The 57,671-nt window shown below is 38.9% G+C and carries 50 protein-coding genes and 1 pseudogene (1 of these 51 running past the window's edge); 39 read left to right on the plus strand and 12 right to left on the minus strand.

The window, feature by feature from the left end; all coding sequences use genetic code 11:
• The 14 genes from dnaA to IGK53_RS00070 all read left to right on the plus strand — a co-directional run bounded on the left by dnaA (nucleotide 1) and on the right by IGK53_RS00070 (nucleotide 17,740).
• Entirely contained in the window at nucleotides 1–1,335 is a 1,335-nt protein-coding gene (gene dnaA, locus IGK53_RS00005) for a chromosomal replication initiator protein DnaA (protein ID WP_002293122.1), read from the plus strand.
• Nucleotides 1,336–1,532: 197 nt separating this feature from the next.
• Nucleotides 1,533–2,663, plus strand: a complete 1,131-nt coding sequence (gene dnaN / locus IGK53_RS00010; RefSeq protein WP_430604835.1) for a DNA polymerase III subunit beta — start codon at nucleotides 1,533–1,535, stop codon at nucleotides 2,661–2,663.
• A gap of 227 nt (nucleotides 2,664–2,890) precedes the next feature.
• A complete protein-coding gene (gene yaaA / locus IGK53_RS00015) occupies nucleotides 2,891–3,133 on the plus strand; it encodes a S4 domain-containing protein YaaA (RefSeq protein WP_002293125.1) in 243 nt (80 codons plus the stop codon).
• Complete coding sequence (recF, locus tag IGK53_RS00020; RefSeq protein ID WP_002293126.1) at nucleotides 3,120–4,244, plus strand: DNA replication/repair protein RecF; 1,125 nt, start codon at nucleotides 3,120–3,122, stop codon at nucleotides 4,242–4,244. Before yaaA ends, recF begins: the two co-directional genes overlap by 14 nt.
• The gene (gyrB, locus tag IGK53_RS00025; RefSeq protein WP_002288364.1) at nucleotides 4,241–6,187 is read left to right on the plus strand and encodes a DNA topoisomerase (ATP-hydrolyzing) subunit B; all 1,947 of its coding nucleotides are present in this window, start codon (nucleotides 4,241–4,243) and stop codon (nucleotides 6,185–6,187) included. Before recF ends, gyrB begins: the two co-directional genes overlap by 4 nt.
• A gap of 19 nt (nucleotides 6,188–6,206) precedes the next feature.
• Nucleotides 6,207–8,678 (plus strand): DNA gyrase subunit A, encoded by a 2,472-nt coding sequence (gene gyrA / locus IGK53_RS00030; protein ID WP_002293127.1) that lies wholly within the window; start codon nucleotides 6,207–6,209, stop codon nucleotides 8,676–8,678.
• 235 nt (nucleotides 8,679–8,913) lie between these two features.
• Nucleotides 8,914–9,213, plus strand: a complete 300-nt coding sequence (gene rpsF / locus IGK53_RS00035; protein ID WP_002293129.1) for a 30S ribosomal protein S6 — start codon at nucleotides 8,914–8,916, stop codon at nucleotides 9,211–9,213.
• A 50-nt stretch (nucleotides 9,214–9,263) separates the two neighbouring features.
• The gene (gene ssb / locus IGK53_RS00040; protein WP_002288368.1) at nucleotides 9,264–9,776 is read left to right on the plus strand and encodes a single-stranded DNA-binding protein; all 513 of its coding nucleotides are present in this window, start codon (nucleotides 9,264–9,266) and stop codon (nucleotides 9,774–9,776) included.
• Nucleotides 9,777–9,801: 25 nt separating this feature from the next.
• Nucleotides 9,802–10,038, plus strand: coding sequence for a 30S ribosomal protein S18 (rpsR, locus tag IGK53_RS00045; protein WP_002288370.1), 237 nt, complete (start codon nucleotides 9,802–9,804; stop codon nucleotides 10,036–10,038).
• Nucleotides 10,039–10,180: 142 nt separating this feature from the next.
• Nucleotides 10,181–12,154, plus strand: a complete 1,974-nt coding sequence (locus tag IGK53_RS00050) for a DHH family phosphoesterase (RefSeq protein WP_002319563.1) — start codon at nucleotides 10,181–10,183, stop codon at nucleotides 12,152–12,154.
• A gap of 5 nt (nucleotides 12,155–12,159) precedes the next feature.
• Nucleotides 12,160–12,612, plus strand: a complete 453-nt coding sequence (gene rplI, locus IGK53_RS00055; protein WP_002293132.1) for a 50S ribosomal protein L9 — start codon at nucleotides 12,160–12,162, stop codon at nucleotides 12,610–12,612.
• 274 nt (nucleotides 12,613–12,886) lie between these two features.
• Nucleotides 12,887–14,254, plus strand: a complete 1,368-nt coding sequence (gene dnaB / locus IGK53_RS00060; protein WP_002288373.1) for a replicative DNA helicase — start codon at nucleotides 12,887–12,889, stop codon at nucleotides 14,252–14,254.
• A 668-nt stretch (nucleotides 14,255–14,922) separates the two neighbouring features.
• The gene (locus tag IGK53_RS00065) at nucleotides 14,923–16,215 is read left to right on the plus strand and encodes an adenylosuccinate synthase (protein WP_002288375.1); all 1,293 of its coding nucleotides are present in this window, start codon (nucleotides 14,923–14,925) and stop codon (nucleotides 16,213–16,215) included.
• A 661-nt stretch (nucleotides 16,216–16,876) separates the two neighbouring features.
• Nucleotides 16,877–17,740, plus strand: coding sequence for a DegV family protein (locus tag IGK53_RS00070; protein ID WP_002329773.1), 864 nt, complete (start codon nucleotides 16,877–16,879; stop codon nucleotides 17,738–17,740).
• Nucleotides 17,741–17,868: 128 nt separating this feature from the next.
• Here IGK53_RS00070 and IGK53_RS00075 read toward each other — a convergent pair whose 3' ends face one another.
• A complete protein-coding gene (locus IGK53_RS00075) occupies nucleotides 17,869–19,491 on the minus strand; it encodes an ABC-F family ATP-binding cassette domain-containing protein (RefSeq protein ID WP_002292637.1) in 1,623 nt (540 codons plus the stop codon).
• A gap of 249 nt (nucleotides 19,492–19,740) precedes the next feature.
• Here IGK53_RS00075 and IGK53_RS00080 point away from each other — a divergent pair, with 249 nt between their 5' ends.
• A complete protein-coding gene (locus IGK53_RS00080) occupies nucleotides 19,741–20,262 on the plus strand; it encodes an HdeD family acid-resistance protein (RefSeq protein WP_002329772.1) in 522 nt (173 codons plus the stop codon).
• Between the two features lie 430 nt (nucleotides 20,263–20,692).
• On the opposite strand, the gene spxB is transcribed toward IGK53_RS00080, so the two are convergent.
• Nucleotides 20,693–22,423: a pyruvate oxidase gene (spxB, locus tag IGK53_RS00085; RefSeq protein WP_430604840.1), complete on the minus strand. Its 1,731-nt coding sequence runs from the start codon at nucleotides 22,421–22,423 to the stop codon at nucleotides 20,693–20,695.
• Nucleotides 22,424–22,587: 164 nt separating this feature from the next.
• On the opposite strand from spxB, the gene IGK53_RS00090 reads away from it, so the two are divergent.
• On the plus strand, nucleotides 22,588–23,406 hold the full coding sequence (locus IGK53_RS00090; protein ID WP_002292643.1) for a ZIP family metal transporter: 819 nt from the start codon (nucleotides 22,588–22,590) through the stop codon (nucleotides 23,404–23,406).
• Between the two features lie 101 nt (nucleotides 23,407–23,507).
• Here IGK53_RS00090 and IGK53_RS00095 read toward each other — a convergent pair whose 3' ends face one another.
• Complete coding sequence (locus IGK53_RS00095) at nucleotides 23,508–23,705, minus strand: hypothetical protein (protein WP_002292644.1); 198 nt, start codon at nucleotides 23,703–23,705, stop codon at nucleotides 23,508–23,510.
• Between the two features lie 168 nt (nucleotides 23,706–23,873).
• Here IGK53_RS00095 and IGK53_RS00100 point away from each other — a divergent pair, with 168 nt between their 5' ends.
• Nucleotides 23,874–24,452 carry a TMEM175 family protein gene (locus IGK53_RS00100; protein ID WP_002292646.1) on the plus strand — a complete coding sequence of 193 codons (579 nt, stop codon included), beginning with the start codon at nucleotides 23,874–23,876 and terminating at the stop codon, nucleotides 24,450–24,452.
• Between the two features lie 94 nt (nucleotides 24,453–24,546).
• Nucleotides 24,547–24,684: a hypothetical protein gene (locus IGK53_RS00105; RefSeq protein ID WP_002329770.1), complete on the plus strand. Its 138-nt coding sequence runs from the start codon at nucleotides 24,547–24,549 to the stop codon at nucleotides 24,682–24,684.
• A 919-nt stretch (nucleotides 24,685–25,603) separates the two neighbouring features.
• Here the strand turns inward: IGK53_RS00105 and IGK53_RS00110 are convergent.
• Nucleotides 25,604–26,107: a VanZ family protein gene (locus tag IGK53_RS00110; RefSeq protein WP_430604842.1), complete on the minus strand. Its 504-nt coding sequence runs from the start codon at nucleotides 26,105–26,107 to the stop codon at nucleotides 25,604–25,606.
• A gap of 623 nt (nucleotides 26,108–26,730) precedes the next feature.
• Between IGK53_RS00110 and IGK53_RS00115 the strand changes: the two genes are divergently transcribed.
• From IGK53_RS00115 to IGK53_RS00145, 7 genes and pseudogenes are all read left to right on the plus strand, one after another.
• Nucleotides 26,731–28,716 carry a peptide ABC transporter substrate-binding protein gene (locus IGK53_RS00115; RefSeq protein ID WP_002315483.1) on the plus strand — a complete coding sequence of 662 codons (1,986 nt, stop codon included), beginning with the start codon at nucleotides 26,731–26,733 and terminating at the stop codon, nucleotides 28,714–28,716.
• A gap of 81 nt (nucleotides 28,717–28,797) precedes the next feature.
• Complete coding sequence (locus IGK53_RS00120; RefSeq protein WP_002329769.1) at nucleotides 28,798–30,279, plus strand: ABC transporter permease; 1,482 nt, start codon at nucleotides 28,798–28,800, stop codon at nucleotides 30,277–30,279.
• Between the two features lie 25 nt (nucleotides 30,280–30,304).
• A complete protein-coding gene (oppC, locus tag IGK53_RS00125) occupies nucleotides 30,305–31,216 on the plus strand; it encodes an oligopeptide ABC transporter permease OppC (protein ID WP_047928056.1) in 912 nt (303 codons plus the stop codon).
• 10 nt (nucleotides 31,217–31,226) lie between these two features.
• Nucleotides 31,227–32,315, plus strand: coding sequence for an ABC transporter ATP-binding protein (locus IGK53_RS00130; RefSeq protein WP_002292656.1), 1,089 nt, complete (start codon nucleotides 31,227–31,229; stop codon nucleotides 32,313–32,315).
• A complete protein-coding gene (locus tag IGK53_RS00135) occupies nucleotides 32,305–33,234 on the plus strand; it encodes an ATP-binding cassette domain-containing protein (RefSeq protein WP_002292658.1) in 930 nt (309 codons plus the stop codon). Before IGK53_RS00130 ends, IGK53_RS00135 begins: the two co-directional genes overlap by 11 nt.
• A 125-nt stretch (nucleotides 33,235–33,359) precedes the next feature.
• The gene (locus IGK53_RS00140) at nucleotides 33,360–33,791 is read left to right on the plus strand and encodes an HIT domain-containing protein (protein ID WP_002336611.1); all 432 of its coding nucleotides are present in this window, start codon (nucleotides 33,360–33,362) and stop codon (nucleotides 33,789–33,791) included.
• Between the two features lie 275 nt (nucleotides 33,792–34,066).
• Nucleotides 34,067–35,092: pseudogene (locus IGK53_RS00145) on the plus strand (FUSC family protein).
• A gap of 201 nt (nucleotides 35,093–35,293) precedes the next feature.
• On the opposite strand, the gene IGK53_RS00150 reads toward IGK53_RS00145, so the two are convergent.
• The gene (locus tag IGK53_RS00150; RefSeq protein ID WP_002329765.1) at nucleotides 35,294–35,671 is read right to left on the minus strand and encodes an NUDIX domain-containing protein; all 378 of its coding nucleotides are present in this window, start codon (nucleotides 35,669–35,671) and stop codon (nucleotides 35,294–35,296) included.
• Between the two features lie 98 nt (nucleotides 35,672–35,769).
• Entirely contained in the window at nucleotides 35,770–36,198 is a 429-nt protein-coding gene (locus IGK53_RS00155) for a hypothetical protein (protein WP_002329764.1), read from the minus strand.
• 344 nt (nucleotides 36,199–36,542) lie between these two features.
• Between IGK53_RS00155 and IGK53_RS00160 the strand changes: the two genes are divergently transcribed.
• The gene (locus IGK53_RS00160) at nucleotides 36,543–37,451 is read left to right on the plus strand and encodes an IS982-like element ISEfm1 family transposase (RefSeq protein WP_430604843.1); all 909 of its coding nucleotides are present in this window, start codon (nucleotides 36,543–36,545) and stop codon (nucleotides 37,449–37,451) included.
• A gap of 537 nt (nucleotides 37,452–37,988) precedes the next feature.
• Here IGK53_RS00160 and guaA read toward each other — a convergent pair.
• Nucleotides 37,989–39,554 (minus strand): glutamine-hydrolyzing GMP synthase, encoded by a 1,566-nt coding sequence (guaA, locus tag IGK53_RS00165; protein WP_002291100.1) that lies wholly within the window; start codon nucleotides 39,552–39,554, stop codon nucleotides 37,989–37,991.
• 58 nt (nucleotides 39,555–39,612) lie between these two features.
• Nucleotides 39,613–40,536 carry a type I pantothenate kinase gene (gene coaA / locus IGK53_RS00170; protein WP_002288627.1) on the minus strand — a complete coding sequence of 308 codons (924 nt, stop codon included), beginning with the start codon at nucleotides 40,534–40,536 and terminating at the stop codon, nucleotides 39,613–39,615.
• A gap of 195 nt (nucleotides 40,537–40,731) precedes the next feature.
• Here coaA and IGK53_RS00175 point away from each other — a divergent pair, with 195 nt between their 5' ends.
• The 12 genes from IGK53_RS00175 (at nucleotide 40,732) to deoD (ending at nucleotide 53,066) form a co-directional block, all read left to right on the plus strand.
• Nucleotides 40,732–41,337 (plus strand): class I SAM-dependent methyltransferase, encoded by a 606-nt coding sequence (locus IGK53_RS00175; protein WP_002309852.1) that lies wholly within the window; start codon nucleotides 40,732–40,734, stop codon nucleotides 41,335–41,337.
• Nucleotides 41,338–41,645: 308 nt separating this feature from the next.
• Nucleotides 41,646–42,662: a LacI family DNA-binding transcriptional regulator gene (locus tag IGK53_RS00180; protein ID WP_002291103.1), complete on the plus strand. Its 1,017-nt coding sequence runs from the start codon at nucleotides 41,646–41,648 to the stop codon at nucleotides 42,660–42,662.
• Between the two features lie 140 nt (nucleotides 42,663–42,802).
• The gene (locus tag IGK53_RS00185; RefSeq protein WP_430604845.1) at nucleotides 42,803–44,104 is read left to right on the plus strand and encodes a pyrimidine-nucleoside phosphorylase; all 1,302 of its coding nucleotides are present in this window, start codon (nucleotides 42,803–42,805) and stop codon (nucleotides 44,102–44,104) included.
• A 46-nt stretch (nucleotides 44,105–44,150) separates the two neighbouring features.
• Complete coding sequence (deoC, locus tag IGK53_RS00190) at nucleotides 44,151–44,813, plus strand: deoxyribose-phosphate aldolase (protein WP_002291107.1); 663 nt, start codon at nucleotides 44,151–44,153, stop codon at nucleotides 44,811–44,813.
• Nucleotides 44,814–44,831: 18 nt separating this feature from the next.
• A complete protein-coding gene (locus IGK53_RS00195; protein ID WP_002291109.1) occupies nucleotides 44,832–45,230 on the plus strand; it encodes a cytidine deaminase in 399 nt (132 codons plus the stop codon).
• Between the two features lie 65 nt (nucleotides 45,231–45,295).
• Complete coding sequence (locus IGK53_RS00200; RefSeq protein WP_002291111.1) at nucleotides 45,296–46,378, plus strand: BMP family lipoprotein; 1,083 nt, start codon at nucleotides 45,296–45,298, stop codon at nucleotides 46,376–46,378.
• 211 nt (nucleotides 46,379–46,589) lie between these two features.
• Nucleotides 46,590–48,152 (plus strand): ABC transporter ATP-binding protein, encoded by a 1,563-nt coding sequence (locus IGK53_RS00205; protein WP_002291113.1) that lies wholly within the window; start codon nucleotides 46,590–46,592, stop codon nucleotides 48,150–48,152.
• Nucleotides 48,145–49,278: an ABC transporter permease gene (locus IGK53_RS00210; RefSeq protein WP_002329762.1), complete on the plus strand. Its 1,134-nt coding sequence runs from the start codon at nucleotides 48,145–48,147 to the stop codon at nucleotides 49,276–49,278. Before IGK53_RS00205 ends, IGK53_RS00210 begins: the two co-directional genes overlap by 8 nt.
• Nucleotides 49,278–50,234, plus strand: coding sequence for an ABC transporter permease (locus IGK53_RS00215; protein ID WP_002291116.1), 957 nt, complete (start codon nucleotides 49,278–49,280; stop codon nucleotides 50,232–50,234). The genes IGK53_RS00210 and IGK53_RS00215 overlap by 1 nt, the downstream gene beginning before the upstream one ends.
• A 98-nt stretch (nucleotides 50,235–50,332) precedes the next feature.
• Entirely contained in the window at nucleotides 50,333–51,499 is a 1,167-nt protein-coding gene (deoB, locus tag IGK53_RS00220) for a phosphopentomutase (protein ID WP_002291118.1), read from the plus strand.
• A 24-nt stretch (nucleotides 51,500–51,523) separates the two neighbouring features.
• Nucleotides 51,524–52,342, plus strand: coding sequence for a purine-nucleoside phosphorylase (locus tag IGK53_RS00225; RefSeq protein ID WP_002291120.1), 819 nt, complete (start codon nucleotides 51,524–51,526; stop codon nucleotides 52,340–52,342).
• Between the two features lie 16 nt (nucleotides 52,343–52,358).
• Nucleotides 52,359–53,066, plus strand: coding sequence for a purine-nucleoside phosphorylase (gene deoD, locus IGK53_RS00230; protein WP_002291121.1), 708 nt, complete (start codon nucleotides 52,359–52,361; stop codon nucleotides 53,064–53,066).
• 383 nt (nucleotides 53,067–53,449) lie between these two features.
• Here the strand turns inward: deoD and IGK53_RS00235 are convergent, their stop codons facing one another.
• The gene (locus IGK53_RS00235; protein ID WP_430604849.1) at nucleotides 53,450–54,316 is read right to left on the minus strand and encodes a carbohydrate binding domain-containing protein; all 867 of its coding nucleotides are present in this window, start codon (nucleotides 54,314–54,316) and stop codon (nucleotides 53,450–53,452) included.
• Between the two features lie 538 nt (nucleotides 54,317–54,854).
• On the opposite strand from IGK53_RS00235, the gene IGK53_RS00240 reads away from it, so the two are divergent.
• Complete coding sequence (locus IGK53_RS00240) at nucleotides 54,855–55,763, plus strand: IS982-like element ISEfm1 family transposase (protein WP_002329247.1); 909 nt, start codon at nucleotides 54,855–54,857, stop codon at nucleotides 55,761–55,763.
• Nucleotides 55,764–55,917: 154 nt separating this feature from the next.
• Here IGK53_RS00240 and gpmA read toward each other — a convergent pair whose 3' ends face one another.
• The 3 genes from gpmA to rpiA all read right to left on the minus strand — a co-directional run.
• Nucleotides 55,918–56,604: a 2,3-diphosphoglycerate-dependent phosphoglycerate mutase gene (gene gpmA / locus IGK53_RS00245; RefSeq protein ID WP_002290434.1), complete on the minus strand. Its 687-nt coding sequence runs from the start codon at nucleotides 56,602–56,604 to the stop codon at nucleotides 55,918–55,920.
• 170 nt (nucleotides 56,605–56,774) lie between these two features.
• A complete protein-coding gene (locus IGK53_RS00250) occupies nucleotides 56,775–57,356 on the minus strand; it encodes a recombinase family protein (protein ID WP_002290435.1) in 582 nt (193 codons plus the stop codon).
• Nucleotides 57,357–57,488: 132 nt separating this feature from the next.
• Nucleotides 57,489–57,671 carry the end of a ribose-5-phosphate isomerase RpiA gene (gene rpiA / locus IGK53_RS00255; RefSeq protein WP_002290438.1) on the minus strand. The gene runs 501 nt beyond the window's last position, so the window shows 183 of its 684 coding nt (coding positions 502–684); the start codon falls outside the window, past its right edge; it ends in the stop codon at nucleotides 57,489–57,491.

Genomic DNA, 57,671 nt, shown 5'->3' on the forward strand with positions numbered 1-57,671 from the left:
ATGGTATCCCTCGATGCTTTATGGAATGAATTAAAAGCAACATACCAAAAGGATTTATCGCCTGCTAGCTATAATACATGGATTGAAACAGCGAACCCTCGAACTCTTGATCAAAACCAGCTCGTTGTTGAGGTTCCTAGCAAGATTCATAAAGAATATTGGGAAAAAAACCTGGCAACAAAAATCGTTGAAGTCGGTTATATGCTATCAGGAAATGAGATTATCCCTCGCTTTATTACTGGCGAAGAAGCAGAGCAAGAAGAAGTTGTAGAAGAGAAAAATCCAAAAGTTGCGGCACCTAGTCCGCTAAAAAAAGCCATGCTGAATCCTAAATATACCTTTGATACGTTTGTCATTGGTAAAGGAAACCAGATGGCTCATGCAGCAGCGCTCGTTGTAGCAGAAGATCCAGGTTCTATTTATAACCCGCTCTTCTTTTATGGAGGCGTAGGACTTGGCAAGACTCACTTGATGCATGCAATCGGTCATCAAATGCTGCAAAGTCAGCCTAATGCCAAAGTAAAATATGTAAGTAGTGAAACTTTTGCTAATGATTTCATCAATTCGATCCAAAACAAAACAGCAGAAGAATTCCGTCAAGAATATCGAAATGTTGATTTACTATTAGTAGATGATATTCAATTTTTCGCAGAAAAAGAAGCTACGCAAGAGGAGTTTTTCCATACTTTCAATGCCTTGTACAATGAAGGTAAACAAATCGTTCTAACCAGTGATCGGTTGCCAAACGAGATTCCGAAATTACAAGAACGCCTTGTTTCTCGCTTTGCATGGGGGCTGTCTGTTGATATTACGCCACCGGACCTTGAAACAAGAACAGCGATTTTGCGTAAAAAAGCAGCAGCTGAACGTCTAGAGATCCCAGATGACACGCTGAGCTATATCGCAGGTCAAATTGATTCTAATATTCGTGAATTAGAAGGGGCACTTGTTCGAGTACAGGCTTTTGCTGCAATGAATAGTGAAGATATTTCGACTAGTCTAGCTGCAGATGCGCTGAAAACGTTGAAATCAGGAAAAGGACATCCTCAATTGTCGATTTTGCAGATCCAAGAAGAAGTGGCAAAGTATTATCACATCCAATTGAAAGATCTTAAAGGGAAGAAACGCGTCAAATCTATTGTTGTTCCTAGACAAATCGCTATGTACTTGGCACGTGAGCTCACAGATAATTCATTACCGAAAATTGGTGCTGAATTCGGCGGCAAGGATCATACAACGGTTATCCATGCCCATGAGAAAATCCAGCAGCTGATGGATTCTAGTGTCAGTATGCAAAATGAAGTATCAGAAATCAAAAACTTTTTACTAAATTAATTTGTCGATTCTACCAACTGAAAATAGCATGTGGATAAAAGAAAAAAACAAGCAAAAGTTATGCACACTTTTTCCACAGCTGTTTTTTCGTTTCTCTCTTGCGTTTTTTGAGTTTTCCACAGAATCAACATGCCCTATTACTTTTATTATTCTTTTTAACTAATAATAAATAAACAAACATTCAAAGGAGATACATCATGAAAGTTACTTTAAACCGAGCTAGCTTTATGCAGGAATTGCAAACTGTTCAACGAGCTATTTCAAGCAAAACCACTATCCCTATTTTGACAGGTGTAAAAATCACACTGACACAAGAAAGTTTGACTTTGACGGGGAGCAACGCTGATATATCAATTGAAACTTTTTTGTCTGTTGAAAACGAAAAAGCAAATATGCAAATCGAATCTACCGGATCAATTGTTTTACAAGCTCGTTTCTTTAGCGAAATCATTCGAAGACTTCCTGAAGAAACATTTACTTTAGAAGTATTAGAAAATAAACAAGTAGCGATCACTTCTGGAAAAGCGAATTTTATCGTGAATGGATTAGATGCAGATAATTATCCTCATCTTCCTGTTGTAGAAAGCCACAACCAGATGAAATTACCAGTACACGTATTGACTAAACTAATCAACGAAACAGTTTTTGCTGTGTCGCAGCATGAGAGTCGTCCGATCTTGACGGGTGTGCATTTTATTTTATCTGATCATTCTTTATTAGCTGTAGCTACTGACTCTCACCGTCTAAGTCAACGCGTGATCCCAGTAGAACAAACGGCTGATCATTTTGATATTGTTATTCCTGGGAAAAGTTTGATCGAATTGTCTCGCTCACTGACAAATGAAGAAGAAATCGTCGAAATCAGCATTATGGAAAACCAAGTCTTGTTCAAAACGGAAACAATGTATTTCTATTCCCGCTTGTTAGAAGGAAACTATCCTGATACCAATCGTTTGATCCCATCAAGCTTTAATACAGAGGTCGAATTTTCTGTTCCTAGTTTTCTAGCGGCAATCGAACGTGCTTCTTTACTTTCTCATGAAGGCCGCAACAATATCGTTCGTTTATCCATCCGTCCAGATGCGGTTGTTTTATACGGAAATTCTCCAGAAATCGGGAAAGTAGAAGAAAGCTTGAGCTATACAGCAAGCAGTGGCGATCCATTGGAGATTTCTTTCAACCCGGATTATATGAAAGCAGCGTTGCGTGCATTTGGAGATATGAGTATCAAGGTAAAATTTATTTCCGCTATTCGACCATTCACGTTGGAACCAACGGAAGATGGCGTTCAATTTATCCAATTGATCACTCCTGTACGTACAAATTAACAAAGATTTTCAAAGATATTGAAAATTTAATTGAAAAGAATTAGAAAAAATAAAATTTAAACAGAAGGCCCTAAAATCTCTTTTAAGGCTTTCTGTTTATTTTTGTTTAAATCACCTTTTTTAGATTAAATCGTCTTATATGGAAAAATATATGGATAAATTTGTTTTATTGCGGAAAAAAAGGTATAATAGAGTATACTTTTAATAATGAAAATGAGGGATGGACATTGAAACAACAAGTCATTCTAAATACGGAATTCATGACGTTGGGTCAAATGCTGAAAGAAGCCACCGTTATCGGTAGTGGCGGACAAGCAAAATGGTATTTGGCAGAAAACACTGTGTTAGTCGATGGCGAGCCGGAAAATCGTCGTGGACGCAAGCTTTATCCCGGTATGATGGTTGAAGTTCCAGAAGTAGGAACTTTTTTTATGGTAAAAAAAGGAAACGACGATAATGAGGCTGAATAAGCTGTATTTAAAAAATTATCGAAATTACGAAGAGCTGAACATCGAATTTTCCAAGAATCTGGTCATTTTTTTAGGTGAAAATGCGCAGGGAAAAACGAATCTTTTGGAAAGTATCTATGTATTGGCTATGACGCGAAGCCATCGGACAAGTAGTGAGCAGGAATTGATTGGTTGGAATGACGATCAGGCAATGATCCAAGGAGAGATCACAAAAGGTTCATCCACTCTCCCATTAGAAATCTTATTATCTAAAAAAGGCCGAAAAACCAAGATCAACCATATCGAACAAAAAAAGTTAAGTACTTACGTGGGACAAATGAATGTCATTTTATTTGCACCAGAGGATCTTTCGTTAGTAAAAGGCAGCCCGCAGATCAGGCGGAAATTTTTAGATATGGAATTAGGTCAGATCAATCCAATCTATCTTTATGATCTTGTCCAATACCAAGCGATTTTGAAGCAAAGAAACCAGTACTTGAAGCAACTGAATGAAAAAAAACAAACTGATTTGCTTTATTTGGATATTTTGTCCGAACAACTAGCAGCGTTTGGCAGCAAAGTATTGAAAGCAAGAGCACAGTTTATCAAGCGATTGGAGTTTTGGGCTAATTCTTTACATCAGCAAATCACACATCACAAAGAGCAGCTGGAAATCGAGTATCTCACCGCAGTCGATTCTTTAGAAACACATACGCAAGAACAAATCCAAGAACAATTTCTCGCACTTTTGAATCAAAATAAAAAGAAAGACCTTTTTCGGGGAACGACGACAGTTGGTCCTCATCGTGACGATCTTTCCTTTTTTATTAATCAGAAAAACGTGCAGACTTATGGATCGCAAGGACAGCAAAGAACGACTGCTCTAAGTGTCAAATTAGCAGAAATCGATTTGATCAAAGAAGAGACAGGGGAATACCCGATCCTATTATTAGATGATGTGATGAGCGAGCTGGATGATAATCGTCAGCTCCATCTGCTGGAAACAATCGAAGGAAAAGTTCAAACGTTCTTAACAACGACGACACTTGACCATGTAAAAAATAAAATGACTGTTGAACCTGAGATTTTTTATGTTCGACAAGGGAAACTAAAAGGAGAAGAAACTGAATGACAGAAGAAAGAAGTTTAGTAGAACGCGCTAAAGAATATGATGCCAGTCAGATTCAAGTACTTGAAGGACTTGAAGCCGTTCGTAAACGACCTGGTATGTATATCGGTTCGACTAGTTCTGAAGGTCTGCATCACCTTGTTTGGGAAATCGTCGATAATTCGATCGATGAAGTATTAGCAGGTTTTGCAACAAAAATCCATGTGATTATAGAAAAAGACAACAGTATCACTGTTATTGACGATGGACGGGGGATACCAGTGGATATCCAAGCAAAAACCGGACGTCCTGCAGTTGAAACGGTCTTTACTGTTTTACATGCTGGAGGAAAATTCGGCGGTGGCGGGTACAAAGTTTCCGGTGGTCTTCATGGAGTGGGATCTTCCGTCGTAAACGCACTTTCTACGCAACTTGATGTCAAAGTATACAAAGAAGGAAATGTGTACTATCAAGAGTATCGTCGTGGAGCTGTAGTGGACGACTTAAAGATCATTGAACAAACGGATCGCCATGGAACAACGGTTCACTTTACGCCAGATCCTGAAATTTTTACAGAGACAACTGAGTTTGATTTTTCAAAATTGGCTACCCGAATCCGTGAACTAGCTTTCTTGAACCGCGGGATGCGTATTTCGATTGAGGACAAAAGAGAAGAAGAACCAGTCATCAATGAATACCATTACGATGGCGGGATCAAAAGTTATGTCGAATACTTGAATGCAAACAAAACCGTGATTTTCCCAGAACCTGTATATTTGGAAGGTGAGCAGCAAGATATCGCAGTTGAAGTCTCTATGCAATATACAGACGGCTACCATTCCAATATCATGAGTTTTGCCAACAATATCCATACGTATGAAGGCGGAACACATGAATCAGGATTCAAGACTGCATTAACTCGGGTGATCAATGATTATGCCCGAAAACAAAAGCTGATGAAAGAAAATGATGACAACTTGACTGGTGAAGACGTGCGAGAAGGATTGACAGCTGTTATTTCTATCAAGCATCCTGACCCTCAATTCGAAGGACAAACAAAAACAAAATTGGGCAATTCCGAAGTACGGACAGTCACTGATCGGTTATTTAGCGAGCATTTCATGAAATTCTTGCTAGAAAATCCAAGTGTGGGCCGTCAAATCGTTGAAAAAGGATTATTAGCTTCCAGAGCTCGTCTAGCAGCGAAACGTGCGCGTGAAGTAACGAGACGTAAAGGTGCTTTAGAGATCAGTAATCTGCCAGGAAAATTAGCAGACTGCTCTAGCAACGATCCTGAAAAATGCGAATTGTTCATCGTCGAAGGAGATTCGGCCGGCGGATCAGCTAAGCAAGGTCGTAATCGAGAATTTCAAGCCATCTTGCCTATTCGTGGGAAAATCTTGAATGTTGAAAAAGCAAGCATGGACAAGATCTTGGCAAATGAAGAGATCCGGTCTTTATTTACTGCTATGGGTACAGGGTTTGGAGAAGATTTCGATGTATCGAAAGCTCGTTATCATAAATTAGTGATCATGACTGATGCCGATGTCGACGGTGCACATATCCGTACATTGTTGCTGACTCTTTTTTACCGTTACATGCGTCCAATTGTTGAAGCTGGTTATGTCTATATTGCTCAGCCACCTTTATACGGGGTAAAACAAGGGAAGAATATCACGTATGTACAACCAGGAAAGAATGCAGAAGAAGAGTTGAAACAAGTCGTTGCTTCACTTCCTGCCTCACCAAAACCAAGTGTTCAGCGGTATAAAGGACTTGGAGAAATGGATGATCATCAACTATGGGAAACAACTATGGACCCAAGTAATCGAATGATGGCCCGCGTCAGCGTGGATGATGCTATCGCGGCAGACCAGATATTTGAAATGTTGATGGGGGATCGAGTAGAACCTCGTCGTGCATTCATCGAGGAAAATGCACATTACGTGAAGAACTTAGATATTTAATCATGAAGGAGGAAAAAGAATGAGTGAAGAAATCAGAGAAAACATCCATGATGTCAATCTAACCAGCGAAATGAAAGACTCCTTCATCGATTATGCGATGAGTGTTATTGTCGCACGTGCACTGCCTGATGTCAGAGATGGTCTGAAACCCGTTCATCGCCGTATTTTATACGGCATGAACGAATTAGGTGTGACACCGGATAAAGCCCATAAAAAATCTGCCAGAATCGTCGGAGATGTCATGGGTAAATACCATCCTCATGGGGATAGTGCAATCTATGAGTCAATGGTACGGATGGCGCAGCCATTTAGCTACCGTTATATGCTAGTGGATGGTCATGGAAACTTTGGTTCTGTTGACGGTGACGGTGCCGCTGCTATGCGTTATACCGAAGCACGGATGAGCAAAATCGCTACAGAAATGCTGCGTGATATCAATAAGAATACTGTGGATTTCCAAAGCAACTATGATGACACAGAAAAAGAACCCGTTGTATTACCTGCTCGCTTCCCTAATCTTTTGGTGAACGGAACGACGGGGATCGCCGTGGGTATGGCAACGAATATCCCACCTCATAATTTGTCTGAGGTAGTAGCGGCTATCGATTTGCTGATGGATAATCCTGATGTGACGACCAATGAATTGATGGAAGTATTACCTGGACCAGATTTTCCAACAGGTGGTTTGGTCATGGGAAAATCAGGAATCCGAAGAGCGTATGAAACAGGTAAAGGTTCTATTACCGTACGTGCAAAAGTTGAGATCACTGAGATGCCAAATGGCAAAGAACGGATCCTCGTGACGGAATTACCTTATATGGTCAATAAAGCAAAATTGATTGAACGGATTTCTGAGTTGCACAGAGACAAGCGTATCGAAGGAATTACGGATTTGCGGGATGAATCTTCCCGTGAAGGCATGCGAATTGTCATTGACGTTCGTCGTGACGCCAGCGCATCAGTTATTTTGAATAACTTATACAAATTGACATCCTTGCAGAATTCATTCGGATTCAATATGTTGGCAATCGAAAAAGGCGTGCCGAAAGTTTTAAGTTTGAAACAAATCCTTGAAAATTATATCGAACATCAACGCGAAGTCATCACACGACGGACGGTCTTTGAAAAAGAAAAAGCAGAAGCAAGAGCACACATCTTAGAAGGTTTGCGTATTGCTTTGGATCATATCGATGAAATCATTGCGATTATCCGCGGGTCTAAATCAGATGACGAAGCAAAAGCAACAATGATCGAACGGTTCGATTTATCCGATCGCCAATCACAAGCTATCTTAGATATGCGTTTGCGTCGATTGACCGGTTTGGAACGGGAAAAAATCGAAAATGAATATCAAGAACTATTGAAACTGATTGAAGATTTGACTGACATTCTGGCAAGACCCGAACGTGTCACAGAAATCATCAAGAATGAATTAGCAGACTTGAATCAACGATTTGGTGATAAACGACGCACAGAATTACTAGTCGGTGAGGTCTTAAGTCTAGAAGATGAAGATTTGATTGAAGAAGAAGAAATCGTTATTACATTGACAAACAATGGTTATATCAAACGTTTGGCAAATAATGAATTCAGAGCTCAACGAAGAGGCGGGCGTGGTGTCCAAGGAATGGGTATCCACAATGACGACTTCGTCAAGAATCTAGTTTCTTGTTCTACCCATGATACATTGTTATTCTTTACGAATAACGGAAAAGTGTATCGGGCAAAAGGATACGAAATTCCAGAATACGGGCGTACAGCCAAAGGAATCCCAATCATCAATTTGCTGGGTATCGACTCGAGTGAAAGCATCCAAGCAATTATTGCGGTGACGGGAGAAGCAGAAGAAGGCCACTATCTTTTCTTTACGACGCGTCAAGGTACAGTTAAACGTACGTCTGTCACTGCTTTCGCTAACATTCGAAGCAATGGCCTGATTGCAATTGGTTTGAAAGAAGATGACGAATTAGTCAATGTTCTATTGACAGACGGACAGTCAAATATCATCATTGGCACACATAACGGCTACTCTGTGACCTTCAAAGAAGAAGCAGTCCGCGATATGGGACGTACAGCTTCCGGCGTCAGAGGGATACGTCTGCGTGAGGAAGATTACGTCGTTGGGGCAGCCTTGATGAAGGAAGACCAAGAAGTACTGGTGATTACAGAAAAAGGTTACGGAAAACGGACCAAAGTATCGGAATATCCAGTGAAAGGCCGCGGAGGTAAAGGGATCAAAACGGCGAATATCACTGAAAAAAATGGTCCACTAGCCGGATTGACCACTGTTTCTGGAAATGAAGACATCATGCTGATTACAGATAAAGGTGTGATTATCCGTTTCAACGTATCGACTGTTTCTCAAACTGGACGTTCAACATTGGGTGTACGTTTGATGAAGATGGAAGCTGATACGAAAGTCGTCACAATGGCAGCAGTCGAGCCAGAAGCGGTAGAACAAACAGTTGAAGAGCAAGCAACAGAAGAATAACCATCAAGACTAAGTGTGTAAGCTAGCAAGAATGACCGATTAAAAAATCTGGTTATTCCTGCTAGCTTTTTTGATTAATTGAATTTCTCTTAAAATATTTGAAACTGTTTATTCTGTATTGCTTTTGACCAAAATAGAGTGTATAATCAAAGCTTGTGAGTAGTCTAATTAATTAGATAACTCTCCTTGCTCTTAGGAACCTAAGAGCCGAAAGTCCACAGGGAGGTGAATATCAATGGAAAACACGAAATATGAAATCATGTACATTATTCGTCCAAACATTGATGAAGAAGCAAAAACTGCTTTAATCGAACGTTTCGATGCAATCTTGAAAGATAACGGAGCAGAAGTTATCGAATCAAAAGATTGGGAAAAACGCCGTTTCGCTTATGAAATGAACGGTTACCGTGAAGGTATCTATCACATCGTTAAAGTATCTTCTCCATCATCAGCAAATGCTGTCAGTGAATTTGACCGTCTTGCTAAAATCAACGACGATATCATTCGTCACATGATTGTTAAAGAAGAAGCTTAATTGTTGTTTCATGTGAAACAATAGAAAAACGATGAGAGGAGATGACTATTTTGATTAATAATGTTGTATTAGTTGGACGTCTGACGAAAGATCCAGATTTGCGTTACACAGCAAGTGGTACGGCAGTCGCAACATTTACTTTGGCTGTGAATCGTAATTTTACAAACCAAAGCGGCAATCGCGAGGCTGATTTTATCAACTGTGTGATTTGGCGCAAATCAGCAGAAACTTTAGCAAACTATGCTCGTAAAGGAACACTTTTAGGTGTTACTGGACGTATCCAAACTCGTTCTTATGATAATCAGCAAGGACAACGTGTATACGTAACAGAAGTAGTAGCTGACAACTTCCAATTGCTGGAAAGTCGTTCTGCATCTGAAAATCGCCAACAAAGCGGCGGATTCCAAAGTTCTGGTCAATCAGCTGGCGGATTTGGCGGAAACAATAACTCTAATCAAACATCTCAATCATCCAACGGTATGCCTGATTTCGACCGTGATACTTCTGACCCATTCGGCTCAAGTTCAACGATCGACATTTCAGATGATGATTTACCATTCTAAACGAATTTGATAGGAGGGAAATAGAATGGCACAACAAAGAAGAGGCGGACGTAAACGTCGTAAAGTAGACTACATTGCTGCTAACCATATTGAATATATCGATTATAAAGATATCGAATTACTAAAAAGATTTATTTCAGAACGCGGTAAAATCTTGCCACGTCGTGTAACTGGTACAGGCGCTAAAAACCAACGTAAAATTACTGTTGCAATCAAACGCGCACGTATCATGGGCTTGCTACCTTTCGTTAGCGAAGACTAATAAATCCGAGGAATTGAATGACTGATCCTTTTGATCAGCTATTCAATTCTTTTTTTTCTGTAAAAATAACCGATATTCGTTTAGTCGCTTGAATGACGAAAGTTATGGTAAAATCAAGTTAGTCATATATGGGAGGAAAATTATGGAAAATAAAAACAATCATTTATCCCCAAAACCTCTCTTCCTTATCCTGTTTATACTAATCGAAGTATTGGTAGTCTTAATTTTACCATTTCGTTTTGTTAGCGCTTCGGTCATTCTTTTGATGAATTTATGGGGCGTTCGCTATTGGTTGAAAATGAAACGCTGGCTTACTTTAAATAAACGTGAAAAAATCCAGCAGGCTTCGACCGTAGCCGAAACAAATCTGGCTTATGTCTCAGAAGTCATGCCTGTAGGAGTGATTGCTTATCAGCCATCAAGCCAAAAAATCGAATGGCTCAATCCTTTAGCATTGAAAGTCAAAGATCAAAGTGGATTAACAGAGGAAGAATTGTTAGATACTTTTTTTACTGCAAAAGAAAAAAAGAAAAACCAAGTCTATCTAGCAGATAAAACATTTCAGTTTGATATGGATACAGTAAAGGGTGTCGTTTATTTTAATGATATCACCCAAAACCAGTTATTGAAACTTCATCAGGCGAACAGTCAGCCAGTGATCGGTATTTTATCTATTGATAACTATGCAGATGCTATTGATAAATTGGATGACAAAGAGATTTCTTATTTGAACTCTTTCGTCACTACACTTGTTTCTGACTGGATGAATGAATACCATGTCTTTTTCAAAAGAATCAACGCAGAACGGTTTTTCTTCGTCGCGCAGATGATCGATCTGAAAAAGATGATGGATAAAAAATTTGATTTGTTGGATCGCTTTCGAGCAGAAGCTGAAAAACAGAGCTCGCCTATCACCTTGAGTATGGGGATTGCTTATGGCGCAAGATCCCTCGATGAAATCGGTGGAGAAGCTCAGAACAATTTAGATGTTGCTCTAGTCCGCGGAGGCGACCAAGTTGTCGTGAAAGAGGTAAAAGAAGGAGCGAAACCTGTTTATTATGGCGGTAAATCAGCTAAGAATGTCAAACGCACGCGTGTCCGTTCTCGAGCGATGAGTACTGCTTTGCGCCGGATTTTTGATGAAACAGGCGATGTGTTCATCATGGGACACAAATTTCCGGATATGGATGCTTTAGGCTCTGCTTTTGGTGTCAGTTGTCTTGCACGCTTCAACCAGAAAAAGGCTTATATCGTTATCAACGAGAACGAGATCATTCCAGATGTAGAACGTTGTCTCGAAGAAATCCATAAACATCCAGAATTAGAAATGCAATTGATCTCTCCAGAACGCGCCATAGAGCTGAAAAAAGATGAAGACCTCCTCGTGATGGTGGATTATCATAAACCTTCTCTATCGATCTCTCAGAGCCTATATGAGCAATTTGATAAGATCGTGATCATTGATCATCACCGCCGGGGGGAAGAGTTTCCAAGCAAGCCTTTGCTGACTTATATCGAATCTTCAGCCTCTTCCGCTTCAGAGCTAGTTTCTGAACTGATCCAATACCAAAGCAGCAAAACGAATCGCTTAGATCGTTTTGAGGCCACACTATTACTTGCAGGGATGGTTGTAGATACGAATAGTTTCAATGTTCGTACAACTGCACGAACTTTTGATGTTGCCAGCTATTTAAGGTCTTGTGGAGCAGACGCATCCTTAGTACAATATTTATTGAGCTCGGACTTAGCGACATACTTGGAAATCAGTCATTTGATTGCTGGAAGCGAGTATGTGACTTCTGATATTGTTGTGGCGGCAGGAACAGATGAAAAAGAGTATAATAGTGTCATAGCGGCAAAAACAGCAGATACACTGCTTTCGATGATCAATATCAACGCAGCTTTCGTCATTACGAAGCGGACAGACGGATTGATTGGGATCAGTGCCCGAAGTACCGGTACGATCAATGTCCAAATCATCATGGAATCCTTAGGTGGTGGAGGACACTTCACAAATGCAGCTACTCAACTGGAGAATACGACAGTTGAAGAAACAAAACAGAAGCTTTTTGCTGCAATCAAAGAAAATATGAATCAAATATATGATAAGGAGTAATCCAAATGAAAGTAATTTTTTTACAAGACGTAAAAGGAAAAGGTAAAAAAGGGGACATCAAAGAAGTTCCAGCAGGTTATGCACAAAATTATCTAATCAAAAATAACTTGGCAAAAGAAGCAACGAAAAGTAGTATCAGTCAGTTAGCTGGACAGAAGAAAGCCCAAGAAAAACACGAAGCTGAAATCTTGGAAGAAGCTAAAAAATTAAAAGACTTCTTGGAAAAAGAAGATACGGTAGTCGAGTTAAAAGCAAAAGCAGGGGAAGACAGCCGTTTGTTTGGATCGATTCCTTCAAAACAAATTGCTGAAGGGCTAAACAAACAATACAAAATCAAATTAGATAAACGAAAAATCGAACTAGAAAACCCAATCCGTTCACTAGGCTACACAAACGTACCTGTGAAGTTGCATCATGAGGTGACGGCTACGATCAAAGTTCATGTCGTACAAGAATAACAAGTCTTGATAGTGATGTTCAGCTGGTAAGAAGAACCAGAAGGAGAAAAGACAAACCGAAATTTATCTGAGAAAAGCAGCTGCAGCAACAAAAGCACAAGCTGCATATCGATTTCAGATTGATTTCGGTTTCTTTTTTGAGAACAGTAAAATAGCATGAAGAAAACGAGTATAATAAAAGAGAGCTATTTTTTTATGATACTTTCGATGCGAATGATGACTTTTCCATCATTTTCTTGTAAAATGAAGCAATTGAAGACAAGGAGCGATACGTATGAATGAAGTGTGGCAGGATCGAATCCCACCGCAAAATATTGAAGCTGAACAAGCGGTTCTAGGCTCTGTTTTTCTTGATGCAGAAACGATCATTGATGCCATGGAGTACATAGAGCCAAAAGACTTTTATCGTCGCGGCCATCAAATTATTTTTGAGACAATGATCGAGTTGAACGATCGTAATGAAGCGATTGACGTTGTTACTGTTAAAGACCGGCTAGAACAAGCAAATTTGTTAGAAGATGCCGGTGGTTTAAGTTACCTATCAGATTTGGCTTTAGCAGTTCCGACAGCAGCAAATATCGTCTACTATGCGAAAATCGTTGAAGAAAAATCATTATTGCGTACATTGATTCAGACAGCAACAGGGATCGTTACAAAAGGATTCGAGCAAGGAGAAGAAGTTCAGACGATCTTAGATGATGCAGAACGCAGTATCTTGGAGGTTTCGGAAAAAAGAAATCGAAGCGGCTTTTTATCCATTGCTGAAGTACTGAACTCAACGATTGAAAATATCGATCGACTAGCTCAAAACAATGAAGAAATCACAGGCCTACCAACTGGCTATCAAGGTCTGGACAAAATGACAGCAGGTTTCCAGCCCGAAGAACTAATCATTCTGGCTGCCCGTCCAGCGGTAGGTAAAACAGCGTTCGCATTGAATATTGCTCAAAATGTAGGAACCAAAACAGATCGTTCTGTTGCGATATTCAGTCTGGAAATGGGGGCGGAATCTCTTGTAAATCGGATGCTTTGTGCAGAAGGTTCGATTGAAGCTAGCCATTTGCGTACAGGTCAGCTTTCGGAAGAAGAATGGTCGAATCTGATCGTTGCGATGGGAAGTCTTTCTCGAGCAAATATTTTTATCGATGATACACCAGGGATCAAGATCTCTGAAATCCGCGCGAAATGTCGGAAACTAGCGCAAGAAAAAGGCAACCTAGGCTTGATATTGATCGATTATTTGCAGTTGATTGAAGGGAACGGTAAAGAAAACCGTCAACAAGAAGTATCAGATATCTCCCGCCAACTGAAAAAACTGGCAAAAGAACTGAAAGTACCTGTTATTGCTCTTTCGCAGTTGTCTCGTGGAGTAGAACAGCGACAAGACAAACGTCCAGTACTAAGTGATATTCGTGAATCCGGATCAATCGAACAAGATGCGGACATCGTAGCCTTCTTGTATCGGGATGATTATTATGAAAGAGAAGGCGGAGATGACGATGATGGAAATGAGCCAAAAAATGACAACGTCATCGAAGTCATCATCGAGAAGAACCGAAGCGGTGCGCGAGGAACAGTTGAACTGCTGTTTATCAAAGAATACAATAAATTTTCGTCGCTTTCGCCAAGAGAAGAATTTTAAAGAATAGGTTGTGAAAGCAGCGTTCAGCCTTGCGCAATGACCAAGGGCACTCGTATAAGATGCGACGAGTAACTGCAAGAGTGACTAGAGCACTTAATTAAAACAGATCTCCAAAGGGATTGTGACAAAAGTCTTGTCACAATCCCTTTTTCCGAATAAACGGTGTTCTCCTGCCAACTCCTCGGTCACAAGTCACAATATCATCAAACATGAGAAGCTGTTTTTTGAAATTGCTCCTTGTGACTCGGAGTGAAACGGCAGGCTCACGACCTCTTTCTTAAATGGTGTTCAAAAGCTTGCATCTGCGGTAATAAGCCCAACCAAACGAAAAATAGGAGGAGCTATTTTTGTTTGGCTGTTCTTATGACTTGATGCAGGGCAGCTTTTTCACAACCTCTGATTCACGGTGTTCCAGAAGTAGCTTCTTCGGAAATAAGTCGAAATTTCACAAAAATATGAGAAGCAATTTTCGTAAATTCCTTCTTATTTCTTGAAGCTGACCACTTCTGTCACAACCTCTTTTTTTAATAATCATTCTAAAAGGATAAAAGTTCGTTTTTTAAGCGTTTTTATAAAATAAAAATAAAAATCATTCGATTTTATTTGAATTATGTATCTATTATTGATACAATGGTTCAGGATTAAATAATATAGAACGAGGTGTTCACATGTCATCTGTAGTAGTAGTAGGTACGCAATGGGGCGATGAAGGGAAAGGAAAAATCACAGACTTTCTCAGTGAAAATGCTGAAGTGATTGCACGGTACCAAGGTGGCGACAATGCAGGGCATACAATCAAATTCAATGGTGTGACTTATAAACTGCATTTGATTCCTTCTGGGATTTTTTATAAAGACAAGATCAGTGTGATTGGAAACGGCGTCGTAGTCAATCCTAAATCATTGGTCAAAGAATTAGCTTATTTACATGAAAAAGGTGTAGAAACAAGTAATCTGCGTATTTCTGACCGTGCACACGTAATCTTGCCTTATCATATCAAATTGGACCAATTACAAGAAGATGCGAAAGGTGAAAACAAAATCGGTACAACGATCAAAGGAATCGGACCAGCTTATATGGATAAAGCCGCTCGTGTAGGTATCCGCATCGCAGACTTATTGGATAAAGAAATTTTTGAAGAACGTCTTCGTTTGAATCTAGATGATAAAAACCGTCAATTTGTAAAAATGTTTGATTCAGAACCACTTGATTTTGACGATATTTTTGAAGAATATTATGAATATGGACAACAAATCAAACAATACGTCACAGATACTTCGGTTATCTTGAATGATGCCTTAGATGCAGGTAAACGCGTGTTGTTTGAAGGGGCGCAAGGAGTCATGTTGGATATCGACCAAGGAACCTATCCTTTTGTTACTTCTTCTAATCCAGTAGCCGGTGGTGTTACAATCGGAAGCGGTGTAGGACCTTCAAAAATCAATAAAGTCGTCGGCGTCTGCAAAGCCTATACGTCACGTGTCGGTGATGGTCCATTTCCAACTGAACTATTTGATGAAACAGGTGAACAAATCCGCGAAGTAGGACGAGAATACGGTACGACAACAGGACGTCCTCGTCGTGTCGGCTGGTTTGATTCTGTAGTTATGCGCCATTCTAAACGGGTGTCAGGTATTACCAACCTATCTTTAAACTCAATCGATGTATTAAGTGGATTGGAAACCGTAAAAATTTGCACGGCTTATGAATTAGATGGCGAACTAATCTACCACTATCCAGCAAGCTTGAAAGAGTTGAACCGCTGCAAACCAATCTATGAAGAGTTGCCAGGCTGGTCAGAAGACATTACAGGATGCAAAACACTTGCAGAACTGCCAGAAAACGCACGTAATTATGTACGTCGTATCTCAGAGCTTGTTGGTGTACGTATCTCAACATTTTCTGTCGGACCTGATAGAACACAAACAAACATCTTAGAAAGCGTCTGGGCGCAAATCTAAGGATAAAAACGACGACTGAATCAGGACGTTCTTACCAGAGCGAGTCGAAGTGTTTATCTATACGATAATAATCACTTGAAGAGGTAGTGAAAGAGACGTTTAGCCTTATTGCCGATAGGCTGTCTCTTGAACACTGTTTATTCAGAATAAGGAACTGTGACAAAAGTCTTGTCGCAGTTCCCTTTTTTTGAATAAACGGTGTTCTCCTGCCAACTCCTCGGCCACAAGTCACAATATTCAACAAACATGAGAAGCTGTTTTTTGAAATTGCTCCTTGTCACTCAGAGTGAAACGGCAGGTTCACGACCTCTTCCTTAAACGGTGTTCAATCAGCTGACCCTCGGCATTAGCTCAAAAAACGGCAAAATATGAGGAGCTATTTTTATTTGGCTGTTCTTATTACTTGATGCAGAGAAGCTTTTTCACAACCTCCTAAACGGTGTTCCAGAAGTAGCTTCTACGGAAATAAGCCGAAATTTCACAAAAATTTGAAAAGCAATTTTCGTAAATTCCTTCTTATTTCTTGAAGCTGACCACTTCTGTCACAACCTCTTATTTTGATTAGAACTTGCGAAAATAAACCGGTTAAAGTGTGTCTAGCGCAAGAGATTTGCTATAATAGATGATAAGGGTAAAATGTAACGAGAAGGGGTTGAAAAATGTGTATCAAATTGTAACAGATTCTTGTTGTGATCTGCCATACCATGTATTAGCAGAAGAAAAAATTGATTTTTTATCAATGAATCTCCAATTGAATGATCAAGAGTTAGTAGATGATCTCGGAAAGACATTCAATTATGACCGCTACATGAATCAGCTGAAAAATGGTGCGATGCCTACGACATCACAAATCAATGTTGGCCGATATTTAGAATTTTTCCGTTCTTATGCGGAAAAACAGATTCCTGTCTTATATGTGGCTTTTTCCAGCGGATTAAGCGGCTCTTACAGCAGTGCGCTTCAAGCTGTTGAATTACTGAAGGAAGAATATGAAGTCCCTGAGATCTATGTTTTTGATACAAAAGCTGCAAGTATCGGGGAAGGGCTTTTAGTATTGGAAGCTGCAAGATTGAAAAAAGAAGGGAAAAGTATCGAAGAAACCTTAGAGTGGCTGGAAAAAAATTATTTGAAAGTCCATTCATGGGTAACTGTAGACGATTTGAAGTATCTAGAACGAGGCGGTAGGATTTCCAAAGCAAGTGCTACTCTGGGCAGTCTATTGAGTGTAAAGCCTATTATTACGGTAGATAAAGAAGGAAGGCTGACGAATGTTGACAAAGTTCGCGGAAGGAACAAGTCGATCCAGACAATCGTCAATGAGACGGTAAAAACAATCGTTGCGCCACTCGATCAAATCGTTTATGTGGCTTACGCTGGGGATCTAGAGAGCGCGGAGAAGGCAAAACGGCTTTTGGAAGAGCAGATAAAGATGAAAGATGTGAAGCTTTATCCCTTAGGACCAACGATCGCCAGTCACACAGGCTATGGCTGTATCGCGATTTTTTCGATGGGAATCAGTCGATAAAAGCAGTAACTCATTCTGTAAAAAAGCCCAGGATTTGAATGTAACAAAAATAGCGACTCTTAAAAGATAGATGAGCATCCTATCTCTTAGAGGTCGCTGTTTTTTTGTTTTTTAAGCTAAATAGACCGTTACGCCCATAACTCATTCAATTGTTTTTGAATATCTGTGTTTTCCAAGAACTCATCATATGTCGTATCAGCCCGATCAATCACACCTTTATCTGAAACAGCAATGATCCGGTTTGCCAATGTTTGGATAAATTGATGGTCATGAGAGGCAAACAGGATCGAGCCAGTAAATGCCATCAAGCCATCATTCAATGCGGTGATTGATTCTAAGTCTAAATGGTTCGTTGGATCGTCTAATACAAGTACGTTAGCTTTCGAAAGCATCATTTTTGAGAGCATACAACGGACTTTCTCTCCACCAGATAAAACATTCACTGGTTTCAATACTTCTTCACCAGAAAAAAGCATTCTTCCTAAGAAACTTCTTAAGAAGGTGTTGTCATCTTCTTCTTTGCTTGCATATTGGCGCAACCAGTCTAAAATCGTTAGATCCGTGTCGAATTCTTTCGTTGTATCCTTTGGTAAATAAGAATGACTTGTTGTTACTCCCCAACGTACTGTTCCAGTATCTGGTGTAATTTCACCCATTATAACTTTGAATAGTGTTGTTGTTGTTATATCATTTTCTGCGACAAAAGCAACCTTGTCTTCTTTGTTTAAATTAAAAGATATATCATCTAAGATTTTCTTTCCATCAATCGTTACACTTACATTTTCTACCTGCAATAAGTCGTTTCCGATCTCACGTTCAGGTTTGAATCCAACGAATGGGTAACGTCTAGAAGAAGGCTGGATATCGTCCAAAGTAATTTTTTCAAGCATTTTTTTACGTGAAGTTGCTTGTTTTGATTTTGATGCATTCGCACTAAAGCGAGCAATGAATTCTTGGAGCTCTTTGATTTGTTCTTCTTTTTTGGCATTTGCATTCGCTTGGAGTTTAGCCGCTAATTGACTAGATTCCAACCAAAAATCATAATTTCCTACATAAAGTTTAATTTTACCAAAATCCAGATCCGCCATATGTGTACATACTTTGTTCAAAAAGTGACGGTCATGGGAGACAACGATCACAGTATTTTCAAAATTGATCAAAAATTCTTCCAACCAATTGATCGATTGGATATCCAGACCGTTTGTTGGTTCGTCTAGTAAAAGAACATCAGGTTTACCAAATAGTGTTTGTGCTAACAACACTTTTACCTTTTGTCCGCCAGTCAATTCACTCATTTGCTGATGGTGCAATTCTTCAGGGATGTTCAGACCTTGCAGTAAAACAGCTGCTTCTGGTTCTGCTTCCCATCCATTAAGCTCAGCAAATTCTCCTTCTAATTCAGCTGCTCGAATACCATCTTCGTCAGTGAAATCTTCTTTCATGTAAATCGCATCTTTTTCTTTCATCACTTCATACAGACGCTTGTGCCCCATGATGACTGTTTCAAGTACAGTATAGTCTTCATAGTCGTAATGGTTCTGTTTCAATACGGCCATCCGTTCATCTGGTCCCATAGTAACGGAACCTGTGGAAGGCTGCAGATCCCCTGATAACACTTTAAGGAACGTTGATTTACCTGCACCATTTGCACCAATCAAGCCATAGCAGTTTCCGGGGGTAAATTTAATATTCACATCATCAAATAGTTTGCGGTCTGAAAAGTGCAAACTCACATCATTTACAGTAATCAATTTTTTTCCTCACTTTTATCATTATTAGTTTTTGACAAGTCTTATAGAATTATATAGGGGAAAGGTAAAAGATTCAAGGCAATCGAACATTCTTTGTGTTTCACGTGAAACAGAATGAAGAAAATAAACATAAAAGAGGAGTAGAAATAGCTGCTATAGGATTTTTTAGTTTGCAACAGCATAATTTTTGACGTTATTTATAAGAAGGAGTACTATAAAACTGTAAAAGAAATGAAAGAAGGATTGAAAATGGATGAAAAAAGAACCATCGACTGGGGCTCATTGATTTTGGGAATTTTATTTGTACTTGTCTCATTGTTATCATTTCAAGACCCTGTCGGAAATTTAGTTGCAATTGTAGTAGTCTTTGCGATTTTTGCCTTTATTAAAGGAATATTTGAACTGTTTGTACGTAATAGATTAAAAGAGCTAACAGGATATAAAGGAAAGATGCCCTTAATAATCGGGATCATCGATATTCTAGTTGGCGTCTTTTTCTTATTCAATATTGGTGCAGGAGTCGCAGCATTACCTTTTGTTTTTGCAGTATGGTTTATTGCTGATTCCGTTTTAGCGTTATTTACTGCTGACTTGGCAAGAGGAGTAAGTGAAGGATATTATTGGTTTACGATCATCGTCAATATTTTAGGAATTTTATTAGGAATTTTCTTATTGTTTAATCCAATTTCTTCTGCGTTGACATTAAGCTTTTTAGTTGGGTTCTATTTTATGTTATTCGGCATCACACATATCGCCTATGCGTTTAGATAAGTGAAATCAAACAAATAAAAAAGCCAGCTTCCGGTAACAGTTTGACTGTTGCAATTGGTAGCTGGCTTTTTTATCATGGACAAATATGCACGAGGTAATCTTTAGGTGTCGAGACAAATTTATGCAAAAATGTGAAAAGTAATAGGCACAAATTTTATCTTAATACTTGAAACATACCGCAGTTGTCACAACCTCTTGATACACGGTGTTCAAAAGCTTGCATCTGCGGTAATAAGCCCAACCAAACGAAAAAATATGACGAGCTATTTTTGTTTTGCTGTTTTTATTACTTGATGCAGGGCAGCTTTTTCACAACCTCTGATACACGGTGCTCCACCTGCTGCTTCTCGGTAATAAGATCGCCGTCCTAGAAAATATGAGGAACTATTTTCTGTCCATCGTTCTTATTACTCGAAGCATAGCGCAGTTGTCACAACCTCTTTTCATATAATTCATTCAATACTGGCAAATCATGGACTTCATATTTTTCTTTGAATGCTTGGATTTCTTCTTCAGAATATTTTCTTGGATCTAAATGAAGATCTTCTACTGGCAATGGACGCTTGTTATTGATTTTCACATCGATCACTACAGGACGGTCTGATTTTGCGGCTGCATCAAAGGCAAACCGAAGTTGCGAGTATTCTGTGACTGTAAAGCTTTTTGCACCGAGGGCTTCTCCAACTTTACCGAAATCTGCATCTTCTAAAAATACACCGAATTTCTTTTGTTCCGTATCTTCTTGTTCTGCTTCGATGAAACCAAAAGAATCATTAGAAAAAACAACATTGATAATTGGAAGCTGATATTTGACTTGTGTAATGATATCTTGCATGACCATAGCAAATCCGCCATCACCACTTAAGGTAAATACTTGTTTTTCTGGGTAGCTTAGTTGTGCGGCAATTCCTCCAGGCACACCATTACCCATAGTTGCGAACCATCCAGAGGTTGTATGTTTTTGTTTACCGTTCATATTTAATAAGCGAATAGAATGGATAGTCGTGTTACCGACATCTGTGACGAAAATCGCATCGTCTTCAGCAATCCGATTGATTTCTTTATAGACAGCCTCTGGTCGAATCGGTTCTTCCTCACGATCTTCAAAAGATTTCAACCAATTTACCCATTTTTCTTTATTTTCCTGATTTGCTAGGTACCAGCTATCAGCAGGACGAGCATCACCTAATTCGACCAGTCTTTGCAAAGCTGTGTTTGCATCACCGAGAATCGACAGCGATGTTTCATGGCGCCGTCCGAATTTTGACGCATCAATATCGATTTGGATAAATTCAGCAGTTGGATTAAAAAATGCACGTCCAAACGGGAAGTCGCTACCGACAAATAAGATCAGATCGGCTTCTGCCAATGCTTCATTTCCGGGTTTAGTAGCGACACGTCCAGCAAAACCAAGAAAGTTTTCATAATCATCAGGAATAATTCCTTTTGCTAGAACGGAAGCGACAATAGGAACTGAAAAATGTTCTGAGAATTCTTTGATTTGCGGAAATCCGTTTCGCGTTCCTTGACCAACATAAAGAACTGGTTTTTTTGCTTTTTCAAGATAAGGCAAAGCAGTCAGCAAATCTTTTTCTTCTGGTAATATCACACTTGTTTTGTGAGTGTGAGCAGTAGAGAAAGGTTGTTCATCAATTTCTTCAAAACCAAGATCAACAGGAATAGTCACGATAGCCACACCTTTATGCTCATAGGCGGCTTTAATGGCTTCATCTACGACATGTGGAAGACTTTGGGGCGTCATGACTGTACGATTGTATACGCTGACATCTGCGAAAATAGGATTTTCGTTTAATTCTTGGAAAGAGTTATAGTTCATGGATGTAGAAGCAACTTGTCCTAAGAACGCTACTAGAGGCACATGGTCCATCTGTGCATCATACAAACCATTGATCAAATGTGTCGCACCAGGTCCTGCAGAGCCGAAGACAGCGCCGACTTTCCCGGTTAATTTTGCATCTGCTGCTGCTGCTAGTGCACCGACTTCTTCATGACGGACTTGAATATATTTGATTTCGTTTTTTTCGTGATATAGCGCATTCATAATCGAATTGAAAGATCCTCCGGGAATGCCATAAATATGGTCGATGCCCCAGCTTTCAAGAACTTTTACCATTGCGACTCCTGCATTGATTTTTGACATGGTGTTTCACTCCTTTAGCAATGATGATCCATAAATTTTTTGTATCTAGAGTATAGAACTTTTTATCGAAAATCCCAACTAATTCGTCTTTTCACAAAAATATAGTCATGTTTTTGGGAATATGCTAGAGTAGTACATAAATAGATTCAAGAGAGGGGAATGGCATGGTTGAATGGCTATTGAGGCTTGATCCTTGGCAGCAAGCACTTGCTGGGACAGCTTTCACTTATTTTATGACAGCTCTTGGTGCCGGATTGGTTTTTTTCTTTAAAGAAATCAAAAAAGAAGTGCTAAATTTGATGTTAGGATTTGCTTCTGGTGTCATGATTGCTGCAAGTTTTTGGTCCTTGCTCGATCCAGCGATTACAAAAGCAGAAGAAAATGGAGATATTGCTTGGCTAGTTGTAAGTATTGGATTTGGTTTAGGTGGGGTGTTTTTATATATGGCAGATAAAACACTGCCCCATATGCATTTTGGACCGCAACATGAAGCAGAAGGATTGCCTACCCATCTAAAGCGGACAATCTTGCTTGTTTTTTCTATTACATTGCATAATGTTCCTGAAGGTTTAGCCGTAGGGGTAGCGTTCGGTGCAGCAGCAACTGCGGATAATCCGACAGCCGCTATACTAGCCGCTGTTTCGGTGGCGCTAGGTATTGGTATCCAAAACTTCCCAGAAGGAGCAGCTGTATCAATCCCATTGCGACAAGAAGGTCTGAGCCGTAAAAAGGCCTTTGTTTACGGACAAGCTTCTGGAATCGTTGAACCAATCGCTGGGGTGATTGGCGCACTACTAGTAACGAAAGTGGAGCTGCTGCTTCCTTATGCACTTGCTTTTGCTGCAGGAGCGATGATTTATGTCGTGGTGGAAGAATTGATTCCCGAAGCACAGCAGACATTGTCTAGCAAACGTCATTTTGCAGTTTTTGGTGTTATGAGCGGATTTATCATTATGATGATCTTGGATGTAGCATTAGGATAATTGGGAAAATTCATATATGATATATCAAATAGGGTCGCGAACTTATGTCGCGACCCTATTTTTAAGTAAGTTATATCATAACGGAGTGATCATGTGATTCATTAATAATAGTTTTTTCGATGTGTATTGCCTTTGATCCAACGAACGAGCCAGATGATAAGTGCGATTGGAATCAAAATTTTGACCGCAAACCATAAAAGGCCACTTACGACACTAACAAAAAGACTGATGACAAAGCTAGCGGCAATCAACACTAAAAGAACCATGAAGATATTTAAGAACATATTTTTTTGACGCATACAAAACCCTCCTCTTGTTCATTCTTTACTATAGAAAAAGTATAACAGGGATTCTCTAAAAACACCTCCAACTGCAGACTGATTTTTACTTCATCTGCTTAAATGATCAAACAATTGCTTTTTCCCTTGTTTATCATCTAAAATAGAGCGGAAAAGGAGGAGAATATCATGCCTAAAAATCGTCTTGAAGCATTTACAGATGCTGTAATCGCCATTATCATGACTATTTTAGTTTTAGAACTTCATGAACCTAACGGAGATACGTGGGAGGCGCTCGCTGCATTAGGTTACCGATTTTTTATCTATATTGTCAGTTTCATCATCTTAGCGATTTACTGGAACAATCATCATCATTTATTTCAAGTTGTACATAAGATAAATGGACGGGTCTTATGGGCGAACAGTTTCTTTATTTTTGCGCTTTCACTTTTTCCATTTGCCACTTCATGGATCAGTGAGTACATCAATAGTCTGGCTCCAGAAATGACTTATGGTTTTGTTACCTTGACCGCTAACATTGCGTATTATATCTTGGCAAAAGAACTTGTCAAAGCAAATAAGGGTCACGAGAAAGCATTGAAGACGATGCTGAATGATTACAAGAAATCATACTTATCGATTGGCTTGAATGTTTTAGGAATTGTCTTAGGCTATTTAGTAGCGCCAGTAGCCGTGCTGATCGCAAACATCGTGATTCTTGCTGCTTGGATCATCCCAAGCCGTACCATTGAATCACAATATCGATAAAATGATCCATGTTTAAAATTTAAGAGAAAAATATAGAAAAAATAAACAAACGATCAAATATCCGAGTGATACTAGTATTCAAAGAGGGATGCAGATGGATCAAAAAAGACTTCATGTAGGACTGATTACTAGTTTTATCACGATGCTTATTTATTTGGATCAAGGTCATTTGACTTGGACAGTAGTTGGTGTCACGGTATTCTTGACATTATTCGCAGCAATAAAAAAATAAACATCTTTATGTAAGCTAATATTCTATCTATTTAATAAAAACATGTTTACAGCAGAATCATACTGCTGTAAACATGTTTTTATTTGTGGAAAAAATTTTTAAAAAAGTGTATCGAAAAAAATCGTTAGTTTTTCCACAGTGGATAACTTTATGATAGCTAAAAAAACAATAGATTAGTTAAAGGAGGCATATAGATTTCTTTTGTCAAGGGATATACAATAGAAATGAATAAATATTAACGAGAATTCAGATGGGGTTAAAAAAGTAAATTCAGAAGAGTGAAAAATAACGAACCGACTATATTTTTAGTGTTATTTTATAGTTAAAAAATAACGATACACTTGTTTTGATTTCTCTGCTACTTCTAAAAACTGCTGCTTTTTCCTTTGAAATGTCTTCAAAAAGTAGGATCAGGTAAAATCTACTGGCAGAAATCAAGGAAAAAGATACCTTCATAAGAGAGAAAAATGATAGAAAAGAAGAAAAATTATTTATAGAACAAGCTTTTTACAATAAATAGATATACCTATATGGGGTATAAAGAAGAACGAAAATTTCTCAATCGATTTAAGTGTCGAATAGGAAAATGTTAAGATATAAAGCATTTAAGCTAAAAAAATAATCATTTTTGATTAAAATGCGTACTTAATTTATGAACGGCTTATGGTAATACTTGTTTTTCAAGGAAAAGGACATTTCATTAATAGAATTAATCTGAAAATAGACGTAACCGTTACTTTACTATTTTTTGATAAAAAAACAAAGGGAAACATATCCTGACTGCTTCAATGTGTAAGATGTACACTCCAAATGGTAGAGGTGAAAATCGATTTTTTTGAGAATCAATAATTGAATAAAAAAGGACTGTCATAGGTACACACTGGAATGTATCTGTGACGGTCCTTTTTTATGAACGATTTTATCGAAGACGGATAGTACGTGTCAAAAATAAAAAAGCTACGATTAGAAATAACAATAAAACGTACCCCAAAATAACGACTAGGCGATCCAACTTATTTGTCGATAGGTGTTTGTTTAAAAGCTGATAGAACCATAATCCAATCAGACCTCCTGTTGTATTAGTAATTACATCAGTGATATCCGCTACGCCAATACCGAATAGGAATTGAATAAACTCTGCGAAGAAGCTTACAAGGAAAATGATCCCTAATTTTTTAGAAAAGGAAAGCCCTTTGAAATTGACATTCAAAAGCACCCCAAAAGGAAAAAAGACAATCAAGTTATAAGTGGTCTCGCGCAAAACCGTCGTATTTTCAAAAGAAAAAGTAGAAAAAGGGACGAGATTGACATTGCTATAAGAATAAGTGAGAGATTGTGGAAGATTAAATGACAGCTTGAATAAAATCAACCATAATAGAAAGAATAAATAAATCCCTAATAAAAATTTTGATACATACCGCATAGACATCTCCTCCATTTAAAAAGTATACCATCGAAAACTGCTGAAAAATCATAAAAAAGTATGAAGTTTAAGGACCAACGTAGTTATCGTACGAAAATTAGAAGCTTTTTTTGTTGGGAATCCGGTTTCTTTTAAATGAGTCTAAAATGAGAAAACGTCCAAATATATAACTTAAGTAATTTTTATTCGTTCACTTTTTCCTCTCAAAGATTATTTTTAATAATTATATAAACTACATGCATATATATATTATTTTTCGTATAAAAGTGAGATATGCTATACATGAAAAAATTATGGAAAGATAAGTCTTTCAACACTTTTTTCTTCGGATTCATTCGTTTTACACTTATTGTATTAATGATATTTACTTTTTTATTTTCTTGATGATAAAAAGAAAAAGTTAGATAATTGCATATATAGTTATATATATAAATTTCAGATAATTCGAATTATTTTGCTGAATCACCTTGACATTGCTTAACGCCAAATGTATTATTTCAATAACTTTCATTATCTTTTAATTATTTCAGGTGATTTATTAATTAAATATGTTGCGCAATTATCTGGTTAATAGGGGTTGAAAAGGGTGAAAGCAGTATAAATAAGAGGGGGATATACATTATATGAAAAAAGTTTTAGCTTTGCTTCTAGTAAGTGCCGTTATGCTGGGAGCATGCGGGAGTAATGCAAAAGGGTCTAGCTCTTCAAAGAAAAGTGACCTTGTATCAGAATATAGTTCTGTATATGTAACAGATCTTGAAACGCTAGATTACACATTCTCATCCCGTAAAACGAATAGTGACCACTATACTAACTTTGTGGAAGGTCTTTTGGAAAATGACCAATACGGGAACCTGAAAGGCGATATGGCTAAGTCATGGGAAGTTAGTGATGACGGGTTGACTTATACGTATCACCTTCGCAAAGGTGTTCCTTGGGTGGATAGTGAAGGAAATGAGTATGGGGCTGATGTGACAGCAAATGACTTTGTTACTGGGTTGAAACACGCGGTAGATGTACAATCAGAAACGTTATATATCGTGGCAGATAGTATCAAAGGCTTATCTGATTATATAGATGGTAAAACGAATGATTTTTCTACTGTTGGGGTAAAAGCAGTAGATGACTATACGTTGCAATACACATTGAATAAACCTGAACCATTCTGGAACTCCAAAACGACTTACGGTATCTTATATCCAATCAATGAAGAGTTCCTAAAATCAAAAGGGAAAGATTTCGGTAAACCAACACCAGACTCCATCCTTTATAATGGACCCTTCATCCTTGCAAACAATACAGCTAAATCAGTTATCGAATATACGAAGAATGAATCTTATTGGGATCCTAAAAATGTCCATTTAGACACAGTAAAATGGACCTACAATGATGGAAGTGATCCCGATGGGTTATTTAAATCTTACGAAAATGGAGAATTATCTCTTGCTCGTGTTTATCCAAATTCACCAGGATATAAAGACGTAACAAAAGCTTATCCAGATGGTGTGACTTGGTCTCAAACAGGTGGATCCACATACAATTTAACATTTAACTTTAACCGAGGTACATTTGATGCAACTTCAAAAACAACAGATAAAGAAAAAGAAGATACACAGAAAGCTATTTTAGACCGCAATTTCCGTTTAGCTATTCTATTCGGATTTGATAAGAAAAGCTATAACGCACAAAGTGTAGGAGAAGAAGGAGCCACTAAAGCATTACGTAATACACTTGTTCCTGCCGATTTTGTAGAAATTGGCGGAAAACCTTACGGTGATACAGTGGCAAGTAAATTAAAAGCACTGGATTCCGATGCTTTTGGCGATGTAAATTTATCTGATGGACAAGATGGGTATTATAACGCAGACAAAGCCAAAGAATATATGGAAAAAGCAAAAACAGAACTAGAAGCAAAAGGTGTGCAATTCCCTATTCATTTAGATATGCCAGTTGAGGAAACTTCTGAGATTAGTGTCAACATGGTCAAATCTTTGAAAAAATCAGTGGAAACTTCTTTAGGATCAGATAACGTAGTGGTTGATGTTCAACTATTGAATGAAGATAAATATTTAGCTGCTACTTATCAAGCGACGACCGGACAAGCTGGCGACTTTGACATTACAAATGCCTCTGGTTGGGGTCCAGACTACACTGATCCATCTTCTTACTTGAATATCTATGATTCACGCAAAGGGGATATGATCCATACACTTGGACTGGAAGCTTCTGCCGTAGTACAAGGAACGGATCCATCAACTGCTGCGAAAAAAGCAATCAACTTGTCTGAATACGACGCATTATTGGATAAAGCCGCTGCTATCACTGATGATTTAGATGCTCGTTACACTGCTTATGCAGATGCAGAAGCTTGGTTGTTAGATAATGCTTTGCAAGTACCAATTTATGCAGATGGTGGGACGCCGCGTGTCACAAATGTAGTACCATTTAGCGGACCATATGGTTGGGCAGGTATTGCTGCAAACAAATTGAAATATGTAGAAGTACAAAGCGATATCGTCACAACAGATCAATACGACAAAGCGAAGAAAGCTTGGGAAACGAAAAAAGAAGAAACTGCGAAAGAAGCAGAAACAACAAGTTCTAAGTAATTTAGCTGAATGAATAGTAAAAAAGGCTTTCAATTTCTATTGTAGCCTTTTTTACTTATATGATGAAAGAGAGGGAAAATTGTGAAAAGATACCTTTTATTTAGGGTCCTGCGCTCTATACTTAGTATTTTTCTTGTAACTACCTTAACCTATGCGGTGATCTATTCACTTGTTCCGAGAAAAACGATATTTCAAAATGATGTGAATTACGGAAAATTAAAGGCAAAACCAGATGAACTGGCAGATTATGAAAATACAGCATTCAGCAAGATGGGTTATATCGAATACCACACGACGAAAGAACTGAAAAAAGAAGTAGGAAGCAGTTCATCAGAAAAAGCCTCTTCTGAGCAGTTAGAAGAAAAATACCAAGATTGGGCGAAGAAAAATGGTTGGACGCTCAAACAATTTCCAATCAGCAAAGAATATTATGCGACAAAAGATATTCCATTAGTAAAACGCGTAGTGAATTTCTATGCGAATATGATCCAAATCGATCACCCATGGAAAGTAAAAGATGCCAGCAATCCTAACTTAAAACATTCTCTGCGTATCGAAAACGATGAGTTGGTCGGTTGGGCACTTGTCGGTTCAGGAACACAATATAAATACCAAATCTATTTCAATGGACAATTTCCTTATATCCATCAAAATATCGTTCATTTGAATCTAGGCACTTCATATCCGACATTTGCCGGACAAGCGGTAACAAGCATCATCTCAGGAGGACAAGGGAAAACAGAAAGTACAGAGACAACATTTAATGATGATTTTACAGCGCGCTCTTCTGCTAATATCTATCTCCGTCAATATCAGAAAACAAAAAACATCTCTTCACGAGACAAAAAATATTTTTCTGATAATTACGTCATCACAGACACGAATCACCAAGACCCATCGATGATCGGTACATCATTTCGTATGGGAGCTATCGCTGTTATTATTGCTTATGCGATCGGTATACCTGCTGCGATGTTGATGGCTCGTTACAAAGGGAAGATACCAGATAAAGCAGGGATCGCTATCGTAACGGTGCTGATCTCCGTGCCAAGTCTAGCCTTTATCTATTTCTTCCGATTTATTGGAAGCAGCTGGTTTTCTTTGCCAGATTCCTTCCCAGCATTGGGCGCACAAGATATTCGCTCCTATATATTACCGACAGTGATTCTAGGACTATTGTCTGTTTCTGGAATCGTTATTTGGCTGAGACGTTACATGATCGACCAACAGTCTTCCGATTATGTTAAATTTGCGAAAGCAAAAGGTTTGAATGCGAAAGAAATTGCTAGAAAACACATTTTCAAAAATGCAGCTATCCCAATCGTCAATGGGATTCCAGGAAGTATCATCGGAGCGATTGCTGGGGCGACGATCACAGAAACAGTGTTTGCTGCACCAGGTATGGGGAAAATGCTACCTGATGCGATCATTACCCATAACAATCCATTAGTTATCGCAATCGTTTTTGTCTTTACCACAGTATCCGTATTTTCAATCTTAGCCGGGGATATTGCGATGGCATTAGTCGATCCGCGAATCAAACTATCGTCAGGAGGAAAATAGCTTGGAAAATGTGAAAACAGAACAAATGAACGAATTCATTTTTGTAGAAACGAATTCGTTAGCTTCAGAAAAGATTGATACGCCGAAGTATTCGTATTGGCGTTCGGTCATGCGTAAATTCTTTTCAAACAAAGTTGCGATTTTTATGCTGATACTGATGCTGGCTGTCTTATTGATGAGCTTTATCCAGCCATTATTCAGCGGATACAAATTTATGGATGTAAAAGATATCAATGACTTTACGAAACGCTATAATCCACCAAGTGCAAAATTTTGGTTTGGTACAGATGCTAACGGCATGTCCTTATTCGATGCAGTTTGGGCAGGGGCGAAAACATCGATTTCCATCAGTGTCATTGCTACATTGATCACTACAGTTATTGGTGTAGTAGTAGGGGCGATTTGGGGAACATCGAAAGCAATTGACCGTTTCATGTTGGAAATTTACAACATCATCTCGAATGTGCCAACTTTACTGATCGTTATCGTTCTCTCTTATACGTTTGGTTCGGGATTTTGGAATTTGATTTTTGCGATGTGTGTGACGAGCTGGCTGAGCGTAGCTTACTTTATTCGGGTACAAGTCATGATCATCCGCGACCGCGAGTATAATTTAGCCTCAAAAACACTAGGAACACCGACCTTGCGGATGATTTTTCGTAATATCCTGCCTTATCTGATTTCTATCATCGTGACAGATGTATCTAGAGCGCTACCTTCGTTTATTTCATATGAAACCTTTCTTTCATTCTTAGGCGTTGGGTTAAGCAGTGATGTTCCTTCCCTCGGACGATTGATCGCAAAATATACGAATAACATGAGCAATTACCCTTATCTTTTCTGGATTCCTGTGACTGTACTGGCGTTAGTTTCTGTTTCTTTATACATCGTAGGACAAACTCTTGCAGATGCGGCAGATCCAAGAACACATATTTAGGAGGCAAACAATGGAGAATCAAACAATTTTATCAGTAGAAAACATCTCGGTCAGCTTCCATGTTCGTCACCGCGAATTAAAAGCGATCAGAAATGTCTCATTAGAGCTAAAAGAAAAAGAAACATTAGCCATCGTTGGTGAATCAGGATCAGGAAAATCAGTTCTGACAAAAACATTCACCGGGATGCTGGAACAAAACGGCAATATCACTTCAGGAACGATCCGCTATAAAGACAAGATATTAAGCGAATTGAAAAAGGATGAAGAATGGGAAGATATTCGGGGAAAAGAAATCGCGACGATCTTCCAAGATCCTATGACTTCACTGAATCCTATCAAAACAATTGGCTCACAAATCTCAGAAGTCATCATCAAACACCAGAAGAAATCAGCGAAAGAAGCGAAACGCTTAGCTGTCGAATTGATGGAAAAAACAGGAATCCCTAATGCGGCAAAAAGATATGATGAATATCCTTTCCAATACTCTGGTGGGATGAGACAACGGATCGTCATTGCTATTGCATTGGCTTGTCGACCTAAAATCTTGATTTGTGATGAACCGACAACCGCTTTGGATGTAACGATCCAAGCACAAATCTTGGAACTAATCAAAGAGCTTCAGGAAGAATATCAATTCACAACGATTTTTATCACCCATGATTTGGGCGTTGTCGCGGCTATAGCAGACAAAGTAGCTGTTATGTATGCTGGACAGATCATCGAAAGCGGAACAGTTGAAGAAATTTTTTATGATCCAAAACATCCCTATACATGGAGCTTGCTTTCTTCTTTACCACAATTAGCACAAAAAGGAGATGTGCTTTACTCTGTACCAGGAACACCACCTTCTTTATATAAAGATATCCAAGGAGATGCTTTTGCGCCTCGCAGCGCCTATGCGATGAAGGTCGATTTTACTAGTGAACCGCCTATGTTCCAAGTATCCGAAACCCATTTTGCGAAGACTTGGCTGCTGGATCCTCGTGCACCGAAAGTACTTAAACCAAAACAAATCGAAAATCTTCATGAAAAAATGATTGCTTTGGCTGCAGAATTGGATAGTGAAGAGCAAGACGGGGGGAAGCAAGTTGTCAGCTGATAAAAAAACTTTGTTAACTGTAAAAGATTTAGAAATCACTTTTGGAGAAGGAAAAAGCAAGTTCGTAGCTGTCCAAGACGCCAACTTTGATATTTATAAAGGAGAAACGTTCTCTCTCGTAGGAGAATCTGGTTCAGGCAAAACGACGATTGGCAGAGCAATCATTGGGTTAAATCCGACAAGCAAAGGGGATATTCTCTTTGAAGGGAAAAAGATCAATGGTCCCTTGTCGAAAAAAGAACAAGCAGAAAAAATCCGTAAGATCCAAATGATATTCCAAGACCCATCCGCATCGTTGAACGAACGGGCAACAGTAGAATATATTATCTCAGAAGGTCTCTATAATTTTAACCTGTTCCACTCGGAAGAAGAACGTTTGGAAAAGGTGGCAAAAATCATCAAAGAAGTCGGACTACTTCCAGAGCATATGTACCGCTATCCTCACGAATTTTCCGGCGGTCAAAGACAACGGATCGGGATCGCTCGTGCATTAGTGATGGAACCTGAATTAGTCGTAGCGGACGAACCAATCTCTGCTTTAGATGTTTCGATCCGTGCGCAAGTGTTGAACTTACTGAAAGATGCACAAAAAAAACGAGAAGTGACATATCTTTTTGTCGCTCATGATCTATCAGTCGTACGTTTTATTTCAGATAGGATCGCTGTGATCAGACAAGGACATATTTTAGAACTAGCTGAAACGGAAGAGTTATTCAACCATCCGCTTCATCCATATACAAAGGCATTGCTTTCAGCTGTGCCTATACCAGATCCTATTTTAGCAAGGAAAAGAAAATTACATGTGTATGATCCTAGCATACATGATTATACAAAAGACGGTCCGGTTTTCGAGGAAGTACGCCCCGGACATTTTGTATACGGGAATCAAAAGGAATTAGAAGCGTATCGAAAATTGTGAGATCTGCAGTTTGACTGGACACCGAAAGTCAGGTGATCAAACATGATAGTTAATCGATATTTTGGTAAAAGCAAGGGGAAGACAGAGAAGTCTTACCCCTTCTTAGTCCACAAAGGGTGGATGAATTGGAGGATTGTTTATTTTGTAAAATAGTGAATGGAAGATTGCACCGAAGAAAAATAGTTGAGAGTGAAAATATTCTTGTATTTTTAGATAACGCAGGAGATGTCGATGGTCATATGATCGCTCTAGTCAAAAAACATCGGGTCAATTTAATTGATTGCGAGCAAGAACTATTTATTGAATTGATGAACGTCATTCGAGCGGTTTCTCTTCATTGCGTCGAAAATTGCGGTTTTGATGGCGTCAATTTGATCAAAGCAGAAGATGAGACAGTAGAAGAACATGTCTCTCACCTTCATTTCCATATTATTCCTAGAAAAAAACAAGATGGGGTGGATGCTTGGCCCTTATTTACCGGCGCGATGAATGATTTAGAGACTATGCACCAGCTTCTTGATATGAGACAAAGGACAGGAGAAAAATCCAGTGCATAAAAGAGAAGAATGTACGCTCTTAGATACGATTCATTCGGTTTTTAATAAAAAAAGATAAGGTAGCGAGTTGCTTAGAAAACTTGCTACCTTATCTTTTTTTGTTAATACGACTCGAATGTTCGTTCTTTGTTTTGACTTTTCCAAGCCTTTTTCTTCTTGATACTAATTTTATGAAAAATCAAGAAATAATTGTTATACTAGGTAATGCTGACAAACGGGATTGGTATTTCATTTTGATTCAGCTTCTTTTCAAATCACTAGGAAGGAGGGATAGATTGTTCAAGACTTATTTTCGTTTCAATAAAATACAAGATAATCCTTTTCGTATCATGAACCTGATGCTACTTATCTTTATCGTATTATGGTTAGGTTACATAAATTATGACTTTTTGATTTCAAGTTTTTCATCATTAGGGATCTTTACTTTTTTCTATTATCAAAACATACCGATGAAATCTTTGCTGAAACGTATGTTTTTGATCGGTTGTGGACTTTTGTTTGCTTTCGTTCTAGGGATTTTGTCAACTTATGTTTTATGGCTTGAACCATTTGCTGTAGCTTTGGTTGCTTTTTCCAGCAGATTCGTGTTGCGATTATTCCATATCTCTAAACCAGGTGGCTTGTTTTTTGCGATGCTTTCTGCCATGGGAACGAGTATGTAGCTGCCAATCGCTCAATTACCGATCGTCTCGCTTTATTTTTTTATGGGTGTCGTTTTTGCCCTGATTGCGGCAGTGATTACAAAATTACTGGATTCACGACCTGAGCAGACAATTGAAAAAGCGACTCTAAAAGAAAGGTTTCATGAAGAGCCTTTGGTGATCATTGATTCTGTTTTCTACAGTGCCGCCTTGTTTCTGTCCGTTTATGTCAGTCATGGCTTGAATCTGCATAATCCTTATTGGTTGACCTTGTCATGTGCATCGATTTTGCTGGCGGAAAATTTAGATGCGATGAAGCATCGACAAGTCCAATATCTGATTGGATCGATGGGTGGGTTATGTGTGTCAGCAGTCTTGTCATTTGTGCCGTTCACGCAACTGCAGACGATTTTTCTGATTACGTTTCTTTACGGAATCGCACAATTTCTAGTTGCTAGAAATTACGCAGTTGCTAATATTTTTCTTAATCCCATGGCGTTGATGCTATCTACACTTATTCGCGGGGCCTATCTGATGTCTTTGATCGAATATCGTTTTTTAGGAATCATCATAGGAAGTTTCATCGGTTTAGGTGTTGCGTGGGTAATGAATGTCGGGCTGCAACATTATTTAAATGTCGTTCGAAAGAAATTAGAATAGAAGGACAAATAGAAGTATATGTGCTAAAAAAGGTTGTGAAAAAGTCATTTTCACAACCTTTTTCTTAATACTCAAAACTGAGCGGCTTTTTCACAACCTCAATTAATCGAATGATACTTCAAAGCGGACAGAAGTAGGAAATTCCGCAATGATTTCGTTTAATATAGTTGGTTTCACGTTTTTTACCTCTTGTCTGTGTTTCTAAATTGGTCGCACTTTTTCTTCTGATGCAACAATTTTATGTCTATCCGAGTGAGCTACACGTTTCAAAAGATAGACGAAATTGATTTGCTGATAGGTTTTATCTGTGTTTTCTTCAATTGAAAAGGTACTTTCAATGAGGGCAAGCAAACGGACGATTTTTGTTTCATAACCAGTTTCCTCCAGCATCTCGCGAACAACGGCTTGTTGACTTGTCTCAAAACGTTTGACCGCTCCGCCAGGCAATACTTGGATGCCCTGTTCATTGTTTTCCCTGCTCAAAAGAATAGCATCTGTTTCCTCATTCCATAAAATTCCAGATGCCTGTATATCAAATTGAAAATTCTCTTCTACCATACGCAAATCATTTGTTTCCATTCCAACGCCCACCAATCTTTTTCGCAAAAAAATTTTTATATTTATTTTATCATCAATTTTTGTTTATGTTGGCGGCTGGGCAAACTTTTTTGAGATAATCATCGCTTTACTTGAAAGTCGTACAGATATTCTTGCTTTCTCCATAGTGAAGGTTCTACACGTCGCTTTTCCGTAAGAGACAAGCTACTTAGGTCGAGTTCCCAGATGATTAGATTATTATCATGATCATGGCTAGCAATCGCTACGTGTTCATCGTCAATCACGGAGACAATAAATACCCCACTAAGATCCATGTTTGTCGGGAGTTTTTTAGTAGTTTCTGCAGTCTCAAGATCAATAAAGTAGATCGTGCCGTTACTTGAAAAGTAAACAAGCTGATCTTTATAAATAAAACTTCCTTTTGAAAAACTGAATCCTATATCTTCCAGTATTATTTCTCGGTCTGTTTCTTTAAATGTATACGATGAATCTTTCAGCGAATAGCTAAATAATCCAGCTCGCCGATTATTAGCAAAATCAAAAGCCACTCCGTATAAGTGGTTTTCATGAACATTTAGCCGATAACCTATCAGATATTCACTCCCTTCTATATTGGGGAACGAACCAAGGTTCTCACTGATAAGCGTATCTTCAGAAAGATAGAGTCTATCAACAAATAATTTTCCTATTTCTTCGTCACGTAAAATATAGAGAGACTGCTCATCGTTTCCAGTCGAAAAAATATGCCCGTTGATAATCGTATAGTCATTATTAAAATAAAACCCGTGGTGCTAGTTAATTTTTTCCTAGAGGAAAATGTCTAAACATGTTGGTAAATCAACAAAAAAACGCATATAGTAGTCTCAAAACTCCCAAGAAATGAGGACTACATATGCGTTCATCAAAATATACTGAACATTATACAGATACTTTTATAACATTCAAGGAAATTATGAGAACTGTTTCTAACATATACCACAATTGTGTACCAGATAAGATTAAAAACCGAAGAAATACTGATCAACTGAAGCAACGCGATACAGTGATTATTGCTTGTGTTATATGGGGCATAATTAATGGCTATACTAGCCAAAGAGCCACGTATAGAGCGGTTTGTTCCGTCTTATTTCCTAATGGTGACTTTCCTAGTAGGAGTCGATTCACTCGCTTAAGTTCAAACTTAGCTTACACTATCAAGATTATTCGATACTTTTTCATCAAGAAGCTCACCAAAGGTGAACTAGTCGGAATTATAGATAGTTTTCCTAGTCCATTATGTAAACCAGTTAGAAATAGACAAGCAAAACTATTGAATCAAATAGCCAAAGTTGGCTATAACTCAACAAAAAAATCTTATTTTTATGGTCTTAAAATTCATATGATCGTTACTAAGACTGGCTTTCCGATTACTTACTCAATCACGAATCCAGGTGTCCATGACGTGAAAGTGTTAGAGACTTTATCGGAAGAAGCGAATCTTTCCAATATCCTAGGGGACAAAGGATATATTAGCCATAAAATCTATGAAAAGCTTGCCCTTAAGGGCATTACTATATCCGTTCCGCCACGTAAAAACATGGATAAATCAGAAAAACTAGACCATAGCTTACTTGGAAAACAAAGAAAAACAGTTGAGACTGTTTGTTCTTCCTTAGAAAAATTAGGTTGTCAAAATTTCAACTCACGTTCTGTTAAAGGGCTAGAGAGTAGATTTGAAAGCATATTACTGGCTTACAGTGTTCTATTAAGTCGAGCACAACGACGTTTTGAAGGAACTTTGAGATATTCTTTAGGATATTAAAATTAACTAGCACCACGGGTAAGCTATAGTATTTTTTAGGAAAAGGGGGTGTTCAGAAAATGAAAATTTTCTGGGCACTCTTTTTTGCAAGTATAATTTGATCATTTGTCTATCTTTTGTGTCTACAAACTCGTCAAAAAATCTAAGTTCTGTTAAAAATTTGGTTTTTTATTTATAAAAGTAAGGAGAGGTTTAATAAGCACTAATTTCTTATGAGATAAGCCGAAGTTTTCCAAAAATTCAAGAAATAATCTTCTAAAACTGTTTTCTTGAAGCTACTTAAAAATAGAATAGAGATATACAAGAACATTATTATTTTTGGAATATGTAGTTTTGGCCTATCGTTTTTATGTAATAAACGTATACTGAATTTTTAGGAAGTGTTTGATGGAGAAAAAAGAGGAAGTACTATTAACAAAAAATAGCTTATCAATAAAAACTATTACTAAACAAAGAGATTATTGGCTACAAAATGGTTGCAAAAATAAAAAAGAACCGCGAATCCCTTGAGTATCAAAGGATTCACGTTTTTTTTAACTATTCCCACTCCACTGTTGCTGGTGGTTTAGAAGTGATATCATACACGATGCGGTTGACATGGGCTACTTCGTTTACGATACGTACAGAGATTTTTTGCAAGACTTCCCATGGGATACGGGCAAAGTCAGCTGTCATTCCGTCGATTGAAGTCACCGCACGGATACCGACTGTGTAGTCGTAAGTACGTCCGTCACCCATAACACCGACAGAGCGGATTCCTGGAAGAACAGTGAAATATTGCCAGATATCACGGTCAAGTCCAGCAGCTGCGATTTCTTCGCGCAAGATAGCATCAGATTCGCGTACGATTTCTAGCTTGTCTTCAGTGATTTCGCCAAGAACACGAATACCAAGACCAGGGCCAGGGAATGGCTGACGCCAAACGATTGAATCAGGCATGCCTAATTGAGTACCTAATTCACGGACTTCGTCTTTGAATAGTGTGTTTAATGGTTCGATCAATTCAAATTGCATATCTTCTGGCAGTCCACCTACGTTATGGTGAGATTTGATCGTTTGTGCTGTTTCTGTACCAGATTCGATAACGTCAGTATACAACGTTCCTTGTGCTAAGAAAGAGACGCCTTCTTCACCAGCAAGTTTTGTTGCTTCGTCATCAAAAACATATACGAATTCATTCCCAATGATTTTACGTTTTTGTTCTGGGTCAGATACACCTTTCAACTTGTCTAAGAAGCGATCTCTTGCATCGACTTTGATGATGTTCAAGCCGAATTTTCCGCCTAGACTTTCCATTACTTGTTCCGCTTCGCCTTTGCGTAGCAGACCATGGTCAACGAAGATAGATGTCAATTGGTCACCAATCGCTTTTTGTAAAAGAACCCCAACGACACTAGAATCAACGCCGCCTGAGAGACCAAGCAAGACTTTTTTGTCACCAACTTGTTCACGGATTTTTTCTACTTGCATATCGATAAAGTTATCCATTGTCCAGTTACCTTCACAGTGGCAAACATCAAAGGCAAAGTGGCGCAACAATTCGATTCCGTATTCGGAATGACGTACTTCTGCATGGAATTGGATACCATAAAAATTACGTGTTGTGTCTTGGATAGAAGCAATCGGACAATCTTTGCTTGTTCCGACTGTTTCAAAGCCTTCAGGAACTTTAGTTACCAAGTCACCATGGCTCATCCATACTGTTTGTTGTTTTGGTGTTTCTTTAAACAAGACAGCTTGATCGCTTGTTACTTCTAACAAGGCTTTCCCATATTCGCGGTTTTTAGCAGGCTCTACGGAACCGCCAAGTTTGTATGTGATCAATTGCATACCATAGCAAATCCCTAATACAGGAATACCTAAATTGAAGATATCAGGATCGATCCCAAATGCATTCTCATCATATACACTGTTTGGTCCGCCAGAAAGAATGATTCCCTTTGGATTCATCGCTTTTACTTCTTCTGCAGTAATGCGGTGGCTCAATAATTCGGAAAAGACTCCAAGATCACGAATACGTCTTGTGATCAATTGGTTATACTGACTACCGTAGTCTAATACGATAATCTTTTCAACGTTCGTCATATCGGCAACGTTTGTCAAATTTATTACCCCTATCCCTTTAAATTTTATCTCAAAATAGTCAAACTATTTTAAAATGCTAATATTTTCGCATGAAAATCGAATCGATAATATGATTTTCAGTTTTATGGAGAATTATATCGGCTCTTCCTCGTGTAGGCAAGATATATTCCTGTAAATTTTTCAAATTCACATTTTTCCATACATCTTTTGCCATTTTAAAGGCTTCTTCACGATCTCCGATAGCAAAACGATAATAATAATTCTCTGGATTTTGGAAAGCCGTATCCAGTAACGCGCCAAAACGATCCAAATACCATTTTTCGATCAGCACGGGATCGGCATCGACATAGACAGAAAAATCAAAAAAGTCGCTGACGTAGATTTGCTGATTCGCAGGTAATTGAAGCGTATTGATCCCCTCAACGATCAAGATATCAGGTTGCTGGATCAGCTCGTACTTATCCGGAATGATATCATATACATCATGTGAATAAACAGGTACTTTTATCTCTTCCTGACCAGATTTTACACGATTCAAGAAGTCGATCAGCATCTCCATATCATAACTTTCAGGAAATCCTTTGCGATCCATGATTCCACGCTCTTTTAATATACGATTTGGATAAAGAAATCCATCAGTCGTGATCAGCTGAACATTTCTTCGTTTGAAGGTACGAGACAAAATCGTCTGCAGCAGTCTGGCTGTGGTACTTTTTCCAACGGCTACGCTTCCGGCAATCCCGATAATAAAAGGCGGTACTTCTACATATTTATGAAGAAATAAACCTTTACTCAAGAACAAAGATTCGAATTCTTTCATATATAGATATATCAGATGAGCAAGAGGTACGTAGATATCTCGAACATCCTGCATGGAAATGCGGTCATTCAAACTTTTGATATTATCTAGTTCATCTTGTGTCAAAGGTGCTTGCCCATTACGATAAAATTCTCGCCATTCTTCTCTTGCCACACGGTAGTAGTTCATTGGATCATTCATATTAGCCTCCTGCGTTCTCCCATCAATGGAACTATTTTAACACAAAATAAACACAAACCCCACCACTTAAGAGAGATTGCCAATCTTTTTGTACAATCTTTATAATAGAAAGAAAAGGAGTTTTATTCTTGACTTGCGCACGGATACATAAAAGGATAGACTGTTGACTTGAAAGAAACGAGAAGGATGGAAGACATGACAAATCATTACTATTCTGAACGCCCAGATACGGCGCACGATTTTGAACAATGGGCTTTTGAGTTAAAAGGCAGAACCTTTCAATTTGTAACTGATTCTGGTGTATTTTCACGTGAAACAGTGGATTATGGTTCACGTGTCCTGATTGATGCTTTTGATTGGGAAGAGTTACCTGATGAAGGAAAGATCTTAGATGTGGGATGCGGGTATGGACCGATTGGGCTAGCTTTGGCATTTGCGACACAACGGTTTGTTGAAATGGTCGACATTAATGAGCGAGCAGTGAGTCTAGCGCAAGGAAACGCAAAGCGTAACCAAATCGAACAAGTGGACATCCATCAATCAAATATCTATGAAGTACTTCATGAAGAAACCTATGCAGCTATTGTCAGCAATCCGCCAATCCGTGCTGGAAAAAAAGTCGTACATGAAATCTTGACAGGCGCATATCCTCGGTTGAAGCAGGGCGGTACACTGACAATTGTGATCCAGAAGAAACAAGGAGCGCCAAGTGCGCAAAAGAAGATGGAAGAAACATTTGGCAATGCAGAAATCGTCACAAAAGATAAAGGATATTATATCATCAAAAGTGTGAAAGAATAACTAGCTGAAAAATAATAGAGCGACGAAAAAGTGGAACTGGGCGTGCATGTAAGGGTACGTATCAGTTCTTTTTTTGTTGAGAAGTTTTTAAAAACAAAGAACTGTTTTTTTCTTCAAAAAGAAATAGTAGGAACAGAGTCGTTGTTTTTTACGATAAAATAAATAAGATACAGAACTTGTATAGAACGCTGCCAAGTTGGTAGATAAAGGAGATTTTTATCAAAAAACATACTTTCTTTTTTTCTCTATTCTTTTCTTGGGGGTTTTGGTACACTGATAGGGAATTTAGATAGAAGGGAGCCACTAGGGTGAAGCTGACCATCAGAGATATTGCAGAAATGGCAGGGGTATCAGTAACAACTGTCTCACAGATTTTGAATAACAAAGGAAGCCGATTTAGTGATAAGACAAGAAAAAAAGTGTTGTCGATCGTGAATGAACATCATTATAAACCCGATTATTTCGCTTCAAATGTGATCAATCGACATTCAAAGACCATCGGAATGATCGTCCCTGATGTCACTGATTTCTTCTTCTCCAAACTGATCGAAGGTGTAGAGAGCTATTTGAATCCTTTGGGCTATGTGATCATGTTATGCAATTCTCGTCATAGCCAAGAAAATGAGATCAAGTATTTACAAGAGCTTTCCCACCGCTCAGTGGATGGGATCTTGCTGGCAACACCAAATATTTTACCTGAGAAATACGCATTAGACAGCGGATTTTATCAAAAAATGCCGATTATTTTAATCGATCGCGGATTGAATCGTCGGGATAACGGACGGCTTATCGTAAAGGAATATGAGGGCGCCTATCAAGCCGTTTCACTATTTATTGAAAGCGGCCATACGAAGATCGGCATGCTGAAGGAAACCACTGGATACTATCAATTAGAAGAACGTTTCAACGGATATCGTCATGCGCTGAAAGATCATGGCCTGCCTTTTAATGGGAAATTTGTTGAACATGGAGAGTTGACTGTCCAAGGTGGCTATACTGCATCAAAAAAATTACTCAAACATAAAGATATCACGGCTATTTTTTGCGGGAATGATGCCATGGCGATCGGCTGCTATCAGGCGATAGATGAATTGGGCAAAAAAATCCCAGAAGATATCTCTGTCATAGGATTCGATGGATTAAAACTGTCAGAATACATGATCCCGCAATTGACGACAGTGCAGCAACCAAGTTTTGATATTGGATTTTATGCTGCGCGTTTCCTAATCGATACGATCGAATTTCCTCAAAGAAAAGTTCCGAACAAAGTGTTCGAAACAAAATTAATTATTCGTGAGAGCGTAAAAGTATTGACAAAGGGCTAACTCGGCGGTATATTGCTTATGTAAGCATTTACAAAGGCGATTTGGTGCTTTTTTTATTTTTAGTAAACCAGTTTACTAAAGTGGTTTACCTTTCCTAAAAATAATGTATAATACCGAATGAAGACAAGGAGGATCAGACAATGCGAATGGTGGATCTGATTGAAAAAAAGAGGGATGGAAACGAGCTGTCGAAAGAGGAAATCGAGTACATCGTCACGAACTATACGAATGGAAAGATTCCAGATTATCAAGTCAGTGCATTATTGATGGCAATTTTTTATCAAGACATGACAAATGAAGAAATCACGAACTTAACATTGGCGATTGCTAATTCTGGTGATGTCATCGATTTGAGTTCTCTTGAAGGAATAAAGGTAGATAAGCATTCGACAGGTGGCGTTGGTGACACGACCACATTGATTTTAGCCCCCCTAGTAGCTAGTGTCGGAGTGACAGTGGCTAAAATGTCTGGACGCGGTCTAGGTTACACAGGTGGCACATTAGATAAGCTAGAAGCAATTCCCGGATTTCAGATCGAGCTTTCGGATGAAGCATTCGTGCGCATTGTCAATGAAAGCAAAGTAGCAGTAATCGGTCAATCAGGAAACTTGGCACCGGCGGACAAAAAATTGTACGCTTTGCGTGACGTCACAGCGACCGTCGATTCTCTTCCGCTGATTGCCAGTTCGATCATGAGTAAAAAGATCGCGGCAGGAGCAGATGCAATCGTTTTGGACGTGACCACTGGAGACGGTGCTTTCATGAAGAATATCGAAGATGCAAGACGTCTGGCAAAAACCATGACAAGCATTGGCAAACTAGCGAACCGAGAAACAGTGGCGGTAATCTCGGATATGTCAGAACCTCTTGGCGAAGCAATCGGAAATAGTCTAGAAGTTGTCGAGGCAATCGAAACATTACAAGGAAATGGTCCAGAAGATCTAGTAGAAATGTGCTACGCCTTAGGAAGCCAAATGGTTGTTCTTGCTGGCAAAACTAAAACAATCGATGAAGCAAGAACGTTGCTTCAAGAAGCTCTGGAATCAGGTAAAGCGTTAGCAAAATTCAAAGAAATGATCCAAAATCAAGGGGGAGACCCAACGATCGTGGAACAACCAGAACGAATTTTGACTGCACGTTACACAATGGAGCTTCCTGCTAAACAAAGCGGAGTCGTGTCAAAAATCGTGGCAAATGAATTAGGAATTGCTGCAATGATGCTAGGTGCTGGGCGTAAAACCAAAGAAGACGATATTGATCACGCCGTTGGATTGAAACTGCATAAAAAAATTGGTGACACTGTGACAAAGGGCGAGTCATTATTGACAATCTATAGTAATGATAAAGAAATCTCTTCTGTTATTGAATTATTATATAAAAATATTGAAATTGGCGAGTCAGCAATGAAGCCAACATTGATTCATGACATTATCACAGAATAAAAGGAAAAAAGCGGATTTTACCGTTTGAAAGAAAAGGGGAAAAGAAATGGAACTAAACCGAATGATCGACCATACTATTTTGAAAGCAGACGCATCTAAAGAAGCTGTGATGCAAATTATCGAAGAAGCGAAAAAATATCATTTTTACTCTGTCTGCATCAATCCAGCATGGGTTGCGCTAGCAAAAGAACAATTACAAGGCGAACCAGTAGCCGTATGTACAGTGATCGGGTTTCCTTTAGGAGCAAACACATCCGAGACAAAAGCATTTGAAACGACAGATGCCATCAATAACGGTGCAGATGAAGTCGATATGGTCATCAATATCGGTGCGTTGAAATCAAAAGATGATCAAAAAGTTCAAAAAGATATCGAAGCAGTTGTTGAAGCAGCAAAAGATCGTGCACTTGTCAAAGTGATCATCGAAACATCTTTATTAGATAGAGAAGAAATCATCCGAGCATGCGAATTAGCAAAAGCTGCAGGCGCTGATTTTGTCAAAACATCAACTGGTTTCTCAACGGGTGGTGCAAAGGTAGAGGATGTCCGCTTGATGCGTGAAACGGTAGGACCAGAAATGGGCGTCAAAGCTTCTGGCGGCATCCATAACGAAGAAGAAGCAATGGCAATGATCGAAGCGGGTGCTACAAGAATCGGAACAAGCGCAGGAGTAGCAATCGTATCTGGTTCAACTGGCGAAGGCTATTAATTTTCAAAGGAGAAACTCATGGCAGAACTCAAACAAGAATGGATCAACACAGCTATTGAAGCGTTAGATAAAGCATACGTTCCTTATTCCCATTTTCCGGTAGGTGCTTGTCTCGTAACAGAATCAGGCAAGATTTATCAAGGTATCAACATCGAGAATGCATCATTTGGATTAACGAATTGTGCCGAGCGCACAGCTTTCTTCAAAGCCGTATCAGAAGGAGAAAGATCGTTTACCCATTTAGTCGTAGCAGGGCACACCCCTGATCCTATTTCTCCATGTGGTGCATGTCGGCAAGTAATGGCAGAGTTCTGTGCTCCTGATATGCCGGTTACGCTAGTGGGAGACAATGGTGTGACGAAGGCAACGACCGTTCGAGAACTACTGCCTTATGCATTTACTGAAAAAGATCTATAACTCATGTTCATTCAGTCAGCTGACTGTTGAAAAATAAAACAATTATTTTAGGAGGCTTTACAGAAATGAAAAAAGCAAAATTATTTGGTTTAGGTGCTGTCGCACTAGCAGCAGGGTTATTTTTAGGTGCATGCGGCAACAACGGCTCTACTGATTCATCCGGTGGCAAAAGCTCATCAGACACAACAACTGCAGCATTGATCACAGATACAGGTGGTGTAGACGACCGTTCATTCAACCAGTCAGCTTGGGAAGGATTACAAAAATGGGGGAAAGATCAAGGTCTTTCACGAGGCAATGATGGCTTCCAATACTTCCAATCTTCAAACGAATCAGATTATATCCCAAATATCGACCAAGCATTGAATGCTGGATTCAAAACGATTTTTGGTATTGGTTATAAACTAAAACCAGCGATCCAAGAACAAGCAACAAACAATACAGGTACGAACTTCGTTATCATCGATGATGTGATTGACGGATTAGATAACGTTGTATCTGCAACATTCAAAGACAACGAAGCTTCTTATCTTGCAGGGATTGCAGCAGCTTACACGACTGAAACGAACGTAGTCGGCTTTATCGGCGGCGTAAAAGGTGAAGTAATCGATCGTTTTGATGCTGGATTCAAAGCCGGTGTTGATGCAGGTGCGAAAGAACTAGGAAAAGAAATCAAAGTATTGAACCAATATGCTGGTGACTTCTCTGCTCCAGATAAAGGACGTTCAATTGCTCAAGGTATGTATGCACAAAATGCAGATATCATCTTCCATGCTTCAGGTGGTACAGGTAACGGTGTATTCCAAGAAGCAAAATCATTGAACGAATCAGGCGACAAAAAAGTTTGGGTTATCGGTGTTGACCGCGACCAATCAGACGAAGGCGAATACACATTGAACGGCGAAAAGAAAAACTTCACATTGACATCTACACTGAAAGCAGTTGGAACAGTAGTAGAAGATTTGGCACAAAAATCAGCTGACGGTAAATTCCCTGGTGGTGAACACACTGTTTATGGATTGAAAGAAGACGGTGTTGGTCTAACAGAAGGACAACTTTCTGATGAAGCGAAAAAAGCAGTGGATGAAGCAAAAGAAAAAATCATTTCAGGTGACGTAAAAGTTCCAGAAACTCCTGAAGAAAACTAAAACCATTTCTATAGCCTTGTTAGACACATGTTTGACAAGGCTATGGTTTGATTAGAACAAGAATTGTTCATTTATCCAAGCTGCCTTGAGACAGTTTGGATAAGGGAACAACTCCCTGAAGTAATGTTTGTTTCAAAAGAAGAACGCTCACTAAGCGTGAATCTTAGTCAATCGTTGCCCTAGATAGAAATCGTTAGGATGTGAAAAAAAGGTGGTTCAAGAAAATATTGTCATAGAAATGCAGAATATTACCAAAGAATTTGGAACATTCAAGGCAAATGACAACATCAATTTACAAGTAAAGGCAGGAGAGATTCATGCGTTGCTTGGAGAAAACGGTGCTGGCAAATCTACATTGATGAACGTGCTTTCCGGATTATTAGAGCCGACATCAGGGAAAATTTTGATGCGTGGGAAAGAAGTACAGATCACAAGCCCGACAAAAGCCAATCAATTAGGGATTGGGATGGTCCATCAGCACTTTATGCTTGTTGATGCCTTTACTGTAACAGAAAACATCGTGTTGGGAAGCGAACCTAGTCGTGCAGGGATGCTTGACCATAAAAAAGCGCGAAAAGAGATCCAAAAAGTTTCTGAACAATATGGATTATCAGTCAACCCGGATGCTTATGTTCGTGATATTTCAGTTGGGATGGAACAACGGGTAGAAATTTTAAAAACACTTTACCGAGGAGCAGATGTACTGATTTTTGATGAGCCGACAGCTGTATTGACCCCTCAGGAAATTGATGAATTAATCGTGATCATGAAGGAATTAGTCAAAGAAGGCAAGTCAATCATTTTGATTACGCATAAGTTAGATGAAATCAAAGCAGTAGCTGACCGTTGTACAGTTATCCGCCGTGGAAAAGGAATCGGTACAGTCAACGTTAAAGACGTTACCTCACAGCAATTAGCTGATATGATGGTCGGAAGAACGGTTTCATTCAAAACGATGAAAAAAGAAGCGAAGCCTCAAGAAGTCGTTTTGTCTATTGAAAATCTAGTGGTGAAAGAAAATCGTGGATTAGAAGCCGTGAAAAACCTGAACTTAGAGGTTCGTGCTGGCGAAGTACTTGGTATCGCTGGAATCGATGGAAACGGGCAGTCGGAGTTGATCCAAGCTTTGACTGGTTTGCGAAAGGCAGAAAGCGGACATATCAAGCTAAAAGGGGAAGACATCACCAATAAAAAACCTCGAAAGATCACTGAACATGGTGTAGGACATGTGCCAGAAGACCGTCATAAATACGGGTTGGTCCTAGATATGACATTGTCTGAAAACATTGCACTGCAAACGTATCATCAAAAACCTTACAGTAAAAACGGTATGCTGAATTATTCAGTGATAAATGAACATGCCAGAGAATTGATCGAAGAATATGATGTTCGAACAACGAATGAACTTGTTCCTGCAAAAGCTTTATCAGGCGGAAATCAGCAAAAAGCAATCATCGCTCGGGAAGTCGACCGAGATCCTGATCTGTTGATCGTTGCAAATCCAACTCGTGGACTGGATGTAGGTGCGATCGAATTTATTCATAAACGTCTGATCGAACAAAGGGACAAATACAAAGCAGTGTTATTGATTAGTTTCGAATTAGAAGAAATTTTAAATGTTTCGGATCGTATTGCTGTTATCCATGAAGGAGAAATCGTCGGGATCGTTGATCCGAAAGAAACATCTGAAAATGAATTAGGTCTATTGATGGCGGGCTATACCTTAGAAGAAGCACGAAAAGAGTTAGAAAAGGGGGCTGGCGCACATGAATGATCGCAGCGAGAAATTCCGTAATTTATTAGTGCCTGTACTTTCAGTTGTTTTAGGATTAATCTTAGGCGCGATATTGATGGCTGCTTTTGGTTTTCAGCCCATCCAAGGTTATTCTTCTATGTTAGATGCAGCTCTTGGTTCGCAAAGAGGAATCGGTGAAACATTAAGGCAAGCAACGCCGTTGATTTTTACAGCATTAGGGTTTTCTGTAGCTAACTCAGCTGGGTTCTTCAATATCGGGCTTTCTGGACAAGCGCTTTGCGGATGGATCGTCAGTGTCTGGGTGGCACTTGCTTTTCCAGATCTTCCAAAAGTTGTTTTGCTTCCATTGTGCGTGATCCTAGGTGCCTTAGCAGGTGCGATGGCAGCGGCTGTTCCTGGGTTGCTACGAGCATTTTTTGGAACAAGTGAAGTGATCGTAACGATCATGATGAACTATATCTTATTATACGTAAGCACGTTTGCTTTACATGAAGTGATGCCTGAAAGCTACCGATCAAGTTTGGACTCTTCCAATATGATCAGTCAAAATGCATCGTTGCGGTTACCTTGGTTAACACAAGCTTTTGGCGGCTCTCGCGTAAACTCAGGTTTGTTTTTAGCAATCATCGCGCTTATTTTCGTTTGGCTATTGATGAAGAAAACGACTTTAGGATTTGAGATCCGTTCCGTTGGTTTGAATCCTTTTGCTTCTGAGTATGCAGGGATGAGTAGTAAACGTACGATCGTTTTGTCGATGGTCATTTCTGGCGCTTTGGCGGGGCTTGGCGGTGTGGTTGAAGGATTAGGAACGTATCAAAACTTCTTCGTTCAAACGACCTCGCTATCTATTGGATTTGACGGAATGGCTGTCTCCTTACTTGGATCTGGATCAGCAATCGGTATTCTTTTATCAGCGATTTTGTTCAGTATTTTGAAGATCGGCGGACTTGGCATGCAGACAGGAGCTGGTGTTCCGTTTGAGATCGTCAATGTATCGATTGCTCTGATTATCTTCTTTGTTGGGATCAATTTCTTGATTCGTTTCGTCATGGCTAAGTTCTTCCAAGGAAAAAAACAAGAAGAAATCGTTGCGACAATCGAAGCGAAGCCAACGTATCAAAACCATGAAGGAGGCGAACTATAATGTCGACTATCGAATTAATTGCCTTGATTCTTACTTCAACACTGGTTTATTCAACACCGTTAATTCTAACATCACTAGGCGGAACGTTTTCTGAACGCAGCGGGATCGTAAACGTAGGGTTAGAGGGAATCATGGTCATGGGTGCTTTTAGTTCCATCGTTTTCAACTTGACGATGAGCCCCTCACTTGGTTCCATGACGCCATGGATCGCTATTTTAGTGGGTGGCGTCGTAGGTATCCTATTTTCTTTGATCCACGCAGTAGCAACAGTCAGCTTGCGTGCTGACCATATCATCAGCGGTACAGTGATCAATCTGATGGCACCAGCTTTAGGTGTTTTCTTGATCAAAGCATGGTATGGGAAAGGTCAAACAGATAACATCACGCAGAATCTGGGATATTTCTCTTTCCCAGGTTTGGCAGATATTCCGGTCATTGGATCAATTTTCTTCAAAAATACATTCTTGCCTGCTTATTGTGCAATTTTGATTGCTGTCATTGCTTGGGTGATCATCTTCAAGACGAAATTCGGCTTACGCCTCCGTTCAGTTGGTGAAAACCCTCAAGCTGCCGATACATTAGGTATCAATGTATATGCTATGCGTTATTCAGGCGTGCTGATTTCAGGCTTGTTAGGCGGTATGGGCGGTGCTGTTTTTGCTCAGTCGATTTCCGGTAACTTTTCAGCTGGGACGATCGTCGGACAAGGGTTCATCTCCATGGCTGCTATGATCTTTGGTAAATGGAATCCTTTAGGCGCAATGGGTGCCTCACTGTTCTTTGGTTTTGCACAAAGCTTGAGTATCATCGGTGCACAATTACCAGTTATTTCTTCGATTCCACCAGTATTGCTGCAAATTGCTCCATATTTGCTGACAATCATTGTGTTGGTTGTTTTCTTAGGGAAAGCTTCTGGACCAAAAGCAAACGGGAAGAACTATATCAAATCAAAATAATCTTTTAGCGAATAAAAAGGGTGGGTTACGGGAAGTGTTTTTCGTCTCGCCCTTTTTGTTTTAAAGGTAATAAAAATAAAAAGAAAGAAGGAATAATCATGTTTAAACGCGTACATCTGATCGTCATGGATTCAGTAGGAATTGGAGAAGCACCAGATGCCGAGAAGTTCGGTGACGTTGGTTCTGATACATTAGGACACATTGCAAAAGAAGCAGGATTGAACATTCCGCATTTAGAGCAGCTTGGTTTGGGAACGATTCGTCCTCTTGAAGGTGTGGAATCAGTGAAAGATCATCAAGGCTATGCGACGAAATTAGAAGAAGTTTCTGTAGGGAAAGATACGATGACAGGCCATTGGGAAATCATGGGATTGAATATCAAGACGCCGTTTCGTGTGTTTCCGAACGGATTCCCTGATGATCTGATCAAACAAATCGAAGAGTTTTCTGGCCGTAAAGTCGTATGCAACAAACCATATAGTGGAACGGCTGTTATTGACGATTACGGTGAACACCAAATGAAAACGGGTGATTTAATCGTATATACTTCTGCTGATCCTGTCCTTCAGATCGCGGCACATGAAGAAATCATTCCTTTAGAAGAACTATACCGGGTTTGCCAATTCGTTCGTGATATAACAAAAGATGACCCGTACATGATTGGTCGAATCATTGCACGTCCATATGTCGGAGAACCAGGAGACTTCACACGAACAAGCAATCGTCATGATTATGCGTTGGATCCATTCGGACACACGGTCCTCGATTCTTTGAAAGAAGCAGGAAAAGACGTGATTGCTGTAGGAAAGATCAACGATATTTTCAATGGACAAGGAATCACTGAATCTGTCCGCACGAAAAGTAATATGGATGGCGTCGACCAGTTGCTGAACGTTATGAAAAAAGAGTTTACAGGTATCAGCTTTACCAATTTAGTAGATTTTGATGCATTATACGGTCATCGCCGGGATGTAGTCGGTTATGCGCATGCGATTGAAGAATTTGACTTGCGGATCCCAGAACTGCTTGAAGCCATGGAAGAAGACGACTTGCTAATGATTACAGCCGATCACGGAAACGATCCGACATTTACTGGTACCGATCATACGCGAGAATATGTACCGTTATTGGTCTACAGTAAAAAAATGAAAGAACAAGGGGCGTTGCCTCAAGGGTATTATTCTGATATCTCCGCAACGATTGCTGAGAACTTTAGTGTTTCTTCGACTGAAAATGGCGAAAGCTTCTTAAAATTATTAAAATAATCTTTTTAAAATAGGAGAAAGCAAATGACCAAGTTAAGCGAGATGTTACAAGAAACGACCCAGTTTATCCTTGATAAAGGAGTAAAAGAAATTGATTTTGGTTTGATCCTAGGTTCAGGATTAGGTGAATTAGCAGATGAAATCGAAGATGCTGTAATGATTTCTTATGATGAGATCCCGTTCTTTCCTGTTTCGACAGTAGTTGGACATGCAGGACAGCTGGTTTACGGATCTCTAGCAGGCAAAAAAGTGTTAGCCATGCAAGGAAGATTCCACTACTATGAAGGTCATTCCATGCAAACAGTGACCTATCCAGTACGTGTGATGGCCGGACTAGGTGCCCATTCAGTCATTGTGACCAACGCATGTGGCGGTGTCAATGAATCCTTCGTACCAGGAGATTTGATGCTGATTACCGATCACATCAATTTTACTGGTGAAAATCCTTTGATCGGCCCGAATGAAGATGAAATGGGTCCTAGATTCCCAGATATGAGTCAAGCATATACGCCTGACTATCAAGCAACAGCAAAAGCAGCAGCAGAAAAACTAGGTTTGGATCTTAAAGAAGGCGTATATATGGGCTACTCTGGCCCAACTTATGAAACGCCTGCTGAGATTCGGATGTCTCGGACAATAGGAGCCGATGCAGTAGGGATGTCGACTGTTCCAGAAGTCATCGTAGCAGCTCACAGCGGATTAAAAGTGTTAGGAATCTCTTGTATTACCAACTTAGCAGCAGGCATGCAAGCGAATCTGAGCCATGAAGAAGTTGTAGAAACAACTCAGAGAGTCAAACAATCTTTTAAAGCATTGGTTAAAGAAACATTGACATTATTGTAATAGGAGGAGCAACAAAATGAGTGTGCATATCGAAGCGAAAGAAGGCGAGATTGCCGATAAGATTTTACTTCCGGGAGACCCTTTGCGAGCTAAATATATTGCAGAGACTTTTTTAGAAGAACCAGTTTGCTACAATCAGGTCCGTGGTATGCTAGGCTTTACCGGCAAATATAAAGGCGAACGTATTTCTGTTCAAGGAACAGGGATGGGGATGCCATCAGCCACCATCTATGCCCATGAATTGATCCAGTCATATGGCGTAAAGAAATTGATCCGAGTAGGTACATGCGGGGCATTGTCAAAAGATGTCCATGTTCGTGATTTAGTACTAGCGCAAGGCGCAGCGACCAGCTCTTCGATGATCGAAAAAAATTTCCAAGCCTTTCATTTTCCGCCAATCAGTGATTTCAATCTATTACTGAAAGCATATGAGATAGCTAAAGAAAAGGGCTATACGGTTCATGTAGGAAATGTCCTTTCGGAAGATTCTTTCTACAAAGATGATTTGACAGAGACATTCCAATTAGCTGAACTTGGTGTCTTAGGAGTGGAAATGGAAGCAGCGGCTCTCTATTACTTAGGCGCGAAATACCATGTGCAGACATTAAGTTTGATGACCGTTAGCGACCATTTGATTACTGGGGAAGAAACAACAGCTGCAGAACGTCAATCGACATTCAATGAAATGATCGAAGTAGGATTGGAAACGGCGATTCAAGGGTAAAGTAATAGCTAAATAGCAAGAAAGTGTGACTGCCTAAACTTCTATTAATAGAAATTTGGCAGTCACATTTTTTTGCAGAAACTGTCTCACATAACCTGAAATCAATGACAACCGTTGCTTCAGTTACTTCGAGGGTCCTTCTAAAGTCAACCATTTGAATGTCTAAAATGTGAATCGATATTCCTTTTAAATTGCAGACGAATGGCACAATCTTAATCAAATAAAAAAGAACAGAAAGAAGCGAGTTACGCTCTTTCTGTTCCGAACTAGGCTACCAACAGGATGTGACAAATGAGTCATCTCCTGTTGGTGGCTTCGTCTAGATGAATACCTTAATCATTCAATTGCTCATGTGATGATGCTTGAAGAATGAAAAATTCAACTTAAATCAAGTCTGCATCAATAATAAGTGTTTCGAATAATACAGCGTGCTCAAGTGAGGTGCCTGATCCAGGACGTCCTGGTAGGCGATATACTTCTATTCGCTGTCCTGCTTTTCCAGGAATTCCGTGACGTACTTGAATATTACCATCAACTATTCTTGGAATGCTATAGTATGCTGTGCCGTCAAATGTTCCAAAACGATATCTTCCATCAATGTGAACGACCCATCTGTTTTGATTATTGTGAAAAAGTTCAGGTGTCAATGTTAAATAAGCAAATGCTTGAGAACCTTCTCGCCCTACAGACAACATGTTTGTTTCTGTTACGCCTGTTTCCACTTGGATATTGTCATATTTCGCCCAACCATTCCATGTAGAAGCAAATCGTATAAGGTATGTATTTTCATCGTCTGGAGTCGCAAAAGTAAGTTTGCCACGTTCCCAGTTCTCATTATTATGTTCACTGCGTTCTAATACATCAAAACCGACATCATGATTCATGATCCCTAATTCAACACGTCCTGGTGCTGATTCGCTTGCTGCAACATCATAACTAAATGTATACGTGGTACTTGGTTTTAATGTCACATATTGATGAACATTTTCACCATTTTTTGCTAAAGCAAAGTTATTTCCATTAACGGTTTGAAGTGTGGGATTATTTGGCTCTTGGCCACTAGTGATCCAATGATCAAACCCGTCATTAAAGTCACCATTATGGATATACAATTGTTGCTCAATGGCCTGTTTACTTGTACTAACGAAGTCAGTTGTTGATAGACTTGTTGCGAATGTCGAAACGGATCCTCCTAAACTTAAAAATACCATACCTGCTGCCATCACTGTTTTTAAATTACTTTTGATCATCTTGTATCTCCTCACTCTATATTTTTATTTTTTGATTTTGTTTGTAAGATGCAGCCGTGTAGTCTGTCTGTATCTCACAAATTAATCATAACCGAGAAAATAGCGGTCGTGTAAACACTTTTTTCTATATAACATTCATCATTAGAAAAAAATGATAAAATAAATAGTTTTATAAGGTTGACTTTTATCTAAACTTCATTTATTAGCAACATAAGAAAAGATGGAGAGTTGTGGTGATAGCTCATACAAATGAAAACTTCCTCTTAGAAACAGGATAAAAGAATGAAATTTAAATAAGTTTCTACAAAAAATGTTCGCTCCACATCTGAATGATTGTCAGACATTCTTTTTTCTCTCAATGCTACGCCTTCTCTCTTAATTTTTTGTTTATTCAAACAGTACTTACTATTATAATCATATAGTTATTACCCGTGGTGCTAGTTAATTTTTTCCTAGAGGAAAATGTCTAAACATGTTGGTAAATCAACAAAAAAACGCATATAGTAGTCTCAAAACTCCCAAGAAATGAGGACTACATATGCGTTCATCAAAATATACTGAACATTATACAGATACTTTTATAACATTCAAGGAAATTATGAGAACTGTTTCTAACATATACCACAATTGTGTACCAGATAAGATTAAAAACCGAAGAAATACTGATCAACTGAAGCAACGCGATACAGTGATTATTGCTTGTGTTATATGGGGCATAATTAATGGCTATACTAGCCAAAGAGCCACGTATAGAGCGGTTTGTTCCGTCTTATTTCCTAATGGTGACTTTCCTAGTAGGAGTCGATTCACTCGCTTAAGTTCAAACTTAGCTTACACTATCAAGATTATTCGATACTTTTTCATCAAGAAGCTCACCAAAGGTGAACTAGTCGGAATTATAGATAGTTTTCCTAGTCCATTATGTAAACCAGTTAGAAATAGACAAGCAAAACTATTGAATCAAATAGCCAAAGTTGGCTATAACTCAACAAAAAAATCTTATTTTTATGGTCTTAAAATTCATATGATCGTTACTAAGACTGGCTTTCCGATTACTTACTCAATCACGAATCCAGGTGTCCATGACGTGAAAGTGTTAGAGACTTTATCGGAAGAAGCGAATCTTCCCAATATCCTAGGGGACAAAGGATATATTAGCCATAAAATCCATGAAAAGCTTGCCCTTAAGGGCATTACTATATCCGTTCCGCCACGTAAAAACATGGATAAATCAGAAAAACTAGACCACAGCTTACTTGGAAAACAAAGAAAAACAGTTGAGACTGTTTTTTCTTCCTTAGAAAAATTAGGTTGTCAAAATTTCAACTCACGTTCTGTTAAAGGGCTAGAGAGTAGATTTGACAGCATATTACTGGCTTACAGTGTTCTATTAAGTCGAGCACAACGACGTTTTGAAGGAACTTTGAGATATTCTTTAGGATATTAAAATTAACTAGCACCACGGGTAGTTATTATGTAAATTGATGTCATTCGCATTAGATAGCCAAGACTACCGTCTTCCAATATCTAAAAAAACAGCCCCTTCATCTCTTACAATAATAGGAGGTGAGAGGGCTGTCTTATTTACAATAGAGTATCTATTATAGGTAGTATTTTTTAGCCACTGTTAAGTCATCATTTAATTCATAAACAAGTGGTTGACCTGTTGGGATTTCAAGATCCATGATGTCTTCGTCAGAGATACCTTCGATATGTTTAGCTAGAGCGCGTAATGAGTTACCGTGTGCAGCTACTAAAACAGTTTTGTTGTCTAGTAATGCTGGAGCAATTTTATCTTGCCAGAATGGCAAAGCACGTTCTAATGTCACTTTCAAGTTTTCGCCACCAGGAATATCGCGTTTGTCTAACATTGCGTAACGACGGTCGTTTGCTGCAGAACCTTCGTCAGTTTCTTCCATTAATGGAGGAAGAGTATCGTAAGAACGACGCCAGATGTGTACTTGTTCGTCGCCGTATTTTTCAGCTGTTTCTTTTTTGTTCAAACCTTGTAATTTACCATAGTGACGTTCGTTCAAGCGCCATGATTTGATTTGTGGTACCCAAAGTTGATCTGAATATTCTAAGATCAAGTTACATGTTTTGATTGCACGAGTTAAAACAGAAGTATAGGCAACATCAAATTCGATTCCAGCTTCTTTGATTTTGCGTCCGCCTTCTTTTGCTTCTTCGATTCCTTCTGGTGCTAGGTTTACATCAGCCCAACCAGTAAATTGGTTCAATGCATTCCATTCACTAAGACCGTGACGAGAAAAAACTAATTTTGGCATGTTTAGCTCTCCTTTAAGATAGGTTTATATTTCTGAAAATTTCAGTTCTGTTTTATTGTACAATTTTTTGGAAGAGATTTCCATCGAAAAATTGGATAAGATTCTATGAGAAAACGAGTAGAGAAGATAAAAAAACGAACAGCTGCGAAAGCACTGTTCGTTTTTAGGCATTAGATGCATAATTGCTCGATTTCTTTTTCAGGCAAATTGATATATTTATAACATGTTCCAACTGAAACACCGCATTTTGAAGAAATAAATTGGATTGTTTCTTTTTTTTCGTAATAGAGACGTCGGATTTTTTTGATCGTTTTTGCATCGATTTTTGGTCTTCCGCCGATTTTTCCTTTTTTACGAGCTTCATCTAATCCAACTAATGTACGTTCTTTGATCAATGCGCACTCCATGTTTGCCAGGTTTTCCATCAATTGGAAATAGATTTTCCCCATTTCGCGCGTATCGATTCCTTCATCAATGCTAATCAAGTGCAGCCCGCGGTCTTTGAATAATTGTGTAAGTTCTGTTAATTGCCGTGTAGATTTGCCCAATCGATGAAGTTGGCAGACGACTAGTGCATCGCCTTGCTGCATGTCAGCAATCACTGACTCCAAATGAACAGCAGTAGCATCGTTTTGTTCCACTTCATATGTCTCATGGAAAATTTCTTGACAACCAAAGTCAGATAATTGTTCAACCTGAGTTGTTAAATCAACATCATTTATGGTTGTGCGTGCATAACCAATGATTTTCATGGTGATTCCTTTCTAGCAGTGATTTTCTAACTGGATATAACAGTAAAAATGTAGCATAAAGTACGTCAAAAAGATAGTTTTTTCGCAAATTTTCCGCTGTCTTTTTTTATTGGATGATCAAGCAGTTTTTCTTTATTTATGGCGGATGGCATCAAGAATCTCAACACCTTTTTCTGAGCCAACAACAACTTTTGAAACCATATTTAGGAAAAGTCCATGTTCGACTACCCCAACAAGTTCATCTAAATAGGTAGCTAAGCTTTCTGGTTGTTCAATAACTTCTAGATGCAGATCAATGATATAATGACCACCATC

It is taken from the genome of Enterococcus sp. DIV1224 (genome assembly GCF_050555455.1).
Classification (GTDB): domain Bacteria; phylum Bacillota; class Bacilli; order Lactobacillales; family Enterococcaceae; genus Enterococcus_B; species Enterococcus_B lactis.

What these genes read in the sequence shown, in the direction of transcription:
- dnaA (WP_002293122.1), top strand. Translation starts at nt 1, where the DNA reads ATGGTATCCCTCGATGCTTTATGGAATGAATTAAAAGCAACATACCAA.
- dnaN (WP_430604835.1), top strand. Translation starts at nt 1,533, where the DNA reads ATGAAAGTTACTTTAAACCGAGCTAGCTTTATGCAGGAATTGCAAACT.
- recF (WP_002293126.1), top strand. Translation starts at nt 3,120, where the DNA reads ATGAGGCTGAATAAGCTGTATTTAAAAAATTATCGAAATTACGAAGAG.
- gyrB (WP_002288364.1), top strand. Translation starts at nt 4,241, where the DNA reads ATGACAGAAGAAAGAAGTTTAGTAGAACGCGCTAAAGAATATGATGCC.
- gyrA (WP_002293127.1), top strand. Translation starts at nt 6,207, where the DNA reads ATGAGTGAAGAAATCAGAGAAAACATCCATGATGTCAATCTAACCAGC.
- rpsF (WP_002293129.1), top strand. Translation starts at nt 8,914, where the DNA reads ATGGAAAACACGAAATATGAAATCATGTACATTATTCGTCCAAACATT.
- rpsR (WP_002288370.1), top strand. Translation starts at nt 9,802, where the DNA reads ATGGCACAACAAAGAAGAGGCGGACGTAAACGTCGTAAAGTAGACTAC.
- IGK53_RS00050 (WP_002319563.1), top strand. Translation starts at nt 10,181, where the DNA reads ATGGAAAATAAAAACAATCATTTATCCCCAAAACCTCTCTTCCTTATC.
- rplI (WP_002293132.1), top strand. Translation starts at nt 12,160, where the DNA reads ATGAAAGTAATTTTTTTACAAGACGTAAAAGGAAAAGGTAAAAAAGGG.
- dnaB (WP_002288373.1), top strand. Translation starts at nt 12,887, where the DNA reads ATGAATGAAGTGTGGCAGGATCGAATCCCACCGCAAAATATTGAAGCT.
- IGK53_RS00065 (WP_002288375.1), top strand. Translation starts at nt 14,923, where the DNA reads ATGTCATCTGTAGTAGTAGTAGGTACGCAATGGGGCGATGAAGGGAAA.
- IGK53_RS00080 (WP_002329772.1), top strand. Translation starts at nt 19,741, where the DNA reads ATGGATGAAAAAAGAACCATCGACTGGGGCTCATTGATTTTGGGAATT.
- spxB (WP_430604840.1), bottom strand. Translation starts at nt 22,423, where the DNA reads ATGTCAAAAATCAATGCAGGAGTCGCAATGGTAAAAGTTCTTGAAAGC.
- IGK53_RS00090 (WP_002292643.1), top strand. Translation starts at nt 22,588, where the DNA reads ATGGTTGAATGGCTATTGAGGCTTGATCCTTGGCAGCAAGCACTTGCT.
- IGK53_RS00095 (WP_002292644.1), bottom strand. Translation starts at nt 23,705, where the DNA reads ATGCGTCAAAAAAATATGTTCTTAAATATCTTCATGGTTCTTTTAGTG.
- IGK53_RS00100 (WP_002292646.1), top strand. Translation starts at nt 23,874, where the DNA reads ATGCCTAAAAATCGTCTTGAAGCATTTACAGATGCTGTAATCGCCATT.
- IGK53_RS00105 (WP_002329770.1), top strand. Translation starts at nt 24,547, where the DNA reads ATGGATCAAAAAAGACTTCATGTAGGACTGATTACTAGTTTTATCACG.
- IGK53_RS00110 (WP_430604842.1), bottom strand. Translation starts at nt 26,107, where the DNA reads ATGCGGTATGTATCAAAATTTTTATTAGGGATTTATTTATTCTTTCTA.
- IGK53_RS00115 (WP_002315483.1), top strand. Translation starts at nt 26,731, where the DNA reads ATGAAAAAAGTTTTAGCTTTGCTTCTAGTAAGTGCCGTTATGCTGGGA.
- oppC (WP_047928056.1), top strand. Translation starts at nt 30,305, where the DNA reads ATGAACGAATTCATTTTTGTAGAAACGAATTCGTTAGCTTCAGAAAAG.
- IGK53_RS00130 (WP_002292656.1), top strand. Translation starts at nt 31,227, where the DNA reads ATGGAGAATCAAACAATTTTATCAGTAGAAAACATCTCGGTCAGCTTC.
- IGK53_RS00150 (WP_002329765.1), bottom strand. Translation starts at nt 35,671, where the DNA reads ATGGAAACAAATGATTTGCGTATGGTAGAAGAGAATTTTCAATTTGAT.
- IGK53_RS00160 (WP_430604843.1), top strand. Translation starts at nt 36,543, where the DNA reads ATGCGTTCATCAAAATATACTGAACATTATACAGATACTTTTATAACA.
- coaA (WP_002288627.1), bottom strand. Translation starts at nt 40,536, where the DNA reads ATGAATGATCCAATGAACTACTACCGTGTGGCAAGAGAAGAATGGCGA.
- IGK53_RS00175 (WP_002309852.1), top strand. Translation starts at nt 40,732, where the DNA reads ATGACAAATCATTACTATTCTGAACGCCCAGATACGGCGCACGATTTT.
- IGK53_RS00185 (WP_430604845.1), top strand. Translation starts at nt 42,803, where the DNA reads ATGCGAATGGTGGATCTGATTGAAAAAAAGAGGGATGGAAACGAGCTG.
- deoC (WP_002291107.1), top strand. Translation starts at nt 44,151, where the DNA reads ATGGAACTAAACCGAATGATCGACCATACTATTTTGAAAGCAGACGCA.
- IGK53_RS00195 (WP_002291109.1), top strand. Translation starts at nt 44,832, where the DNA reads ATGGCAGAACTCAAACAAGAATGGATCAACACAGCTATTGAAGCGTTA.
- IGK53_RS00200 (WP_002291111.1), top strand. Translation starts at nt 45,296, where the DNA reads ATGAAAAAAGCAAAATTATTTGGTTTAGGTGCTGTCGCACTAGCAGCA.
- IGK53_RS00210 (WP_002329762.1), top strand. Translation starts at nt 48,145, where the DNA reads ATGAATGATCGCAGCGAGAAATTCCGTAATTTATTAGTGCCTGTACTT.
- IGK53_RS00215 (WP_002291116.1), top strand. Translation starts at nt 49,278, where the DNA reads ATGTCGACTATCGAATTAATTGCCTTGATTCTTACTTCAACACTGGTT.
- deoB (WP_002291118.1), top strand. Translation starts at nt 50,333, where the DNA reads ATGTTTAAACGCGTACATCTGATCGTCATGGATTCAGTAGGAATTGGA.
- IGK53_RS00225 (WP_002291120.1), top strand. Translation starts at nt 51,524, where the DNA reads ATGACCAAGTTAAGCGAGATGTTACAAGAAACGACCCAGTTTATCCTT.
- deoD (WP_002291121.1), top strand. Translation starts at nt 52,359, where the DNA reads ATGAGTGTGCATATCGAAGCGAAAGAAGGCGAGATTGCCGATAAGATT.
- IGK53_RS00235 (WP_430604849.1), bottom strand. Translation starts at nt 54,316, where the DNA reads ATGATCAAAAGTAATTTAAAAACAGTGATGGCAGCAGGTATGGTATTT.
- IGK53_RS00240 (WP_002329247.1), top strand. Translation starts at nt 54,855, where the DNA reads ATGCGTTCATCAAAATATACTGAACATTATACAGATACTTTTATAACA.
- gpmA (WP_002290434.1), bottom strand. Translation starts at nt 56,604, where the DNA reads ATGCCAAAATTAGTTTTTTCTCGTCACGGTCTTAGTGAATGGAATGCA.
- IGK53_RS00250 (WP_002290435.1), bottom strand. Translation starts at nt 57,356, where the DNA reads ATGAAAATCATTGGTTATGCACGCACAACCATAAATGATGTTGATTTA.